Here is a 57,671-nt window from a genome sequence, read left to right on the forward strand (position 1 = left end):
CTGAAATCGAATGCCGCACTGTCTCATCAATACCAGACCATTGGTGTCGGTGCACAGATTTTACGTGACTTGGGTGTTGAGAAAATGAAGTTGTTGAGTTCTCCACTTCGTTTCAATGCCTTGTCAGGATTTAATTTAGAGGTAGTGGAATACATCACTGCCGATCAAATCACAGCAAAATAATCGAGGTTGCTATGGCAATTCGCCGTATTGAAGGTTTATTACATCTCGCAAGCGAAGGTCGTTATGCGATCTTAGTCGGTCGTTTCAACAGCTTCGTGGTTGAACATTTACTTGAAGGCGCAATCGACACGTTAAAACGTCATGGCGTTTCAGAAGATGCGATTACGGTTATTCATGCGCCAGGTGCATGGGAACTGCCGATCGTTGCGAAAAAATTAGCGGCTTCAAATAAATTTGATGCCATCATTGCCTTAGGTGCAGTGATTCGTGGTAGCACACCACATTTTGATTTTGTTGCAGGCGAATGTGCGAAAGGTTTAGGTGTGGTTGCACTTGAAAGCACAATGCCAGTGATCAATGGTGTCTTGACAACAGACAGCATTGAACAAGCAATTGAACGTTCTGGTACGAAAGCAGGTAACAAAGGTAGCGAAGCTGCATTGACTGCAATCGAAATGGTTAACTTATTAAAGGCAATTTAAAGCATGTCGCAAACACTTCAGGCCGCTTATGCAGCGAAACGCAAAGCACGTCGTTTTGCTGTACAAGGGATTTATGAATGGCAAATGAGTCATAACCCTGTACACGAAATTGAAGCACGCACGCGTGTTGAAAATGCGATGCACAAAGTTGACCTCAACTATTATCATGAATTGCTCACTCAAGTGGTTGCTCAACATGAAGCTTTAGATGAGCTCCTCATCCCGGTACTTGACCGTGAGTTATCTGCCCTAGATGGTGTAGAGCTTGCAACTTTGCGTTTAGGCGCTTATGAACTCCGCGATCATCTCGAAGTGCCGTATCGTGTTGTACTTGATGAAGCAATTGAATTAGCGAAACACTTTGGTGGTGCAGACAGCCATAAATACATCAATGGTGTATTAGACCGTCTTTCATCAAAACTTCGTGAAGCTGAAAAACAACAAGCAAAATAATAGGCTTGATGTTGTATGGCTGAGTTTTCCATTATTGAGCGTTACTTTAAGCGCACATCTACTCAAGATGTAAGTTTAGGCATCGGTGATGACTCAGCCATCGTCACTCCCCCTCCCTCACAACAATTGGTGATCTGTGCAGATACACTGGTTGCTGGCCGACATTTTCCTCTAGATACTGTAGCGCATGCGATTGGCTGGAAAAGTGTCGCCGTCAATTTATCGGATCTGGCGGCCATGGGCGCAAAACCCCACAGTATTTTACTGGCACTCAGCTTACCGACCGTAGATCATGACTGGCTGGCCGGATTTAGCCAGGGACTTTTCGATTGCTGCGATCAATTTGGGGTCAGCCTGATCGGGGGCGATACCACCCAAAGTACCCAACTGACTATCAGTGTGACTGCTCTAGGCTGGATTGAGCATGGTCAGGCTATCACGCGTGCAGGTGCTCAGGTTGGCGACTATATTTGTGTCAGTGGACAAGTCGGAGACGCAGCCTTTGGCTTGCAACATCTTGGACATGCCCTGCAACAACGTCTGGATTATCCAACACCACGCTGCCAACTCGGCCAGCAGTTGAAAGGCCTGGCCTCCAGCATGATTGATGTGTCCGATGGCCTGGCTCAGGATCTGGGTCATATTCTCAAGGCATCCAATGTCGGTGCAAAATTACAGCTCGACCAATTTCCGTTGGATTCATCACTAAAACAACTCGATCTGCAACAGGCTTGGCATTATGCCCTTGCTGGCGGTGATGATTACGAATTATGCTTTACAATATCACCGCAAAACTTTAAAGAACTGTCGCGACAACAATTAGATGTTCCGATTACAATAATTGGCGAAATTACCCAACAAACTGGATTGTTATTTGAGTATCAGGGCAAACCCTGCCCGTTACATGTTCATGGATACCAACACTTTGCATAAACCTCCCATTCACTTTAACCAAATGACTTGGTTTGACCGTTTCATCGTGTTTTGCGGTGTCGGTTTCGGTTCTGGTTTAGCGCCTAAAGCACCGGGGACATTTGGTTCGGCCTTTGCCCTGTTATTTACCCCGCTCTGGGTTTATCTCGGTCTGCCTGCCAGCATTATTATCGTGATTTTCATGTCCTTGATTGGTATTTACATCTGTGGACATACCGCAAAAGTGATCAACGTTCACGACGATGGACGTATTGTATGGGACGAGTTTGCAGGACAATCCATTACTCTGCTGCCTTTACTTTATTTACAACAAGTAAACTGGGTATGGGTCATTGCCGGTTTCATTCTATTCCGTATATTTGATGTCTGGAAACCTTTCCCGATCAACTGGGCAGACCAGAAAGTCTCTGGCGGCTTCGGAATCATGCTGGATGATCTGATTGCAGGTCTCTGGGCAGCATTATGTATTTTTATTATCCATTTTTATATTTTGACTTAAGCCATTGAATTAGAGTTAGTTATGTCAACAACTGTTATTATTCTTGCAGCAGGAAAAGGAACGCGAATGCGTTCAAAATTACCAAAAGTATTACAACCACTTGCAGGACGTCCATTGCTTGGACACGTGATCCAGACCGCTAAAAAGTTACATGCCGATAATATTATTACGATTTATGGACATGGCGGCGAGCTGGTTCAACAACGCTTTGCAACTGAACAGGTTGAATGGGTTGAGCAAGCAGAACAATTAGGTACCGGCCATGCGGTCCAAATGACCTTACCAGTACTACCACAAGAGGGTATTTCGCTGATTTTATCCGGTGATGTTCCGTGTATTCATGCCAATACCCTCCAAAAATTATTAGATGCCGCTACACAGACCGGCATTGGCCTGGTAACACTGACCGTAGAAGATGCCACAGGCTATGGCCGCATTGTCCGTCAAGACGGTAAAATCCAGGCCATTGTTGAGCATAAAGATGCCAGCGAGGCACAACGCCAGATTAAAGAATTTAATACGGGTATTTATGCGGTGAGCAACGCAAAACTGCATCAGTGGTTGCCTCAACTTTCCAATGAAAATGCCCAAGGCGAATATTATCTGACCGATATTGTGGCAATGGCCATTGCGGACGGTCTGGAAGTTGCCTCAGTTGAACCAGAACTAGCCTTTGAGGTGGATGGTGTCAATAACCGTCTCCAGCTGGCGACTTTGGAACGTCAATTCCAGCAACAGCAAGCCAAAGAACTGATGGAACAGGGCGTGCATTTGATTGACCCGAATCGTTTTGATTTACGTGGCAACCTCAAGTGCGGTCAGGATGTGCAGATTGATATCAATGTCATTATTGAAGGTGACTGTGAACTGGGTGATAACGTCCAGCTCGGTGCAGGCTGTATCTTAAAAAACACCCGTATCGCTGCCGGAACCAAAGTACAAGCCTACAGTATTTTTGAAAATGCGGTTGTTGGCGAGAATACCCAGATTGGGCCTTTCGCACGCTTACGTCCAGGCGCCAATCTTGCCAATGACGTCCATATCGGCAACTTTGTTGAAGTCAAGAACTCCAATATCGGTCTGGGTTCTAAGGCCAATCATTTCACTTATCTAGGTGATGCTGACATTGGTGCAGGCTGTAATATTGGTGCAGGCACCATTACCTGCAACTATGACGGTGCCAACAAACACCGTACCATCATTGAAGATCATGTCTTTATTGGAACCAATAACTCACTGGTTGCACCGATCAGAATCGGTCAGGGTGCGACTACAGGTGCGGGATCTACCTTAACACGAGATGTAGCTGAGCGTAGTTTGGCTGTGGAACGATCAAAGCAGTTTGAAAAAGCGGATTATCAACGTCCCCAAAAACTGAAAAAATAAGAGGATAAAATTATGTGTGGTATTGTTGGTGGCGTTGCTGAACGTTGTGTAACCGAGATTCTGATCGAAGGTCTCAAGCGTCTGGAATATCGTGGCTATGACTCTGCAGGTTTAGCCTTATTGAATAAACAGCAAATCTTGCGTGAACGTCGCGTGGGTAAAGTGGCTAATCTGGCTGAAGCTGTAGCAGAACAACATTTAACCGGCAATGTAGGGATTGCACACACCCGTTGGGCAACCCACGGCAAGCCGACTGAAAACAATGCGCATCCGCACGTTTCTGGCAATGTTGCAGTAGTCCATAACGGTATTATCGAAAACTATCAAGAACTTAAAGACGAATTACAAGCTTTGGGCTATGTCTTTACCTCACAAACCGATACCGAAGTTGTGGCGCATCTGGTGAATGATGCACTCAAGCAAACCGATAGTCTGCTAGAAGCAGTACAACAGATTACTCCTCGCCTGAAAGGTGCTTATGCACTGGGTATTGTGCATACCGCCCACCCAGACGAGTTGATCACCGTACGTGAAGGTTCACCACTGGTGATTGGGGTCGGTATCGGCGAGAACTTTATCAGTTCTGACCAGTTGGCCTTATTACCTGTGACCAATCGCTTCGTTTATTTAGAAGAAGGCGATATTGCACGCTTAACCCGTAACAGTATTGAAGTTTTTGTTAACGGCGAGCCTGTACAGCGTCCGGTCAAGGAATTAGATGCGACCGTTAGCAATGCGTCTAAGGGTGAATATAAGCACTTCATGCTCAAAGAAATTTATGAGCAACCTGAAGCGATTCAGCAAACTATTTCTCAGGCATTGAATGGCAATAGCTTACGCGAAGATTTCCTCAATCATGCCGATGCAGATTTCAATAAAATCCAGCAAATTCAAATTATTGCCTGTGGTACCAGCTACCATGCCGGCATGATTGCCAAATACTGGTTTGAACAATTAATTGGCGTACCGTGCCAGGTTGAAATCGCAAGCGAATTCCGTTACCGCAGCCCTGTGATTGTGGCAAATACCTTGTATATCTGTATTTCTCAATCTGGTGAAACGGCAGATACCCTGGCTGCATTACGTGAAACCCAAAAACGTGCCAAAGCCAATAACATTGCCATCAGCACCATGACCATCTGTAACGTTGCGACCTCCTCTATGGTCCGTGAAACAGATCATCATTTACTGACACTGGCGGGCCCTGAAATCGGGGTAGCTTCAACCAAAGCCTTTACTACGCAACTTGCAGCATTGATGTTATTGATCCTGAAAATCGGTCAGGTGAAACAACGCCTGTCTGATGCACAGCTCAATGAAATCACCACTGCATTATGGCACTGCCCGAAAGTGATTTTGGATACCTTACAGGGTGATACTGAAATTCTGCGTTTGTCTGCGCTGTTCGTTGAAAAAAATCACTGCCTGTTCTTGGGTCGTGGTACGCATTTCCCAATTGCACTTGAAGGCGCATTGAAGCTAAAAGAAATTTCATATATTCATGCTGAAGGCTATGCCGCAGGTGAATTGAAGCATGGTCCACTGGCTTTGGTAGATAATGAAATGCCGGTGGTCATTTTAGCTCCGCAGGATGACATGCTCGACAAACTCAAATCGAACATGGAAGAAGTACAGGCCCGTGGCGGTGAATTGTTTGTTTTCGCAGATGAAAATAGCGGTATCCATGGCAAAGACCGTCAGCATGTTGTGCATGTTCCAGCTGTCAATGAATGGTTAGCACCGATCGTTTACAGCGTCCCGGTACAGCTGTTGTCTTACCATGTGGCCGTATTACGTGGGACCGATGTCGATCAACCGCGTAACCTTGCCAAGAGCGTAACGGTAGAGTAAAAATAGAAAGAGAAGAAGGGTTCGCCCTTCTTCTCTGCTTTTACAGTTTATTAATTCATATAAAAACAATAATTTAAAATAATTTTATGCAATATAGCGTGTGGTTTTATGATTCAGCAAAATAATCGAATTAAGAATAACCACGCCCATAATAGAAACCAGAATCAACTTCCAGTCGACAAATAGCAGTGACGTGAGCAAAATTGCCAGATCAATTCCCAACTGTACCTTACCTGCTGGAATGTTGAAGCGTTCCTGTAAATACAAAGCCAGTAAATTGATACCGCCTAAACTGGAACGATGTCTAAATAAAATCAGGAAACTCACTCCCATCAAGACATTGGCAAAAATCGCCGCATAAATCGGATGAACGTCAGAGAGATGAAAAAATTGCGGAATGAGGGCAGTAAACCCGGCCAATAAGGCAACAGCGATAAAGGTTTTTACCACCAATGCCATCCCCATTTTCTTATAGGCAAAATAATAGAACGGGATATTGATAAAGAAAAATAAAATACCAAATTTGATGTCGGTAATATAATGCAGTAGCAAAGACAGACCTGCTGTACCACCCGTCATAATGCCGGCTTGCTGTAATAAGGTCATGGCAAAAGAAAGGATAAATGTTCCCGTCAACAGTGCCAACGCATCTTCAATTTTGGAATGTTGGTCAATAATAGGCACGACTGGACTGACCAGAGATACATTTTGCTCGGTATTCATAAAGATACAACTCAATCACGGAACAGCAGAAGGGAGAGACGCCTTTCAAAGAAAGGGCGGCATATTTGATCATTTTTATTCTAAATACGCAATTTATTCTTATATTTTTGCCATAAATGCAATTTATATTCAAAATAAGCCATTCGATATAAACAGCCTATTTGCAATCAGCGCTTGCTCCCCGTTGATGGGAAATCCGTTTTTATTTAATCGCGATCCCGTTTTCCTTGAGCTTTTCCAAAACAATCGAAGTATTCAGATTGCTGACGCCAAAGGTTTGAGAAGAAAGAATACCGATCAATTTGACCATTTCATCCAGATTTTTCACCGCAACTTTCAGGGCAAAATCATAACTTCCGGTCAGTTTATGAATGTCTTTCACTGCCGGTTCATTCAGAAGAAACTCCACAAAACGATCATGGGTCGCATCATGATAATTCTGTAATTTCACTTCAATAATGCCCATGATTGGCGCAGGATCAGCGCTCAATGCAATTTGCGCATAATAGCCGGTAATGATTTTTTTCTGTTCCAGCTGCACACGACGGCGTGAACATTGCGAGGTCGACAAACCTACCAGTTCAGCCAGTTCCTGATTGGCCAAACGTCCATTCATTTGTAAGTGATGAATAATTTTCTGATCAAAATCATCGAGTTCGACTGTCATAAAATGCTCAATTCTGCCTTAAGTTATGATTTAGCGGATGCTGATCCATCATTTTCCAGCAGTTTAACGCCTTTCGCTCAGACAGCTCAAGCTGATGCCAAAATCGCACCCGACTGAATACGCTGTACGCCCTGTGCCAACATACTCTGCCATGCACTCTGCAATGAACCGTTTAAATCTATAGCTTTACAGGCATCCTCAATCACATAGGTTGTAAAACCCATCTGTACGGCATCCAGTGCTGTCCATGCCACACAAAAATCAGTGGCAATTCCCACAATATAAACCGTATCAATTTGGTGTTCTTTTAAATAGCCGTTGAGACCGGTCGGTGTTTTACGATCTGCCTCCATAAAAGCAGAATAGCTATCTATATCGGGATGAAAACCTTTACGGATAATCAACTGCGCCGTTGGAATATCCAGCGCCGGATGAAATTCGGCATCCGCTGTGCCCTGCACACAATGCTTGGGCCACAATACTTGGGTTCCATAAGGCAATTCAATCGTTTCAAAAGGTGCTTTATTTTCATGATTATCGGCAAAGGAAATATGCTGATCCGGATGCCAGTCTTGGGTCAGCACCACCAGTTCAAACTGTCGCGCTAGCCGGTTAATCAGTGGAATAATCTGGTCGGCATCGGTGACTGCCAAGTTTCCACCCGGGGTAAAACCGTTTTGTACATCCACAACAATGAGTGCGCTGTGTTTCGCATGTGTATGCATATTGTGATTCATTCTGGATTGCTGGCTCCTTTCTAACATACGCTGCTCTTTATCGTCTGGCTACTTTCAACTGAACTTTTCTTAACATGAAAATTATTCAGGTAAAAGTTGAATTAAAGTTTTCGGCTGTTTGACTAAAGCATATTGTTCTTATGGCGCTGATCAGTCATAATTTGCATAATTGTCATTCAATCGAATTCATTATTGGACGACGAATCAAAATACTGCAACCATCCACTATTTCGTTTCAACTAATTCAATCTCGGATGGGAAAATAGGATAGTTTTTTAAAATGACTCAGCTAGCACAGAATATTCAAGGCTCAATTGTCGCACTCGTCACCCCTATGTTTGAAGATGGTCGCGTAGATTGGAAGAGCCTGGAGAAGCTCGTTGAGTGGCACATCCAACAAGGTACACATAGTATTGTTGCTGTTGGCACAACGGGCGAAGCCTCAACATTAAGCATGGAAGAACATACACAAGTCATCAAAGAAGTGATCCGTGTAGCCAATAAACGCATCCCGATTATTGCGGGTACTGGTGCAAACTCCACACGCGAAGCAATTGAGCTGACCAAAGCAGCAAAAGAACTCGGTGCAGATGCAGCCTTACTCGTTACGCCATATTATAATAAACCTACCCAAGAAGGCTTATATCAACACTATAAAGCAATTGCTGAAGCAGTTGATATTCCACAGATTCTTTATAATGTTCCAGGTCGTACTGGCGTAGATATGCAAAACGAGACTGTGATTCGTCTTGCTGATATTCAAAACATTGTTGGGATTAAAGATGCAACCGGCGATGTACCTCGCGGTCAAGCCCTCATCGAAGGTTTAAAAGGTAAAATCGCAGTCTACTCAGGTGATGATGAAACGGCTTGGGAACTGATCTTGCGTGGTGCGAAAGGTAATATTTCGGTGACTGCCAATGTCGCACCAAAACAAATGAGCGAAGTTTGTGAAGCTGCATTAGCGGGCGATCAAGCTAAAGCACAAAGTCTGAATCAGCAAATTGCAAATCTACACAATATTTTGTTTTGCGAATCAAACCCAATTCCTGTGAAATGGGCGTTGCATGAGATGGGATATATCAGTACAGGTTTACGCCTGCCATTAACCGCTCTAGCAGAACAATATCGTGAACCTCTCCGCACAGATTTGAAAACTGCGGGAATTATTTAATACGAGCAATTTATGATGCAATTACGTCTTGGTGTTGTCCTAGTCATTTCAGCTTTAAGTTTGGCTGGTTGTGGTCGTTTTGCCCTCAATAATCATTCTTTAGATTATAAAAAAGCGCAAGCGCTTGAACCACTCAAGTTCCCTGAGAATGCAACGGTAAGACCATTTACGCCATTGTATCCGGCACCAACGGTTGACCCGCTTGCGATTGAACATGCGCCGACATTTGAAAACAAGACCGGCAACCGTTATGCACTTCCTCGCCCAGAGTCAGTGCAAACTGCACCTAGCAACACAACTGAAGCGACAGCAACCAGCCTGGGTCGCCCACAACTGGTGATGGACGGAAATAAAAATCCATTGCTGAAAGTGGATGGTCCGACTGCAACGGCTTGGCAATATACCTTTGCAACGGTGAGCAGCCTTAACTACAAAGTCATCTCTCAGGCAGATCATGGCTATGAAGCCACCATTCAAGTCGGTGAGCAAAGCTATCTACTCAAGCTTACAGCTGTTGGCTCAAGCAATACCATTGCATTGTTCAAACTTGATACAACCTTTGCAGACCCTGCGGTTGCAACGGAAGTATTAGCCCAGATTTACCAAAACTGGCCAGCCTAGTCGTTTACTAGGCATTTTTTTCAAAAGGTTCCCTCATGTTAAAACAAACCTTGCTCTATACTGGTAAAGCTAAATCTGTATATGAAACAGATAACGCTGATCACCTGATTTTAGTCTTCCGTGATGATGCCTCGGCATTCAATGGCGAAAAAATCGAGCAACTCGATCGTAAGGGCAAGGTCAACAACCGTTTTAACGCCTTCATCATGGATAAACTGGCTGAAGCAGGTATTGAAACGCATTTTGAAAAATTGCTTTCTCCAACTGAAGTATTGGTTAAAAAACTTCAGATGATCCCGGTGGAATGCGTTATTCGTAACTATGCTGCTGGTTCACTTTGCCGTCGTTTAGGCGTTGAAGAAGGTAAGGAACTCACCCCGCCAACATTTGAGTTATTCTTCAAGGATGACGCGCTTGGCGATCCAATGGTGAATGAATCTCAAGCGATTGCTTTAGGTTGGGCGACTGCTGAACAGCTGGAAAAAATGAAAGAACTCACTTACCAGGTCAATGATGTGCTTAAGGCATTATTCGATGCGGGTAATATGATTCTGGTCGATTTCAAACTTGAATTCGGCGTGTTCCACGACCGTATCGTATTGGGTGATGAATTCTCTCCAGACGGTTGCCGTTTATGGGATAAAGATACCAAGAAAAAACTGGATAAAGACCGTTTTCGCCAAGGTTTAGGTGGTGTGGTAGAAGCATATGAAGAAGTTGCTGCACGTTTAGGCATTAAGCTAGATGACATCTAAGTCTGGCTAAGCAATTCCTTCTAAAGAAAAAACCAGTCCATTCGGGCTGGTTTTTTTTATTGCCTATTCAAAAATGAGCAACTTCATTTTGAAAATCAATACCATATAAATCATTAACTTAAAATTCATAGCGATTGCTTTGCGAGTTTTGTTCTAACCTTATGTTTTTATATTGTTTTTGAATTTTTTTTGATCCTCCTACCATGTTCACAAATGTTTACAGAACTTGGGGCAGAACACAAAAATGAATTCTCCTATTTTTAGAAATTTTCCTTTAAGTCTGAGTGCGAGCCTGATTTTGCTTGCACTATATAGCACGGTGCACGCATCCGAGAACCCTCCGAATGATCCAGAACAGGTCAAAACTCTCGCGACCGTTGTCGTCACAGGAACCCGTGCTAACAATCGCTCGCAAACGGAATCCTTACAGCCGATTGATGTGATTAGTGCCAAAGAACTGACTGAACGTACTGGCTCCAATGAATTAGGCACGGCACTGTCTCGCATTATTCCCTCGATTAATTTTCCACGTCCAACCGTGGTAGATGGCACTGAACTGGTCCGTCCTGCCCAGCTGAAAGGGCTGGCACCTGATCAGGTGTTGGTTCTGGTGAATGGCAAACGGCGCCATACAGGTGCTTTTATTAACCTTGGCGGTACCATTGGTCGTGGTTCTGCCCCAACCGATTTAAATGCGATTCCGATCTCCGCGATTAGCCGTGTCGAAGTCCTGCGTGAAGGTGCATCAGCTCGCTATGGTTCCGATGCGATTGCTGGGGTGATTAATATTATTTTGAAATCCAATCCCAAACATGGCGAAGCGGGGATTAAGTACGGGATTTATAACAAAGGCGATGGTGAACAAAAGCAATCCTTTGTTTCTGGTGGCAGCAAACTGAATAATTATGGTTATGCAATCTTTTCAGGGGAATGGCAGGATAGCCAAGCCACCAATCGTGCTGGCCCTGACCTGCGTGATCCCAAATCAACCACCTATGGGCAGCGTACGTTCCGTTTTGGGGATCCTGATTCTGACGAGGTCAAGGCAGCCGTCAATCTGGGTTATGATCTCAGCGATCATACTGAACTGTATTCCTTTGCAACCTATAGCCACCGTAATGCAGAGACCGCTGGATTCTATCGCTTAAGCAATGCCTCCAATAATATTCCTGCCCTTTATCCAAACGGCTATCTACCCATTATTCAGGGCCAACTTGATGACTTTGCTGCGGTTGCAGGGATCAAAGGCGATTGGTCTGCATGGCATTATGATGCCTCGGTGAATTATGGTTCGAATCGTTATGATGTCGATACCAAAACCATCAATGTCGATCTTTATAAAGACACTGCTGCCACACCTTTTGGCTTCCAAAATGGTACGCTGAAAAATGCTCAGACGGTCGTGAATGTTGATCTTTCCCGTGAGTTTAATCTGGCCGCACTCGCCAGCCCGTTGAATGTTGCCTTTGGTACGCAATATCTAAATCAGAAATATCAGATCCAAGCTGGTGATCCAGCTTCCTATTATAAAAGTGGTTCTTCTGGACTAGCAGGCTTCCGTGCTGCCGATGCAGGTGAATGGTCTCGCGACAGTTATGCAGCTTATCTGGACCTGGAGGCCAACTTAACTGAGAAACTGTCTGCCTCTACAGCCTATCGCCATGAATATTACAATGATTTTGGTCATACCGATAATGCGTCATTGTCTTTGCGTTATGCCATTCATCCTGCGCTTGCACTACGCGGTAGCGCCTCTACAGGTTTCCGCGCGCCAAGTCTGGCTCAACAATATTTTGCACAGACCTCCTCACAACTGGTCAATGGTCAATTTGCTGAAGCAGGAACCTTCCCTACAAGCGCAAATGTTGCTCAACTGCTTGGCGCGGAACAACTTAAACCTGAGAAGTCGAAAAACTATAGCGTAGGATTGGTATTCACACCTACCGATCATTTGTATGTGACCCTGGATGCCTATCAGATCGATATTGATAACCGGATCAGCCTGTCTTCCAATATCAATGCCAGCAGCGCGACCGTGCGCCAATACCTGAACTCAAAAGGCATCACCGACACCAACTTCAGTACCATTCGTTATTTCAACAATGCCAGCGATACCCGCACGCGTGGTGTTGACTTAGTTGCCACCTATAAATGGACAGATTTACCTTATGGCCAACTGAATAGCTCACTGGCCTACAATTACAATAAGAATAAAGTGACCCATGTGGATGGTAATCCCGCTATTTTAGATGCCCTAGGTATCAACCTCACGCGTCTGGATCGTCGAGAGCAATACGGTTTATTGGCTGGCAGTACCCCTGAACATAAATTCAGCTTAGCCAATGACTATACACTTGGCAACTTCACGGTGAATACCAATCTCACCCGCTATGGCAGCTTTAAAACCTTTAGTAAATCTGGCGAAGCCAAAGACCAAAAATTCTCAGCCAAATGGTTACTGGATTTAGCGTTGTCTTATCGATATCAAAACTGGAACTTCACTGTCGGTGGCGACAATATTACCGATGTTTATCCTGATCGAGATGTCTACGATATCAACCAACCGACTGGCGGCAGCTTGCCTTATAGCCAGTTCTCGCCTTTTGGCTTTAATGGCGCGTTCTATTACGGCAAGATCAATTATCGTTGGTAATGAAGCAAAAACCGGGCCTTCTGCCCGGTTCTTTATAGCCCTAATTTGTTGAATCCTGATAAATCAGTTTGCCTTCTTTATAGGTTGCTAGCACTTTAATGTTTTTAATCTCTCGATTCGGGACAGTCAACGGGTTCTGATTTAGAATCACCAGATCTGCCAGTTTACCCTGGACTAATGTTCCTTTCTGCTGCTCTTCAAAATATTGATAGGCAGCCCAGTCTGTCATGGACTTTAATGCCAGATAAGGGCTAATGCGCTCATCTGCACCCAAGACATAATTACTCCGTGTGACTCGGTTTACGGTCGCATCGAGCATCATCATACTGCTCGGGGGTACCACAGGTGCATCATGATGTTGGGTAAAGATCAGATGCTTTTTTAAAGCGGTTGCGGTTGGCGAAATATGGGCAGCTCGAGTTTCGCCTAAGGTTTGCTGACGATGCCAGTCTCCCCAGTAAAAAGTATGTAGCGAGAAGAAGGAAGGAATAATGTCTAAGGCCTTAAGCTGATCCAGCTGATCATCACGGATGGTTTGCGAATGGATCAGTACACTGCGCCGATCTGCTGGTCCTTGTTTCACAGTCGCATCTTTTACCGCTGCAATAAACTGGTCAATTGCTGCATCACCATTGGCATGCGCAAGGACTTGCCAGCCTTGTTTAAAGGCTAAATTGATATAGTCCTTCACCTGTTGATCATTGCTGATTGCCGCATAGCCTTTATAGCTTTTATCCTTGCCTTCAGGCGGCACGACATAGGGTTGTGTCAGCCAGGCGGTTTTGCCCTGAGGTGAACCATCCAGACTGATTTTCACCCCACCAACACGGAAATGCTGATCATAGTGATGGCTGCTGCCCTGTTTGAGCATATAGTCCTTACTGGTGGTAATATCCGGATAAGACACCACATCTATTGGCAGTCGATTCTGCTTGGCTAGAGTGTGCCACATTTCCGTGGTGCCCTGATCTGCCCGCCCTTCCTGCACGGTGGTAAAACCATTTTTCACATAGGCATCTATGCCTTTTTCTGCAATCTGGAACATTACCGCAGGAGGCACATCTTTAAAAATTGAGCCAATGGCGCTAAATAAAGCGGATTCTTCTAACACGCCATTTGGAACATTTGAATGGGCTTCACGGCGAATCACCCCACCCGCTGGATTCGGCGTATTCTGATCAATCTTCAGCAATTCAAGGGCTTTATGATTTACAGAGGCCAGATGTCCGGATTGATGCAAAATCATCACCGGCTGCTTGGTTGAGACGCGATCGAGATCGGCTGCGGTAGGATGTCTTTTTTCATTGAGTTGCGCATCATCATAGCCATTCCCCAAAATCCAGCCGCCCATGGTTTTAATCACAGCTGGATTCTGGGCTTTCCATTGATTCAACACATTGACCAGTGAATTGATATCCGAGACCTGTCCATCAGGTTGCGGATATAGATTGGCGACCATCTGGTGAAAACCGACCATGTTTACATGACTATGCGCATCAATAAAGCTTGGCAATAAAGTTTTATTTTTGAGATCAATGGTTTGAACAGTTTTATCTGCCAAGCGTTCAGCCTGCTGCTTTGCACCCACAAAACGGATTTTTCCATCTTTCACTAACAGCGCTTCTGCATATTCAGGTGTATTGCCCGACATGGTCAGAATCGGCCCACCATAAAACAGTTTTTCGCTGGAACTGACGGGGATGGATGACGTTGCACAGCCTGATAGAATAATTGAAAAAGAAGTGGCCCATGCACATTGACGTAGATGATTACGGTTCATATTTTTAAACCCATATTTTTATTATGCCTTTTCCGATTAAAACGGATTCTGTGCCGAATAGAAAGTATTCACTGATTATTTTTGTAATGTTTGTTCAATTTTTTAAGCGCTACAGCACAGAATCTGATCTCGTCCCAAAGACTAAAATAATTTCGCCAGTTTGTTCGATAGCTTAATCGCGGCATCATCAATATAACGGCTATATAACTGCGCCAAAACGATACTGACCAACATCGTAAATAGGCTCGCCAGCAATCCTGCATTGAAATAAGAGAACGCCAGTTGCACATGTAAAAGATTAAAGAATGGAATCCCCAAGGCATACAGGATCGCCAAGTGAATCAGATAAATTGAAAAAGACACTTTCCCCAGAAACACCAAGGCACGTCGATCAAAACACTGGGCCAGCCATTTGCCTTTTAACACGGCATATACAACCAGAAAGCCACCAAGAAAATTCAGATAATCGTAGGTCTGTTCGCCCAGAAATGATCTAAACAACTGATAGCTCAAGCTACTATTATGTGCCCCGCAAAAATACAGTCCTAACAAGAACAACAGTATAGATATAGCGGTGCTTAACTCTGCCGCGTACAGAAATAGCCCCATTCCCAAAATAAAGCTGAGTATGCCAAGCAATACGGTTTGCGAAATCATGGAAGCGGCTGCAACACTGAGGAGCAAAAAGAGGCCAGATAAAATCGGCTGTTTGCCATATAGGAAACTGGCCAGATAAATCACCAGTGAGCCAAGTAATTCAATTTGCATGGTCCACAACACCCAGTTGTAGCTTGAATCGCCAAACAGAAATGCACCGATACTGCCCTCATAAAGTGCCGTGGTCAGTTGGGGATGAGGATTGGCTAAAGCAGCCCCCCATTCTGAAACATGCGTCACATCAACCGGCACAAAACAGACCAGATAAGCCACAATACAAGAGACAAAGGCTGGAATCGCCAAACGCGGATAACGCTTGATCAGTGACTTTTTCAGCTGAATGGCGGTATTCTGTTTTTTAAAACTGGACAAGGCCAAGACAAAGCCGCTTAAGACAAAGAAGACAAAAACCGCACCGGTGCCTGAATAGAAGAAGGCCAAGGGAGAATGATGTAATTGTGCAAAAACAGGATATCCGGGAACCTTGCTCCAGCCAAAATTATGCATCTGGGGAAAGAAGGTTAAAGACAAATGTGACAACACAACGGCGAGACATGCCAAGCCCCGGATACTTTCCGCTGCATTAATTTTGTTTGTGGTCATGCTGAAGCTTGATCATCCTTGATAAGCGGGGATGATGCGACCTTTTATCCAGAGTGTCTAGGGGCCGCTTACAAAAATATCATGCTCGATACCAAGTGATGACATGAGCCTGGCTTGCTGGTAGACCCTGCCATCTTTTGATATTAGCGATTTAAATAATCTCTTAAATAATGCGCCGTATAAGATTCGGTATGTTCTAATAACAGGCTCACAGGACCGGCAAACATCAGTGCTCCGCCCTGTTCACCCGCCAATGGGCCAATATCAATAATCCAGTCTGCCTGAGTCATGATTTCCAGACTATGCTCAATCACGATAACCGTGTTGCCCTGATCAACGATGCGATTTAGCAGCTGGATCAGTTTAACCGTATCAGACGGATGCAAACCTGTACTCGGCTCGTCCAGTACAAAAATATTATCGGTCTGGTTAAGCTCACGGCTGAGTTTCAGGCGTTGTCGCTCGCCACCGGAAAAGCTATTCAGGCGTTGCCCGATGGCAATATAGTCCAGTCCTAAATCCATCAAGGTCCTGAATTGTTGCTTTAATTTGGCTTCTTCAAAAAATTCATACGCCTCTGCCACCGTCATTTTTAAAGCATCAGCAATGTTCTTGTCTTTATAAAGATAGTTGAGGACCTGCGCTGCATAGCCTGAGCCATGGCAGACCTCACAGACCATTTCGACATCATCTAGAAAGGCCAGCTCAATTTTCTCAATCCCTGAACCTTTACACTGCGGACAGGCCCCTTCACTGTTAAAACTAAACAGTTTCGCGCTGACCTTATTCTGTTGCGCATATAACTGGCGAATGCTATCCAGCAGGTCCAGATAAGTCAGTAAATTTGACCGGATCGTTGCAGTTATGGCGGATTGATCAATGATTTTGGCTTCCGGATATTGTTGCGGTAATACTTTGCTCATCAGTGTACTTTTACCTGAGCCCGCAACGCCCGTTACCACAGTCAGACAATGCTTGGGAATATCGACACTAATATTCTTCAGGTTAAAGAGCCGCGCATTTTTTATGGTCATTTTTTCCGGACTGCTGCGTGGGACCTGTTTATAGTGATTGGGGCGCTGGAAAAACTGTCCGGTTAAACCCGAAGAGCTTTTCAGATCGGCAAAACTGCCCTGATAAATCACCTCACCCCCGTTTTTTCCGGAAAAAGGTCCCATATCAATCACATGATCCGCAATCCGGATCAGGTCTGGGTCATGTTCTACCAACAGCACACTATTGCCCTTGTCCCTGATTTTTTGAATGATCTGGATAATATTTTCCAGATCTTTAGGATGCAGGCCCATGCTGGGTTCATCGAAAATATAGAGCAGATCGACCAGACTATTGCCTAGATGCTTGACCATTTTGATCCGTTGCGACTCGCCACCCGATAAAGTATTACTGACCCGATCTAGCGTTAGATAACTCAGCCCAACCAGATTTAGATAATGCAGTTTATTACGAATTTCATGTAATACCGTCTCCAGCTTTTCATTCTCGATCGAATCGATAAAATTCAGTAATTTAACCACCGACAAGGCGGTGCAGTCGGAAATATTTTTACCCTGTATTTTACAGCTCAGCGAAGTCTGATTCAGACGTTGTCCCTGACAGAGACTGCATTTTTTGACAATAATGACCTTGTCCAGAATATGGCGATAACGGTTACGCTCTTGGGCTTCGCCTTTTAGAAAATTGCGCTCAAACCGTGGGATCAGACCTTCATATAAGGCGGTTTTTCTCCAGTCTTGGCGAGGATGGCGCGGTTTATGCTGCGCTGCATGTAAGAAAAGCTCCCACTCTTCCGCATCATAATCTTTAAGCTTTTTATCCAGATCAAAATAGCCCGAGTCGGCATAACGGGTCCAGCGCCAAGCATGTGGCTGATAGGTCGGAAAGTCGATGGGGCCTTCATTCAGAGATTTGTCCAGATCCAGAATTTTATAGATATCAATGGTCTGTTCCAGACCAATCCCCTCACATTGCGGGCACATGCCATTGGGATGATTGAACGAAAAAACATGCGAATAGCCCACAAAAGGCTCACCCATGCGTGAAAACAACAACCTTAAATTGGCATATATATCGGTAATGGTGGCGATGGTCGAGCGGATATTTCCGGTTAAGGGCTTCTGGTTGATGATCACGGGAACATTCAGATTTTCAATTTTATCGACATCCGCCACCCCAAAATGCTGCAAGCGGTTGCGCACAAAACTGTCTTGTGTTTCATTGATTTGGCGTTGCGCTTCGGCTCCAATGGTTTCAAAAACCAGTGAAGATTTACCTGAACCTGAAACACCCGTGAACACAACAATTTTGTTTTTGGGAATTTTTAATGAAATATTTTTAAGATTATTTTGCCGCGCGCCGTAAATATTGATTGTTCTGCTACTCATCTGCCGTCTCGCTATGTTCTTTAAAACCACGATAAGCCAAAAAGAATGTGAGAGATGTAGCGGTTTTTATGAATAAATGAAATTGATGTAATGCAGCACTGGATCGCCAAAGCTGTGACCATCCAGCGCTATAAAACTAGAGATAATTTATTGTTGCTGATCTTGCTGCTGCCAACGGCGCTGTTGTAAACGCTCGCCTTCAACTTCACGCTTATTCAGGGCACGCTCATACAGCTTGGTACCGCGTAGCTCAGGTGGCAAATATTCCTGTAATACAAAATGTTCAGGATAATTATGCGGATAGAGATAATCGACGCCATAGCCCTGCTGTTTCATCAACTTGGTCGGTGCATTGCGCAGATGTAAAGGCACAGGCAGGTTCGCCGTTTTTTCTGCCAGCTCCAGGGCACGGTTAATCGCCAGATAAGTACTATTACTTTTCGGACTGGTCGCCAGATAAACAGCGCATTGACCCAAAATAATCCGTGCTTCCGGCATGCCTACTGCCTGTACTGAACGGAAACATTCACCCGCCAGCAACAAGGCATTAGGATTAGAGTTACCAATATCTTCCGATGCGGCAATCAACATACGACGTGCGATAAACACCGGATCCTCACCGCCTTTCAGCATACGGGCCATCCAGTACAACGTTGCATCCGGATCACTCCCGCGAATGGATTTGATAAATGCCGACACCAGATCGTAATGCTGCTCACCGGATTTATCATAGCGGGCAATATTTTGCTGCGCCACTTTGACCACAATCGCATTGGTGACCATATTTTCCACGTCAGGCTCAAAAGTACTGGCGATCAGGTCAATCAGATTCAATGCCTTGCGCGCGTCACCCGCTGCAAATTGAATCAATGCATCATATTCTTCGATATGAATAAAACGCTCTTTTAAAAACTTATCCGTTTGAATCGCTTTATTCAGCAAGGTTTGAATCGCGTCTGCATCCAGACTGTTCAAGGTATAGACCTGACAGCGCGACAGCAACGCACTGTTCACTTCGAAGGAAGGATTCTCCGTGGTCGCGCCAATCAAGGTGATTTTGCCTTTCTCAACAGCATTGAGTAAGGCATCTTGCTGCGACTTGTTGAAGCGATGTATTTCGTCAATAAACACCACAGGCGTCAACAGATCACCGCTTTCGGCAATCACTTCCCGAAGCTCTTTCACGCCCGTATTCAGCGCAGACAGACTCACAAAAGGACGGTCCACCGCTTGCGCCAGTAATAATGCGATCGTGGTTTTTCCTACCCCAGGCGGTCCCCAGAAGATAATCGAAGGCAAATGCCCCTGATCAATCATTTGACGTAAAGGTGCGTTGTCGCCCAGTAAATGATCCTGCCCGATAATTTCTGACAAATCACGAGGACGTAAACGTTCAGGTAAAGGAATATGCGTATCTGACATCATCAATGGCTTTATGCTGTTTTATCCTAGTCTATTGTGTCTGACACAAATCTACAATTTGAATCTGCACTGACTGCGTCATTCTATTGCGCACTGTTGTGCTGAAGCAGTTGCTGGATCACGTGGTAGCTGGCTTTAATCCGTTCTTCATTGGGGAAATTGGTATTGGCCAACATCACGATGCCGATCTTTTGTTGTGGAATAAAGGCGGCATAGGCACCAAATCCATTGGTCGCACCGGTTTTATTGAAGAAGGTCGCTGCTGGGGCAATTTTTGGCTGCGCGATGGGCGTCACCGCATGGCTTTCTAAGGCCATTTTGCTGGAGTTACCCTGTAACAGGGTTTCCAATTTCGCCGGATAGGCATATTGCTCCCAGCCCAGCCCCTGCGTCATCGCACCGACTTTAAAATAACCGACATGGGTATTTTCAATGGCTTTCCGCAGTGGCTGCTGCAACTGTTGCGGATTGATTTGTGTATCCAGAAATTTCAGCATGTCTGCGCTGCTACTTTTCACGCCATAGGCTTCAGCATCAAACATCCCAGGCGAGACACGCATGGCCTGATCAGCCTTATACCCCCATGCATAGTTCGGCATTTGCTGCTCAGGCACCTGAACGAAACTTTGTTTCAGGCCTAACTGAGGGAAAAGTGTTTTTTCTAGCAATTCGGTATAGGGCTTTTTCATTGCCAAGGCCGTGACATAGCCCATCAAGCCGATACTTGGGTTAGAATATTGACGCGCAGCGCCAACGGTGGTCTTCGGCTGCCATGCCTGAAAATACTTGATCATCTCCTGTTGCTGAACCACCTCATCCGGGAACTGCAACGGAAAACCGCCCGCAGTATAGGTGCCCAGATTCAATAAGGTGGCACGATTCACTGCACTATTTTTCAATTCAGGGAAATATTTGACAGGATAGTCAGACCATGACAATTTGCCTTGTGCCTGCGCATAGCCTGCCAAGGTTGCATTAAAAGTCTTACTCACCGAGCCAAGTTCAAATAAGGTACTGTTGCGGATGGGTTGCTGGCTCTGTTTGGAAGCCACCCCATAATTGACAAAATAATGTTGTCCATTCAGGGTGATCCCAACTGCCATTCCTGGGATTTTGTATTGCTGTAAAAGCGGTTTGAATTGCTGATCAACGATCGCCTGAACCTGCTGCTCGGATAACTGTTGTGCCCAAAGTGGCGCACTGCCAGATAGAAGTCCAGCAAGTACAAGCAATTGTTTTACAGGTCCAGAGAGACATTTTGAATTTAGCATGGATCATTTCACTTTAAGTTAATCGTTAAGAAGCGCTGAGTTTAAGTAACTTGGCCTGTGGACCATCTTCAATGACCCAGATCGAACCATCTTGAGCCTGATGCAAACCACGAATCCGCTGTTTCATCTCCAGTCGCTGAATCTCTTGCACCGGTTGAGCTTTCAGGTCCACCACCACAATCGCTTTGGAAGATAATCCACCGACAAGTGCCTTATGTTGCCATAAGGGGAACTGCTGACCTGAATAAATGATCAGGCTGGACGGTGAAATCACGGGTGTCCAGTCAATTGCCGGAGCTTTAAACTCGGGACGGGTACTGTGGTCAGGAATTGGCAAACCAGAATAATGATCGCCATTGGAGACTTTTGGATATCCATAGTTGGCCCCTTTCAGGATCAGATTCAGTTCATCACCACCTTTAGGTCCCATTTCAACCACCCAGAGTTGTCCGTTTTCATCAAAGGCCATGCCGAGTGGATTCCGGTGACCCAGTGACCAGATTTCTGCCGTCACGCCACCTTGCTGCTGAAATGGATTACCAGCCACAGGGGTGCCATCATCGTTCAGGCGCAACACTTTACCGAGATTAGTTTTTAGATCCTGAGCTGGATCAAACTTTTGTCGCTCCCCTGAACTGACCCACAACTTTCCATCTGAACCAAACAGCATGCGATGGCCATAGTGCCCTTGTCCCGAAACCTTCGGTACTTGCTGCCAGATGGTTTTTACCTCGGTCAGTTTAGGTTGCTGCGGGTTGGATAAATCCAGTTTGGCACGTGCAATCTCCGCGCCGTATCCACCTTGTCCCTTGCTGGCATAACTCAAATAGAGCCATTGATTTTTCTGAAAATCGGGATGCAATATCACATCGCCAAGACCACCCTGTCCACCATAACTCACCGCCGGAACACCTGAAACATTTAGGCTGGTCTTGGTTTTCGGATCAAATAATTTTAGTTGTCCTTTGCGCTCGGTAATCAGCAAACGCTGATCAGGCAAACTGGCGATTGCCCAAGGCTCATTAAATGAAGCCACCGTCTCAGTGCGGTATCTCTGCTGTGCGGTAGTGGACGAGGTCTGCTGCTCAGCATTTTGATCAGGGGTTTTGGAATTGGTATTGTTGGGGCCACAGGCCAACAAAAATAAAAAGCTGCTACATATCAAAGGTGTTATCAATACTTTATTCATTGCTTATCTCCCTCGTTATAAGACTCATCTTACGGAGATATGCCCATCAAAATACTGTAAAAATGTTGTTTTATGCAAAGCAGATTTTGAACATCGGGTTCAATATGCCGTTAGCGCACCCAACGCACGACATAGTCTTCGATCTGCTCTTCATCGATCTCGCTTTCGGAGATACAACGTCCCGCGGCAGATTTCTTGGCCCGTATCACGCTTTGACGCGAACCGGTATTTAAATAATGCCATGAGGGCAAATTCTTGCCTTCACTCAAGCGACGGTAGGCACAGCTCGGCGGTAACCATGAAATCGTGGTGAGCCGCTCTGGGGTAAGCTGGATACAATCCGGTACTTGCTGCTGACGGTTAGGATAATCCGAGCAACGCGCAGTTTTACAGTCCAGTAACTTACATGACACTTTGGTATAGGCAACTTCGGCAGTCTCTTCATCTTCCAGTTTGACCAGACAGCATAAACCACAGCCATCACACAATGCTTCCCATTCCGCCTGATTAAGCTGATCAAGCGAATATTGTTTCCAGAAGTTAGGGCGCAGTTCGACGGACATACCAGTTGTTTCTATTTCAAGCGAATTTATGATTATAGCATTGCTACCCCATCTCTTTCTTTCAATCTGTTTTTTTCACTTAACATTTCTTTAAGTATTAAACATTTGAACCACAGAAACACCACATTTTGTTCAAAAAAGCCACGCTATATTAGATTCATAACGAAAAATTAGGAGAACACGACATGTTCCGTTGGGCCATTATTTTTGCTGTAATCGCACTCATTGCCAGCTTATTAGGTTTTGGTGGTGTTGCCGGTTTATCGAAAGATTTCGCTGTAATCTTGCTGGTTGTAGCGGTGATTCTAGCCATTGTCGGCTTTATATCACGAGGTAAAGTCTAAGGATTTAACCCCTAAAATAAAAAAAGAAGAATCTCCGTATTCTTCTTTTTTTTATACCTGAGCAAAATCCAAACCGCGGCATCTGTTGTTTGACCATATCTCCAATTGAGCTTTTTTATGTTTTAATCAATGCATTCTCACAATACAGATCAGGATTATCGTATGAGCTTTTCGATCAATACCCGTGAAATTGAATATACCGCTCCAGACGGCCAACGCTTGGTTGGTTATTTCGCAACACCCGTCACTGATCAACCAGTTGCTGGGGTGATTGTTGCGCCTGAATGGTGGGGCCGTAATGAATATACCGAACAGCGCGCACGTGAGCTGGCAGCGCATGGTTTTGCCGCGCTCGCGATTGATATGTATGGCGATAAGAAAGTCACGACGGCTGTACCGGAAGCATCGGCGTGGATGAACCAGACCTTTGAACAGCCAGAGACCATTGTAGAGCGTGCACAGGCAGGTCTACAGACCTTAGCCACTCAACCGGAAGTCAATGCTAAAAAAATGGCGGCCATTGGTTTCTGTTATGGTGGCAAGGTGGTGCTGGATCTAGCTCGTTCAGGCGCAGAAATCGAAGCAGTTGCGACCTTTCACGCAGTCTTAAGCCCGAAAGCACCGACTGAAAAAGGCAAGGTCAAGGCCGAGATTTTAGTCCTGCATGGTGAACTGGACAGTATGGTTACTTTGGACGATGTGGCCAGCTTCCGTCAGGAAATGCATGATGCTGAAGTCGACCATGAAGTGATTATTTTTGAAGATGCCAAGCATGGTTTCAGTAACCCGCTTGCGGATGAACGCGCCAAAGCCAACAATGTTGACTTGGGTTATAACGCAGAAGCAGAGCGCCAAGGGCTTGAAGCAATGTATGAGCTGTTGGATAAACATTTGAAGTAATCGGTAAATGATTTTTCAAAACGTCAATCCCAGTCAATATTGCCCTGATATTTAAGCTCGTGCCAAGACGGCATGGATGCCGCCTGTTGGACTGCATTACAGAGTCATAGCGAGTTCTGATCGAATTTCAGGATATGTCTTCGATTACTTACTTTTCATAGGTGAGGAGTATACTCCGCAAGGTAGGCAAAAATTCTCTATTGAGCTGATACTACAGTTCAACGGGCGGCATCCATGCCGCCTACCCAAACACAAATAACGACTGAAATTTAATACAAGTTTGAAATACTTTGCGATCTATACCCTGTTTATGCTTCAACAGAATTTTAACGCCGCAAAAAGCCGCATTTCCGCTATACTACAGCCCTGCTTTTTACTGACCTGATTCATGCCTGATTTCTCATTTTCTGATGCCCTGCTTCACTGGTTCGACCAACACGGTCGCCATGACTTACCTTGGCAAATCGCCGATGATCCTTACAAGGTCTGGGTCTCAGAAATCATGCTGCAACAGACCCAGGTCAAAACGGTACTGCAATATTTCGACCGTTTTATTGAACGCTTTCCAACAGTCAAAGATCTGGGACAGGCCAGTTGGGATAATGTCGCACCCTATTGGGCAGGACTCGGCTACTACGCCCGTGCACGCAATCTGCATAAAGCTGCAGGCATTGTCAGCCAGCAAGGTAAATTTCCAGAAACACTTGAACAATGGATAGAATTACCCGGCATTGGCCGCTCAACCGCTGGAGCACTGATGTCACTCGGTTTACGCCAGTACGGCGTGATTATGGATGGTAATGTTAAACGGGTTTTAGCGCGTTTTTTTGCCATTGAAGATGATCTATCCAAACCGCAACATGAACGGGCCCTCTGGCAGTTTGCAGAAGAACTTTGTCCAAAAGAACGCAACCATGATTACACGCAGGCGATCATGGACCTGGGGGCAACGATCTGTACGCCGAAAAAACCGTTGTGTTTATATTGCCCGATGCAGCAACACTGTCAGGCCTATCAACAAGGCTTAGAACAGGAACTGCCATTTAAAAAAGCCAAGAAACCTGTTCCGGTCAGGACAGCGAATCTATTAGTGATTCAGTCAGGTGATGAATGGCTGTGGCAACAACGGGAAGCCCATGGACTTTGGGGCGGCTTATACTGCCTGCCGATCATTGAGCAAGCAACCGAATTACAACAGATTGAGCAGCACTTTAAATTGCAAGCTCAAGTATCATCGTTGCAGATTAGCCATAGCTTTACCCATTTCACCTGGTTGCTAAATGAGCGGCTGTTCCACGTGGAACATGACCAAAAAGAACAGCTCAGTATTGAACTGAATGGCGTTTGGCTGAGTCCTGAGGCCGCCATTGCCAGAGGGGTCCCTACGGCGATGAAGAAACTGATTACAGCAAAGCAAAAAGCTTAAATATCCTCCCTGCTGGATTTCAAAAGATAAGGAGTTTTTGTGCGCCATCCGATTTCTTATACGTTGCTGGGTGTGTTGATTATTTTACTTTCAGCCTGTGCCACAGCGCCGAAGAAAGCAACACCGTTACCGAATGCACAGGTCAATAAACTAAAAAACATGCGACTGGATAGCCGCTTGCCTGTTCCGGTCAAAGGTGTCAGCCGCAATGAATTACGGGACACCTGGGGCGCTGCCCGCAGTCAGGGTCGTAACCATGAAGGCATTGATATCATGGCAGAGCGTGGCACCAAAGTGTATAGTGCAACTGAAGGCTTAGTTGCTGATTTACGTAATAATAATTTAGGTGGCAAGGTCATCTGGATCATGGGTCCAGCAGGTTCGTGGCATTATTATGCCCACCTCAACGGCCACAAGCGTGGGCTCAATGTCGGGGATTACGTTCGCAAGGGCGATCTGATCGGTTATGTGGGCAATACCGGTAATGCGCGTTATACCGCTCCACATTTACACTATGGTATTTATTTGAATGGCAAAGGGCGTGGAGCAGTCAATCCATACCCATATTTACGTTAGGAACATACAATGTCAGAAGCATTGATTGAACGTCTGGTTGAGTTTGCAGAGTCGGGTAACCAGCAAAAGATCATCATCAATGGCACCAGCTATCAAGGCTGGATCATGGAAATCAGTGAGGATGCCCTGCTGATCAGTACCGGTTTTGCGGATAAATCAGGTAAAGACTTTTGGCTTAAATTTGCTGATTTAAGCAGCGCAGAACTGTATTATTGGGATACACGCCCAAATGAATGGGTGGCATTCAAACTTTAATTATTCGTCCCCATAACAATAAGGAGCATCCAATATGTCAACTCAACGCTGTGGCTGGTGCTCCGATGATCCGCTATATATCGCTTACCATGATAAAGAATGGGGTAAGCCCCAACACGATGAAGCACACCTGTTTGAAATGCTCTGCCTGGAAGGTCAGCAAGCTGGCCTGTCCTGGATCACGGTGCTAAAAAAACGTGAACACTACCGCACCCATTTCTTCGACCATCCGCTTACCGAAATTGCAGCACTGAGCGATGAGCAACTACAGCTCAAGCTCAGTGATACTGGTTTAATCCGTCATATCGGCAAGCTGAAAGCGATTCGCGACAATGCCATTGCCTGGCTCAAGCTTAAAGATCAAGTCAGCGATGTTCCGGCCTGGCTATGGAGCTTTGTGGATCAGCAAACTGAACATAATGATGTCATCAATTATCGCGAAGCACCTGCACAAACTGAAACCAGCCAGAAACTCTCCAAAACCCTCAAAAAGCATGGTTTTAAATTTGTCGGCCCGACCACCTGCTATGCCTTTATGCAAGCGGTTGGTATGGTCAATGACCATGAAAATCATTGCCATTTTAAATAATCATAAAGCATAAATTTTCCTTCAACAGGAGTTCCCCCCAATGAGCAATAACCAGATTCGTGCTTATGCCGCCATGCAGGCGGGCGAGCAGTTAGTTCCTTATCAATTTGATGCAGGCGAGTTACAGGCGCATCAGGTGGAAGTCAAAGTTGAGTACTGTGGTCTGTGTCATTCCGATCTTTCCGTGATTGATAATGAATGGCGCTCATCGGTGTATCCGGTTGTCGCAGGCCATGAAATTATCGGCACTATCATCGCACTCGGTTCCGAAGCCAAGGGTTTACAGATCGGCCAACGTGTCGGGATTGGCTGGACCGCTGAAACCTGTCAAGCCTGTGATCCCTGTATTGGCGGCAATCAGGTGCTCTGTACCGGTGAAAAGATTTCAACCATCGTCGGACATGCAGGCGGCTTTGCCGATAAAGTCCGTGCTGGCTGGCAATGGGTGATTCCACTGCCAGAAGATTTAGATCCGGAAAGTGCCGGGCCACTGCTCTGTGGCGGGATTACCGTATTTGATCCGTTATTGAAACATAAAATTCAAGCCACCCATCATGTCGGGGTGATTGGGATTGGTGGCTTAGGTCATATGGCGATTAAGTTACTCAAGGCCTGGGGCTGTGAAATTACGGCTTTTAGTTCGAGTCCGGACAAGACCGAAGAGCTCAAAGCCATGGGCGCAGATCATGTGGTGAATAGTCGTGATGCCCAAGCGATCAAGGCACAACGCGGCAAGTTCGATCTGTTGCTCAGTACCGTGAATGTAACGCTGAATTGGCAAGCCTACCTGAGTACGCTTGCAGCGAATGGCAGTTTACATTTCTTGGGCGTGACTCTAGAACCGATTCCGGTGTCGGTTGGAAGCTTGATGAATGGTGCCAAATCAGTCACCTCCTCACCTACGGGTTCCCCTTTGGCACTGCGCCAGCTGTTACAGTTTGCCGCACGCAAAAATATTGCCCCACAGATTGAACTCTACCCGATGTCGCAGCTGAATGAGGCAATTGAACGACTGCATTCAGGTCAGGCACGTTATCGCATCGTTCTAAAAGCAGACTTCAACTAGTTCAGGCTTTTACGCGTCCAGTCCGCCAATTGCTGTATCGCTTGGCGGATTTCTTCGGTTAAGGCATGGCCTGCATTTAAACGCAGAAAATGCTGATAGCGTCGGTCTTCGCCAAACACTTCCCCTGGCACGATATTAATGCCCTGCGCTTGCGCCAGATAATACAGTTGCAGACCGGTAATGCTTGCCGGAAGTTGTAGCCATAAGGCATAACCGCCCTGTGACTGACTCAAGGCGATCGGAATTCCCTGAAACGCCTCTAGAATAAATGCCCGATACTGTTGCACCTGTTGCATGAGTTTAGGTCTCAGTTGATCGAGATGCTCCCGATAACCCCGGCTATAAATAAAATCAGCCAGCCCCAACTGTAAAGGGGTATTTACCCCGATATTATTGGCCAATAAACGTGGTCTTAAATATTGTAATTGCTGACCTAAACAGAACCAGCCAACACGATAAGCCGCTGATAAGGATTTAGACACCGAGCCACACCAGATCACATAGCCATCCTGATCCCAATAGCGAATCGGCAAAGGTCGCTCCTTCTGGAAACTGCACTCTCCATAAATATCATCTTCCAGAATAAAACACTCATACTGCTGAGCCAGTTTGGCGATGTGTTGCTTTTCCTGATTGCTGAGGCAATAGCCCAAGGGATTCTGAAAATTGGCAGTCATCAAACACAGTTTGGCACTACCCTGTTGCATAAAATGCTCTAAACGTTCCAGATCAATGCCACGATGGTCGGCTGGAATTTCAATAATCTTGCGTTTCAGGCTGGCCAGCATCTGTAACTGCCCGTTAAAGGTAGGGGTTGGAATCAGAATACTATCGCCTTGCTTGGTGATCTGCTGAATCAACAACGATAAGGCGGGCATACAGCCATTGCTAATAAAAATATCGTCCGTGGCCACATAGATACCATCCTCACGCCAATGATCCGATAATGCCTGTCGCAGCTGTTGGTGTCCCTGTTTATTGCAATACAGAAAATCTTCCGGCTGGCAGTGTTTTAGCGCACGTTGCAAGGAACGGCGCAAGCCCTCAACTGGAATCAGATGGGGAGATAGCTGAATGGCACCCAAAGGGGTTAAATGGTTCTGGATCGAAGCGGTTTGGATCTGGTTCTGCAGGTCTAAATTTGAAACCTGCCGACTCATCGACTCAAAACCGGGACTGTCTGGTACCGGACTTTGATATTGTCTCGAACTGACAAAATAACCCGATTTTGCTTTGACGTAGATCAACCCCTTGGCTTCCAGCAACTCATAGCATTGTTGCGCCGTACTCAGGCTAATACTGTGCTGACGTGCAAATTCCCTTAAAGAACTCAGCTTCTGTTGTGGCTGTAATTCATGTTGATAAATCTTATGCGCCAGCTGTTCTGCCAGACGTTGATATTGGAAGGTCATCTCTGTACTGCTTTTTTATAAATTTCTGTATCTGTATTGGTTTATACAACACCGTTAAGCTATAAAAATCAACTGCCACAGGATAAACCAATGAAAAATAATATCTTATTTATATTCGGCATAATTTTACTGAGCGGCTGTGAACTCAGTGACCAAGCCACCTACCCACAACAGCAGGTGTGTAAGTCACTCTCGGAAGGTTACCTACGCCTGCAGAATCAACCGACTTATGAGTTATGGAAAATGGAAAAAGGCGCAGCCACTGCAGAGAGTCGTATCATCAAGATGACCTATAAAAAACCCAATGAAAATGGGGTCATGCTAGCCAGTAACTTATTGCCAACAGTAGAACTGGAATGCAAGCTACAACAGCAACATATTGTGGTGTCTGTCCTGCCGAAAACAGGTCCGTCCATTCCGGTCCTGAATGTGCAGCTTCAAAATGATGCTATTGGCAAACCGAGAAGCCCTGACTTAATTGCTCAGTCAAAAACTCAATAAATAAACGGATACGTTTTGGCAAGTGTTCTTGCTGATAATACACCGCATGGATGCGTTGATAAGAATGTTCGATCTGCTCTTCAAACAAAGGCACTAATAAGCCCTTCTCTAGGTCTTGCCATACCATGAATTCAGACAAACAGGTAATCCCATGTCCCCGGATCGCCAGCTGACGTACCGTCTCTCCATTTGATGCCTTGATCGTAGGTTGCGCAGTAAAATAATGATCCTTGGTTTTTAACGGCCAAGTGTTCAAATGCAAGGGTTTGGTAAAACCGATCAAATCATGCTGGGCTAATGTATTTAGGGTTGGCGGTTCTGATAGGGTGGCTAAATAATGGGGACTGGCGACAATATAAAGGCGACTTTTGCACACCAGTTTGGCGTGTAGGCTGGAGTCATGCAGTTCACCAAAGCGGAAAGCCACATCGGCTTTGTGCTGTAACAAGTCAATCACCTGATCATTATTGCTCAGCTCAATGTCGATATTGGGATAGCGCTGGCGAAACAAATGCATCAGAGGTGCAATTACATGCAAAATAAAAGGTGTGGCCGAATCAATCCGGATGAGACCGGAAGTATCTTGATCGGATTTTTGCAACGCCTCTTCTGCTGCATTTAAGTCACTTAAGATTTTACGGGCGTGATTCAGAAATTGTTGCCCTTCTTGTGTTAGTTTTAATTTGCGCGTGGTCCGTTCTAACAAGGTCACTTCCAGCTTTGATTCCAAACGGCTGAGCGAACGGCTGAGACCCGATGCCGTCTGTCCGAGTTTTTCTGCGGCAGCAATAAAGGAACCGGTATCGACAATGGTCATAAAAGCGAGTAATTCTTCAATGGTTGATTTCATTGAATCCTTCAATTATTGATATTTAGTCAACTATATTTTGCAAATTCCTCTATTTTTTAGCAACAATAATTATTGCAAAATTCTACCCATCAACAGAAAACGCTCAATCGAGCATGACAAGATTAGGTGAATAATATGCGTATCCCTCAATTTGGTTTAGGTACTTTCCGTCTTCAAGACCAAGCGGTGATTGATTCCGTTAAAACGGCCCTTGATGTGGGTTACCGTGCCATTGATACCGCACAGATTTATGAAAATGAAGCGGCTGTAGGCCAAGCCATTACTGAAAGTGGCGTTGCCCGTCAGGATTTGTTTTTAACCACAAAAATCTGGGTTGATAACTTTGCCGAAGACAAATTTATTCCCAGCTTAAAAGACAGCTTACAAAAACTTCGTACCGATGCCGTCGATCTGACCCTGATCCACTGGCCGGCTCCAGCACTGGGCGTCTCGATTCCGAGTGTGATGCAACTACTTCTGGAAGCGAAACAACAAGGTTTGACCAAACAGATCGGGATCTCGAACTTTAATATTGCCTTGACCCAGCAAGCGATTGACAGCATTGGTGTAGAACACATTGCCACCAACCAGATCGAGCTCAGCCCGTATTTACAAAACCGTAATCTGGTGAACTACTTACGTGAACAAGACATTGACGTGACCTCATACATGACCCTGGCTTATGGCAAAGTGCTGAATGATCCAACTTTGGCTGAAATTGCTGCACAGCATCAGGCAACCACGGCACAAGTCGCATTGGCGTGGGCATTGCAAAATGGTTTTGCCGTGATCCCATCATCAACAAAACGTGAAAACCTGATCAGCAACTTAAAAGCGCAAGACTTAACCTTAAGTGCAGAGGAAATGCAGCTGATTGCTCAACTAGAACGTAATGGTCGAGAAGTGAGTCCTGAACCATTTGCGCCTGAATGGGACAAATAACATGAGCAGCCGCATCAACCTGCCGTTGCTGGCACTGGCCATTGGCGCATTTGCCATTGGGACAACCGAGTTCTCTCCCATGGGACTGTTGCCCAATATTGCCAATGATCTGGGCGTGTCGATTCCAAGTGCAGGTATGCTGATCACGGGTTATGCACTGGGCGTGATGCTCGGTGCGCCGATCATGACCTTATGGTTTGGTGGTTTTGCCCGTCGCAATGCATTGATTGTACTGATGGCAATTTTTACCCTTGGCAACCTGATCGCAGCCTTTGCGCCGAACTACATGAGTTTGATGGGGGCTCGTCTGCTGACCAGCCTCAACCATGGTGCCTTCTTCGGGATTGGATCGGTGGTGGCAGCCAGTGTGGTGCCAGCCAATAAACAGGCCAGTGCGGTAGCGACCATGTTTATGGGACTGACCATTGCCAATATTGGCGGTGTACCCCTCGCCACCTGGGTCGGACAAAATATTGGCTGGCGTATGTCGTTTCTGGCGATTTCTATACTCGGTATCATTACCATGCTATCGCTCTGGAAAGCCCTGCCTGCGGGCTCTGTCGGTCAAAAACCGAATGTGAAAATGGAGCTGAAAGTGCTGACCCGCCTGCCTGTGGTGCTGGCGCTGTTGACCACCGTGTTTGGTGCTTCGGCCATGTTTACCTTGTATACCTACATCGCGCCGAGTCTGGTTGAATTTAGCCATGCTTCACCGACCTTTATCACCATGATGCTGGTCTTGATCGGAATTGGTTTCTCTATCGGTAACCATTTCGGCGGTAAGTTTGCAGATATGTCGATCGACAAAACCCTGATTGGTTTTCTGGTCTTGCTGATCAGCTTGATGGTGATTTTCCCATTCCTGGCGCAATCACAACTGGGTGCAGCCATTGGTCTGGTGATCTGGGGTGCGGCAGCCTTTGCGATTGTACCGCCTTTGCAAATGCGTGTGATGTCGGTTGCACGTGAAGCATCCGGACTGGCATCTTCCGTCAATATCGGCGCCTTTAATCTGGGCAATGCCATTGGTGCAGCGGCAGGCGGCGCAGTCTTAAGTCTCGGCTTAAACTACACAGCGGTCTCCATGATCGGTGCGGTACTGGCAGGTATTGGTTTAATTCTGGTATTTATCCAGATCAAGTTGGCCAAGAAACCGGCGGCTCAACTCAAACAATGCCCTCAAGCATAAGCCATATAAAACAGCCTGATTCAATCAGGCTTTTTTATTACTTCAATAACTCGGGCAACTTCGGTTGCGCATAGATCGGATTGAGCACTTCTTTTTTCATTTTCATCAGCATTTGATAAGGTTGCTGCTGTACAAACATATTCACAAAGCTGAGTGGAATCGAACCTGCGGGATCAGCATAGCCACTGGTGGTCACTTTGACCTTATTACTGGCCAGTTTCTGGAAAGTCCAGTCACCTGCATATTTGCTTAAACGCACCACATCGGGCTGTTCCGGATAATCATCCTGAATGGCATTGTTTTTAATACTGATACTGCCATCCGCGTTCTTGGTCATTTTGCCCTTAATCACCACATCACGGTCTTTTAAGGGGAAAGGAAAATCCAGTACCATGTACAAGGTAAATTCGCCTTTTTTGTCATCCCGCGACAGCATTTTTGCCTTACCGACATAGGGTACCCATTGCGGTGTACGCTCTACGTCCAACACTACGGCAGCGGCACGTTCCAGTGGTACGTCGAACGTGGTTTCTGCTTTATATTGGATAATCGGGTTATTTTCGGTCTGATAGGTCCAGACCTTGATATTATTACGATGTAAGCTCAGCTTGGCCTTATCAGCTGCTGCATTGACGGTAAAGCTGCTGATACTGAGCAGTGTAGCAAGGACGATATGTTTTTTATTCATGTCATGCTCGATTGTTTTAATGATAGCGAGAGCTTGTTTCACTCCTGACGGAAAGAAAGCTCAACAAGCTCTTTTATAGTACCCAAAAGGAACGTTTTATACTTCAATCTCGTTAAAGCCCAAAACATCTTTCATATCGTATTTACGCGCTTCACGGCCAACTACCCAGGCTGCTGCACGAACCGCACCTGAAGCGAAGTTCATACGGTTGGTGGCTTTATGCGTCACTTCAACACGTTCACCTTCACCAATAAACATCACCGTATGTTCACCGACGATATCACCGCCACGAATGGTTTCAAAACCAATGGTCTGGCGGTCACGCGGGCCGGTATAGCCTTCACGTCCATATACCGCCACCTCTTTCAGGTTACGGCCTAAAGTATTGGCAATCGCCTCACCCATCATGAATGCAGTACCTGACGGTGCATCCACTTTATGGCGATGATGCGCTTCAATGATTTCGATATCCACCGTATCGCCAAATACTTTGGCTGCAAGTTCCAGTAATTTAATCGAAACATTGACCCCCACTGAATAATTGGCAGCGTACACGACCGGGGTATGGGTTGCAGTTTCTTCAAGGAATGCCTTTTGTTGATCTGACATCCCCGTGGTCCCGATCACCATGGCCACACCCGCTTCACGGCACAGCTTCAAATGCTGTTCAGTGGCATCCGGTGCAGTGAAGTCAATCACCACATCACAGTCTTTCAATACTTCACTCAAACTTCCCACGATCTTGACGCCGATGTTGCCAATCCCTGCAAGCTCACCTGCATCTGCACCCACCAGACTGCTTTCCGGACGTTCCACTGCGGCTGCAAGCTGGTAACCTGCCTGTTGTACCGCTTGAATCAGAATACGCCCCATGCGTCCGCCTGCACCCAAGATCCCAATGCGTGGAGAAGTTGACATAATTTTTCCCAGTCTTTTATTTAAACAATTCAGCTACTATAGCAAAACTCTGTGCTTGCGCTAAAAATTTCCCATAAAAAAAACCTGCCGTAGCAGGTTTTTTTTATGAATGCCAATTAGTCAAACAGGCGATCAAAGAATGATTTTTTCTTTGGCGATGAAGCATGACCATCCCCATCAAAAGAGGCTTGTAGCTCTTTCAGCAATTCACGTTGGCGACTGTTCAGGTTCACCGGCGTTTCTACCACAATACGGCAGAGTAAATCACCGACCATGCTGCTACGTACCGGACGAACGCCCTTGCCACGTAAGCGGAACAGTTTACCCGTTTGTGTACCTTCAGGAATTTTCAAGCTAACACGGCCTTCTAAGGTCGGGATTTCAATTTCTTTACCTAAAGCCGCATCTGCAATGCTGACTGGCACGTCCATATAAAGATCCGCACCATCGCGCTGGAAGACTTCGTGTTCACGTACCACGACTTCAACGTACAAATCACCGGCCTGACCATCACGGATCGCTTCACCTTTGCCGGTTAAGCGTACGCGGTCGCCATTGTCCACGCCTGCAGGAATGGTAACTTCAAGTGTTTGCTGACGATCTGCAACGCCTGAACCATGACAGCTCTTACATGGGTTCTTGATGATTTTACCTTGACCACGACAGGTACTACAGGTTTGCTGCACCGAGAAGAAACCTTGTTGCATACGCACTTGGCCTGCACCATGACAGGTTCGACAGGTTTCGACATCATTCGGATTTTGAGAACCTTTACCATCACAGGTTTCACATGGCGCTGGCGCAGTAAAGGTAATGGTCTTTTTCACCCCTTTAACCGCTTCTTCGAGCGTCAGTTCCATCACATAGCGCAGGTCTGAACCACGGCGTTGGCGTTGTTGCTGACGGCCACCGCCACCGAACGCACCGCCGAAAATATCACCAAACTGGCTGAAAATGTCTTCTGCGCTAAAACCGCCGAAGCCGCCACCACCGAAGCCACCTTCAAAGGCACTGTGCCCAGCACGGTCATACATGCTGCGCTTTTCGCCGTCAGACAGCACTTCATAGGCTTCAGACGCTTCTTTGAACTTTTCTTCAGCTTCTGCGTTGTCAGGGTTACGGTCTGGATGATACTTCATCGCCAACTTACGATAGGCTTTCTTGATCTCATCATCACTTGCGGTTTTCGAAACGCCTAAAACCTCATAATAATCACGTTTAGCCATGGTTGGCGATGCTCCTCACGGAATTTATTCAAATCTAAAAAAACAAATAGGCTCTGCCGACTTTTTATTTCTAAAGTCAACAGAGCCTTAATAGGGGCTGTACGATAAATTTACAAGGTCTAATTCAATAAAAAAGCAGTAAAATTAAAAAACTGCTTTATTTTTAAAGTACTTGGCAATGCCTTTTAGCCATGCATTCAATAAAAATAACCAGGCAATCGAACTGAAGACCACACCTGCAACGGTCATTGCAGTCACCCAGAGTGCGCTGTCCCACGCAAAAAAGAATAATGGAATAAACCATAAGGCAGCAAAAAAGGCCATCAAGATAAATAACAGCACATTACGCATAATCCACAGTGCATGCGCATGTATCCATACTTCAGCATTATCCACAATCGCAACTTTTCGTGCTAACAGGTAGGCAAACACTGCAAACACGATTGTAAATAATGCAAGAAACATGAACACGTAAGAAATCACCACATAGCGGCGATGCTGCTCAATATTGTCTTGCCCCATGCTCTATATCACCTCATTCACAGCATTGTGCAAAATTTGTCATGCAATGAAATTCAATTATTTTTTGGTCTTAAAATATAGGTGCTACTATATTGAAATTTTCAATATTTCGCACCTTTATTCACAAAATAATTACGATAGTTATGTTGTTTTTTTAACCTTAAACCATGCTGCATAAAGTGCAGGCAGGAAAAACAGGGTTAATAAGGTCGCAACAATCAATCCGCCCATAATCGCAACGGCCATCGGACCAAAGAAAATACTGCGAGATAACGGGATCATCGCGAGTACCGCAGCCAGTGCGGTCAGGACAATGGGACGGAAACGGCGCATGGTGGCATCAATGACCGCATCCCATGACACATGTCCCGCCTGTATATCCTGCTCGATCTGATCAATCAAAATAAGCGAGTTACGCATAATCATGCCTGATAATGCGATTGTACCGAGCATCGCCACGAAACCGAAAGGTTTATTAAACAGCAGCAAGAATGCCACCACCCCGATCAAACCCAATGGTGCGGTCAGCAAGACAATGGTCGCGCGTGACATGCTGCGTAGCTGGATCATTAATAAAGTCATCACCACGGCCAGGAATAAAGGCATACCGGCATTGACCGAGTTTTGTCCCTTGGCCGACTCCTCAACTGTGCCGCCCACTTCCAGTAAATAACCACTTGGCAGGTCTGCACGTAAGCTCTGCATCTTGTCTGCCAGCTGTTGCACCACAGTGGCAGGTTGCAAATGCGTGCGAATATCCGCGCGAACGGTAATGGTTGGCAGGCGATTACGATGCCAGATTAAACCCTCTTCAAAGCGGGATTCGATTGTGGCAATTTGCGCCAGTGGCACAGTGCTGCCTTTACTGGTCGGTACCGCCAGACTCGCTAAAGACGCCACTTCAACCCGTTCCGATTGATCGCCACGCAAGCGGATTTCAATCAACTCACGTTTTTCACGATATTGATTCATCACCGAGCCCGTGACCGAGGCATTGAGGAAATTGGCCAGATCAACACTGGACACCCCCATTTGACGGGCACGATCCTGATCAATGTCGATCGCAATGATTTTGCTTGGCTCGCCCCAGTCCAGATGCACATTGGTGGTATTCGGGTCTTCACTCAGGACTTTGGCCACTTTTTGTGCCTCGGCCCGAACCGTTGCCAGATCTTCACCTGAGACCCGGTACTGCAATGGATAGCCCACAGGCGGACCATTTTCCAGTAACGACACCCGGGTACGCACTTGAGGTAATAGCTGCTTGATTTGTGTGTCTAAAGAACGACGGATTTCATCCCGATCATCTAAAGATGAGGCCAGCACCACAAACTGGGCAAAGCTGGCTTGCGGCAGTTGCTGATCCAAAGGCAAGTAGAAACGCGGTGAACCTGTGCCGACATAAGCCACATAGTTATCAATGCCTTTTTGTTTGGACAGGAATTGTTCCACTTTATGTACGGCTTGTTCTGTCGCGGTCAGGGAGGCACCTTCTTCCAGTTTTAAGTCCACCAGAATTTCAGCACGATTGGATGGCGGGAAGAACTGTTGTGGCACCAGCTTAAACATCGCCACCGACAACACAAAAATCCCGACGGTCACGGCAATCACGGTTTTGCGATAGGTGATACAGATTTCGACCACATGGCGAAACGACTGATAAAACTTGGATTGGTAAGGATCATGCTGTTGGCCATGCGCCTCCACAATAGGTGCAGGTTGCTTGCGCAATCTTGCCCACAAGCGCACATACCACGCCGCTTGCTGTTGCTGCTTGGTGAAATCAGGCAGGAGTTTCTCCCCCAGATAAGGCACAAATAACACGGCGGCAATCCATGACACGATCAAGGCAATGGTTACCACCTGGAAAATCGAACGGGTATATTCACCTGTCCCCGATTGAGCGGTGGCAATCGGCAAGAAACCTGCAGCTGTAATCAGGGTGCCTGTCAGCATCGGGAAAGCCGTGGTTTGCCAGGCAAAACCTGCGGCTTTGAGTCGACTGTAGCCCTGCTCCATCTTAATCGCCATCATTTCAACTGCGATAATGGCATCATCCACCAGCAGCCCCAGCGCCAGAATCAAGGCACCCAGTGAAATCTTATGCAGTCCCACATCGAACAGGTTCATGCCGGCAAAGGTCATGGCTAAAACCAGTGGAATGGACAGCGCCACCACCAAACCGGTACGGAAACCGAGTGAGAAGAAACTCACCAGTAAAACGATGATCACCGCTTCCGCCAGAACTTTTAAGAATTCCTGAATACTGCGTTGTACCGCCACAGGTTGATCAGACACTTTTTGCAGTTTCATGCCCAGAGGCAGGCTTTTTTGCAGGCGGTTAAAGTCAGTTTCGAGATTTTTACCCAATGCAATGATGTCGCCGCCTTTACGCATCGACACCGCAATCCCGATCCCGTTCTCGCCCATAAAACGCATGCGTGGCTGTGCAGGTTCGCTAAAGCCACGATAAACCTCGGCAACATCACCCAGTTGAATGGTTCTGTCACCGACCAGTAACGGCATTTTTTTCAGGTCATCGACACTATGTAAATGTCCACTGACCCGGATCTGAATACGATCCGTGCCCGTTTCAAAGAAACCGGCACCCGCCATGTCGTTTTGCTTCTGGATGGCCTCCTGTATCGCGGTGACCGGTACACCTAATTGCACGGCCTTGGTATTGGACAGTTCAATCCAGATTTTCTGGTCTTGTAGACCGACCAGATTAACCTTGCTGACATCTTTGACCCGTTGCAATTGCAGTTGCAAACGGTCGGCATATTCTTTCATTACCGCATAGTCAAAGTCTTTGCCAGTCAGTACATAGATATTGCCGAAGGTATCGCCAAATTCATCATTAAAGAATGGTCCCTGCACACCGCTTGGCAACTGGGTCCGAATATCATTGACCTTTTTGCGCACGTTATACCAGACATCCGGAATGGCACTGGACGGTAGGCTGTCTTTGGCGACAAAGGTCACCAGGGACTCACCTGGACGTGAATAGGCCATGATGCGGTCATACTGCCCTGTAGTCATCAACTCTTTTTCAATTCGATCCGTCACCAGCGTTGAGACCTCTTTGGCTGTCGCGCCAGGCCAGTAGGTCTGTACCACCATCACCTTGAAGGTAAATGGCGGGTCTTCACTCTGGGACAGTTTGGAATAGGACATGATGCCGACGATGCCGAGCAACAGCATAAAATAAAGGATAATGCCCTTATTTTTGAGTGCCCATTCTGAAAGGTTAAATTTCATGTTTAACCTCCCGTTTTAACTTGAATATCGCGGTTATCACGATCGACGGGATGAATTTTTTGCTGATCCCGTAACAAATGTACGCCACCGACCACGACCCAGTCCGTGGCTTTTAAGCCGGCAAGAACAGGTACACTATCACGCCCGTAAGTGCCTAAGGTCACTGGGACTTTACGAATGGTTTGATTGCTATTCACCACCCAGACATAGGCTTGCTGATCATTGGCGGTGACACTGGATAAAGGCACACTCAGTACATTATTGTCCTGTGCGACAAAGAACACCCGCGCACTTTGCCCCAGCTGAATACTGGACTGTCCTTCCAGTAAGGACACTTTGACGGTAAAGGTCCGGGACTGGTCGGCTGCAGGCGAAACCTCACGCACTCTGGCAGCAAAACGTGCATCTGGCTGTGACCACAAGGTGACCCATGCGGGCTGCCCCACTTTAATGCTGCTGACCGCCTGTTCAGGTACACCAAACACCACTTCGCGTTCACCATCAATGGCTAACTGGTAAGCGGCCTGTCCTGCGGCAATCACCTGTCCAATCTCGATCTGACGCTGGGTAATCACCCCGTTTTTATTCGAGATCAGCTGGTTATAACCGGTCTGGTTGAAGGATACTTCATAGTTAGAACTGGCCTGCTGCAAGCTTGCCTGAGCGGATTCATACTGATTTTTGACCGCATCAAATTGCGAACGGCTCACTGCATTGACCGGTAATAACTGCTGATAACGCTGATATTCTTCTGCAGCAATTTTTGCAGCGGCCTGTGCACTTTGTAACTGTGCCTTGGCCGCATTCATTTGCAATTGAGCATCTTTGACATCCAGTTTTGCCAGCACCTGTCCAACTTTGACCCGATCTCCGACATCAACATAACGTTCGGTCACCTGTCCCCCGACACGGAAGGCCAAAGCGGTTTGCTGTCTGGCCTGAACATCCCCGGCATAACTCTTTTGATCAACATGGTTACCACTCGGCTGGGCCACCATGACATAAGGAATTTCCTCGGTCTTGGGAAGCTCTTTCTGGCAGGCGCTGAGGACGACACTACTGACAATGAGTAAGCCCAATATGATAGGATTGATCTGCTTCATCTGTTTGCGCTCTTATTCAAATTGATTTTTAAGGCGTGATATGAGCATTATCATAGATTGTTTATTTTTTAATTAATATACTCACAGGTACATTAATTAAAAAATAAATCTATCTGCTTGATTTTTAAATTCATGAAAAGAGAAAGATAACGTGCAAATCCATAGTGGCCGCCCCAAAGATTTAGAAAAAAGAGCCAAGATTTTACAGGCCGCAAAATCTATTTTTTTAAAAATGGGATACCACGCCACCAACATGAACCAGATTGCCAAAGAGGCAGGTGTCACCAAACTGACGGTGTATAACCACTTTCAGGATAAAAACAATCTGTTTATGTGCGCGATTGAGGAAAGCTGCGAAGAATCGATTCGGGCCAAACAGTTTCAGCTGACGGCGGATTCTGATTTTAAACAAGCTTTGGTTCTGATGTGTCAGCGTGCCTTAAGTATTATTTATCTACCAGAAGCACTAAAACTGGATTGTTTGCTGTTTGAACTGGCAGCAGAACAAAGCCCCTTAACCCGACAGTTTTTTGATGCCTCACATACCCGCATGTGCCATGTCTGGTGTGATTTTTTTGAACAGGCCATCGGCTTTAAATTTATTCAGGCAGATGAACCCATCAAGCAAACCGAGCTGATCATTTCGCTGATGCTCGGGATCCGTCATCAGCAGGTATTGCTCGGTTTAGCACCTGTGCCCACAGCAGATGAAATCGATCAGATGATTGAGCATGCCATCGAGATTTTTTTGCTTAAATATCAGACTAAAGTTTAGAGAAATTTCACATTTTTTTACGTTCTGCTCTTGGATTGTCCTTCAATCGCGCTATAGTCGGATGAGAACAACAGGAGAATTAGAATGATTCAGCAAATCACTGCTCCACTACGTGAAGATGTCCGCTTACTCGGCAATTTACTCGGAGAGACCTTAAAGCAACATGCTGGGCAAGATTTGTTTAATCAGATTGAGCAAATTCGGGCATTGGCTAAAGGTGCACGTGACGGCCAGATCGAAGCAGAAAAACAGCTAGAACAATTGTTCCTCGGTTTAAAAGATGAAGAGATTCTGCCGCTGACCCGTGCTTTCTCTCACTTTCTGAACTTTGCCAATATTGCGGAACAGTACCATGTGGTGCGCAGCCGCCGTCAGGCCGAGTTTGATGAGCACGCGCCCAGCCCAAATCCGCTGCCGCATTTGTTTGAAAAATTCAAAAACCAGCAGATCAATGCACAACAACTGTTTCAGCAAATCTGTGATTTAAAAATTGAACTGGTGCTGACGGCCCATCCGACCGAAGTCAGCCGTCGTACCTTAATTCAAAAATATGATGATATTACCGATTGCCTTTCTCAATTAGATCAGCAAAAGCTGACCCCGAAAGAGCGTCAGCAAACCATTGCCACCCTCAAGCAATTGATCAGTTCAGCCTGGCAGACCGATGAAATCCGTCAACACCGCCCAACCCCAGTCGATGAAGCCAAATGGGGCTTTGCCACGATTGAGCAATCCCTCTGGAATGCGGTCCCTAAATTCGTCCGTGAACTGAATGAACTGACCCAGCAGCATTGTGAACAAAGTCTGCCACTGCATGTTGCACCGATCCGCTTTGCTTCATGGATGGGCGGAGACCGGGATGGCAACCCGAATGTGACCCATCAAGTCACGCAAGAAGTCCTGTGGTTATCGCGTTGGCAAGCAGCTGATCTCTATCTGCGTGATATCGAAAATCTACGTTGGGAATTGTCCATTCAAAGCTGTTCCGCTGAAATGACTCAGGCACTGGGCTATGAGCATCCGGAACCCTATCGTGAATATTTACGCGAAACCCGTGAACGTTTAAAAGCCACCCGCTCATGGCTGGCCCATCGCCTGCAAGGCACAGATGCCGATGACAGCAACATCATCAGAACCAAAGATGAATTGTTGGCGCCGCTACTGCTGTGCTACCGCTCACTGATGGATTGTAATCTGGCTGAGATCGCCAACGGACAATTACTCGACTTTATTTATCGGGTCAACTGTTTTGGTATTGAGCTACTCAAACTGGATATCCGTCAGGAATCAGGTCGCCATCGCCAGGCCATTTCCGCGATTACCGAATATCTGGGTCTGGGTAATTTTGAATCCTGGACCGAGCAGGCCCGCCAGAACTTCCTGATTCAGGAACTGCAAAGTAAGCGCCCCTTACTGCCAAAGTTTTTTAATGAGCCTGAAGGCAGCCTGATCCAGCATTCCGATGTACTGGAAGTGTTTGCCACCATGCGCACCTTGGCCGAACAGCCACCTGAGAGTCTCGGTGCCTATATTATTTCCATGGCGGAATATCCAAGTGATGTACTGGCAGTATTGTTGCTGCAAAAAGAAGCAGGCATCCAGCAGCCGCTCCGTGTAGTGCCTTTATTCGAGACCTTGAAGGATCTCGACGGTGCCGCCAAAACCATGAATACCCTGTTCAATATGCACTGGTATAAACAGCATATCCAAGGCAAGCATGAAGTCATGATTGGCTACTCGGACTCCGCCAAGGATGCAGGTTTTATGTCGGCGAACTGGGCACAATATCGTGCTCAGGAAGAACTGACCGCGATTGCCCAGCAGCATGGGGTGCAATTAACCTTGTTCCATGGCCGTGGCGGTTCGATTAGCCGTGGCGGTGCACCGACACAGCAAGCACTGTTCTCGCAACCACCGGGTTCGATTTCAGGTGCGATCCGTGTTACCGAACAAGGTGAAATGATTCGCTTTAAATTCGGTCTGGAAGGGATCGCCCTGCAAAATCTGGAAATCTATACTGCAGCAACTCTGGAAGCAACCTTGTTACCGCCACCTGAACCGAAACAAGAATGGCGTGACCTGATGAACCAGATGACGGATTTATCGGTACAGGTCTATCGTCAAACCGTGCGTGAAAATCCAAATTTTGTCAGCTATCTGCGTACCGTAACCCCTGAACTGGAATTACAAATGCTGCCGCTGGGTTCTCGTCCTGCCAAACGCAAAGTCAGTGGCGGGATTGAATCGCTGCGTGCCATTCCTTGGGTCTTTGCATGGACCCAGATTCGCCTGATGCTACCAGCCTGGCTGGGCACCGGCACTGCCATCAATCAGGTGCATGGACAACACAAAAACACGCTGGATGAGATGCTGGAACAATGGCCTTATTTCCAGACGCTGATTGATATGCTGGAAATGGTACTGTCCAAATCCGATGCCAATATCGCGCTGTATTATGAATCGCATCTGACCCAGGATCAGGACTTAAAAGTGCTTGGTGTCGAGTTGCGCCAACGTCTGCAAAATGCAGTCGATACCCTGCTGAGCCTGAAAGGTGAATCTAAACTGCTGAGCAATAATGAGGTACTGGATCAATCGATGCAGGTACGTAAACCGTATTTGTTGCCTTTGCATTTATTACAGGCCGAGTTGATGAAACGTCGTCGCCTGTATCTGGCAGAGCATCAAACCGAGCATAGTCCAGTGGATCATGCCTTGATGGTCAGCATTGCAGGTATTGCAGCGGGCTTGCGTAACACGGGCTAAGTGCCATTTTCAGAGGGCCATCCGCAGAAATCGTTTCTGTTGATGGCCAGATTGGCAAAAGATGCCATTGCGATAAAAAAAATTGAAAAAGTTTTTAAAATTATTTTAAAAATAAAAGAGTTAATTTTTTAAATTGTCCAGACAAAATAAATAATAATTCCACTAGCTTAATTTGAAGTAGATTTTACCAAAAGGTAAAAATTCAAGCTCTAAGAGTGTATTGTGGCAATCCTCTCAAGGACTTATAGGTGAAAGCTCGTTTTAAGACAGGGTATCATACGCGCTGATATCAAATCATGAGTCTAATTTATGTCCAGTTGGTTTCCAAAATGGCAGCCGTATCAGGGGACGGTCGATCATCGCCCTGTTGCGACCAATGAATATTTACCGCCCTTACAAAGCGCGGTGCTGGGGGTTCAACACGCATTTGCCATGTTCGGCTCAACCGTACTTGCACCTTTATTGATGGGTTTTAGCCCGAACCTTGCCATTTTAATGTCAGGCATCTGTACCATCCTGTTTTTCTTTATGACCGGTGGACGTGTTCCAAGCTACTTAGGCTCAAGTTTTGCGTTTATTGGCGTGGTGGCAGCGGCAACGGGTCATATTACCGGTTCAGGTGCAAATCCAAACCTGTCCGTCGCACTGGGCGGGATTGTGGTCTGCGGTATCGTATATGCCCTGATCGGCTTTGCGGTGATGCTGACAGGAACCCGCTGGATCGAAAAACTGATGCCACCGGTGGTCACTGGTGCAATCGTGATGATCATTGGTCTTAATCTTGCGCCTGTAACCATTAAAGGCGTTGCGGGTCAGCCTTTTGAAATGTGGATGGCATTAACTACGGTCCTGAGCATGGGCATCATTGCGGTCTTTACCAAAGGGCTATTACAACGTTTATTGCTCTTGATTGGCCTTTTAATTGCCTATGCCATTTATGCCATTGCCAGCAATGGTCTGGGTTATGGCAAGCCGATTGATTTCTCCCAGATCTCAGCGGCGCCATGGTTTGGTATTCCGAGCTTCTCGCATCCGACTTTTGATTTGAATGCCATTCTGATCATTGCCCCTGTGGCCCTGATTCTGGTGGCAGAAAATCTGGGCCATATCAAGGCTGTTGGTGCAATGACCGGTGAAAATCTCACGCCACAACTGGGTAAAGCCTTTGTTGCAGATGGTGTCGCAACCACCTTATCCGGCGGTGTGGGTGCACCCGGTATGACCACTTATGGCGAAAATATCGGAGTGATGGCAGTTACCCGCGTTTACTCAACACTGGTGTTTGTGATTGCAGGTATCTTTGCCATTATCCTCGGTCTTTCACCTAAGTTTGGTGCCGTCATTAGTACCATTCCCAATGCAGTACTCACGGGTGCATCTATTGTGGTGTTTGGTCTGATCACCATTGCCGGAGCAAAAATCTGGATCGAAAATAAAGTCGACTTCTCCAACAATAAAAACCTGATCGTGGCTTCAGTCACCATTATTTTAGGGGCGGGTAACTTTGAATTGTTATTTGGTAGCTTCAATCTCGGCGGTATCGGGACGGCAACTTTTGCAGCAATTTTCCTGAACCTGTTGTTCAGTTTAAAAGATAAAAACTAAAAATCTTCAAGGCAGCGCAAGCTGCCTTTTTTCCGTCTTGAACGGCTCCCCTATCTTTATCTTGCTTAGTTTTAGTATGATGGCTGTTTATATTTCAATACGTTCCGCTCATGCGTTTCGATTTCTTTGATTTACAACTGCTTCTGCATATTGTTTCGACAGGCAGCCTGACCAAGGGTGCCGAGCTTTCTGCCGTTTCCCTGCAAGCCGCCAGCGAACGAATTAAAAAACTCGAACACTATTTTGCAACACCGTTATTTATTCGGCAGACCTCAGGTGTTGAGCTGACCACTGCGGGCCATGCCCTGGCTGAGCATGCCCGACGGCTGATGCAGCAAAAAGATCTGCTTGAACAGGACATGCAACGCTTTCGACCCACGGCACCTGAATCATTGACCTTATGGTGTAATTCGTCGGCACAGAGTGAATATTTACCACCGCTGTTACCGCACTATCTGATGCTACATCCCGAGATCAATCTCGACCTACATGAAGCAGAAAGTTCTGAAATCGTTGAAGCATTGACTCAAGGTGTGGCACGCCTAGGACTGGTCTCCAGCTTCTTTGATACCCGTCATTTGCAAACACAGGAGTTTGCCAGTGATCCATTGGTGCTGATCTGCCCCGCTCATCATGCCTTGACCCGGCAAATACAGCTGAATCTGGTCGATGCCTTAGCTTATGGTTTTATTGGCCTGATGCCGCATCATTCTTTACAGCAATCGATTGAAACGCAAGCCAAGCTATTGGGTTTCAATATCCAGTACCGGCTACGCTTACCTAACTTTTCTGCCATTGCCGAGGTTGTCGCCAAAGGGGTCGGTATTGCGATTATGCCCGCGCGTGCGGCACAACGTTTACAGCCAGATTATGATTTTTATGCAATACAATTACATGGCGCCTGGGCCAACCGTAAACTGCTGTTAGCGGCACAGGATTTCGCTCAGCTCCCGCATGCTTATCAACAATTTGCTGAGTTTTTAATGCAACATCGCCCATCTTGCTGAATGCCCTTAATGCGCAATCATATATAGACCTAAGGCCATCAATCCGATAAAGAATAAACGGCGAAAACGTTGCTCGTTAAGTTGATAACGGATTTTTTTACCCAGCCACATCCCCAATAAAGCAGCAACTAAAGCCACCGCAGACAGACGATAATCCAGCGTGATTCCCTCCATCGGATTGTGATGCAGGAAAAAAGCCAGACAGAAGGTGGAAACGGTAAAGGTCAAGCCTAAGGCCTGTACCAGTTCATCCCGTTTCAAATGTAAGGACTGCAAATACGGCACCACCGGAATAATCACCACCCCTGTGGCAACGGTCACTGCACCGCCGATATAACCGACGATAGGTGATAACCAGCGCTCATGTTGCGCCAGATGAGGCAGTCTTTTCACACAGAGACCATACAGTCCATATAACGCCAGCATACAGCCCAGTAAAATCTCACTGCTATGTCCATGACTCTGGCTTAGGGTCGGTAAAAAGCTCCAGATCGACCCTACCACGATTCCAACCAGTAACGTCCAGAAACGGCGGATAAAGGCCCAGACCCGTCCTTCTGCAAACAGTTGCCAGATATTGGTGACCATCGACGGCACAATCAGTAAGGAAGCAGCCTGAAACGGACTCATGGCAATGGTTAGTAGTCCCATAGAGACCGCAGGCAGGCCCAGTCCGATCATGCCTTTAATCATGCCGGCAAAGGCAAAGACCACGATAATAATGGCTAGAAAAGTCACGCTTTAACTCCGATTTTGCATCGAAGCTATGCTACGGAAAAACCGTGGCTTGCCCTATTCTTATTTTTGGGAGTGGGCCTCAATCAAAAGTTGAGGCCATTTTATATCTTTCTTCCAGTACGTTACTGAGAATGCTTTCAATCATCCAGACCCGATACAGGCTATTGAAGACATAGCTATGTCCATCAATCCGTAACTCCAATACAGGAAAATCAGGCTGATGCTTCTGCTGGCACCCTTCATCATTTTGCTTTAACTGTGCGTCGATATCCTGTTCAGTGAGCTGCGCAATGTCCAGACGTCTCTGCATCCGTTGAAAATGGGCTTTAAATGACAGGTCTTTGCCCTGTGTCCATACCGCTTCCAGAATTTCATGGATACAATCCACTTGCTGCTCTTCAGGCACACTATAAAACAGTCGGGCCATTTCATAGGTGGCTTCTCTGGTTGGTCGGCAGAACGGGGTAAATGCGACCTGGGTTCGCTTGGAAACACGAGTTGCCAGGCCCCAGTCAAACCAGTCCCGACCGTGATAGCTCAGCGGATATACCTTCAGCTGGATATTATAATAATTAGCCAGTTCTTCCTGAATATACGCCAATAATAACCAGCTCATCGGGTCTTCAAGCGCAATATACAGATCCAGTTCCGGATGCAAGGCCTGGACTTCGGCCAATGCCTCGGCATCATTAATAAGATGCTCACGCCACTCGATATGATTGATCAGGAAAATGGGATTTCCGGTCAGGAGTTTCTGCTGTTTTAAACGGCGTGTCAGACGTAACAAGTCATCAACAGCCTGATATTTTCGTTCACCAAATTCAAAATAACTGGCGATCACAGGCACGTCTTTGAAAATACGTTCGGGATAATCTTGTGGTTTCTGATGCTGGGAGGCCATTGCATATAAGGTACGCAATTTACCGTATTGCTGCTGCCACAACATGTGGAAGACATCTTCGAGCAAATGTAAAAAGTTTTGTTCTCTGAGCGGGGTATTTCTTAGAATTGTTTCTGCTTGTTGTAAGGCTTCTGCACTCGGTATTTCTGGGGTTTCATCAAAACCAAAACGATGCTGCTTGGCCAGGATTTTGGCATCATTTAAGCAATAGCTTTGCCAGTCTTGCTTGGACATGCCATTCGGAGGCTCGGCATCTTGCCTCGAAATAATGACTTTTAGCGGTTTGAGTTCATCACTGAGGATCTCATTGAGCTGATCCAGCTCTTGCACTGCCAGATAGCTATACACATCGTCTAGACGCAGGTAAATACTTAAACCCTGTTCCGTAGGTAATTCCGCCTGACGAGAAGGTTTCTGATAGAACCAACTCGATCGTATGGGATCAAACCAACGACGTAACAAAGACATGTCGATAGCCTCTAATGGTCATAAAATGCAAAATGGATAAATTTTACTCAAACCTGAGCCAGAACAGGTGAGCCAATAAGTATGTTCAGTATCTTATAAAATGAGACAAAAGTCCCCCTTAATTGAAAGAGGGACTCAAAGGGATTACAAAACTCGTACTGCGCCTTTAGCAGCACTGGTCGAATGCATTGCGTAAATCTTCAATGACTTAGACACTTTACGTTTACGCTCTTCCGCAGGATGCCAGCCTTTGGCGTCCTGAACCGTACGGCGATGCGCCATGGTGGCATCATCGATATCCAAGTGAATGGTACGGTTTGGAATATCAATCTGAATGGTATCACCATCTTCAACCAGACCAATTGCACCACCTTCAGCCGCTTCTGGAGAAACGTGACCAATCGACAGGCCTGAAGAACCACCCGAGAAACGACCATCGGTAATCAAGGCACAGTCTTTACCCAAACCTTTGGATTTCAGGTAACTGGTTGGATACAACATTTCCTGCATACCCGGTCCACCACGTGGGCCTTCGTAGCGAATCACCACGATATCGCCTGCTACGATTTTATGATCCAGAATGGCTTCTACTGCCGCATCCTGACTTTCAAACACGCGTGCTGTACCGGTGAATTTCAGGATGGATTCATCCACACCTGCGGTTTTGACGATACAGCCATCTAGAGCGATGTTGCCGTAAAGCACCGCCAGACCACCATCTTTAGAAAAGGCATGTTCAGCATTACGAATCACGCCTTTTTCACGGTCACCATCTAAGGTTGAGTAGTAACGGTTTTGCGAGAACGCCACCTGCGTTGGAATACCACCCGGTGAGGAACGATAGAATTCATAAACATCCGCATCTTCGGTACGGATAATATCCCACTTGTCCAAAGCATGTTTTAGTGTTGGTTCATGCACGGTTGGGCATGACGTATTCAGCAAGTTGGCACGATCCAGCTCACCCAAAATCGCCATGATGCCGCCCGCACGATGTACATCTTCCATATGCACGTCTTGTTTTGCCGGTGCAACTTTGGACAATACCGGAACCTGACGAGACAAACGGTCGATATCATCCATAGTGAAATCAACTTCGGCTTCGTGCGCCGCTGCAAGCAGATGCAATACGGTATTGGTTGAACCGCCCATTGCAATATCCAGTGTCATGGCATTTTCAAACGCCGCTTTGGTTGCAATTGAACGCGGCAAAATGCTGTTATCATTCTGTTCGTAATAACGTTTCGCCAGTTCAACCACCAAACGACCCGCTTTTAAGAATAGTTTCTCACGATTGGCATGGGTTGCCACGATTGAACCATTCCCCGGTAAAGAGAGACCCAATGCTTCGGTTAAGCAGTTCATCGAGTTCGCAGTGAACATGCCTGAACATGAACCACAGGTTGGACATGCCGAACGTTCAAAAGCCTGTACTTCTTCATCGGTATAGCTTTCATCAGCTGCAACCACCATGGCATCAACCAGATCAATGGCCTTTTCATCACCACGGAACTTCACTTTACCCGCTTCCATTGGTCCGCCAGACACGAACACTACCGGAATATTCAGGCGCATTGCTGCCATCAGCATTCCCGGGGTGATCTTGTCACAGTTTGAAATACAGACCATGGCATCGGCACAATGGGCATTGACCATGTATTCCACCGAGTCGGCGATCAAATCACGTGATGGCAGTGAATACAGCATCCCGTCATGGCCCATGGCAATCCCGTCATCGACGGCAATGGTATTAAATTCTTTTGCCACACCACCAGACGCTTCAATTTCTCTCGCAACAAGTTGACCTAAATCTTTGAGATGCACGTGACCGGGAACAAACTGGGTAAATGAGTTGACCACCGCAATAATAGGCTTGCCAAAATCTTCATCTTTCATACCGGTCGCACGCCATAAACCACGCGCGCCCGCCATATTTCTTCCATGTGTTGATGTTTTTGAACGATAATCAGGCATTTTGTATTCCCAACAAGTTTGTGCTCGAGACGAATAGGACATTCGCTCTGGCGAAATGATACTGAGCTTTCTGCATCATACTACAAGTTATCGTTTAACAGATGACCAATAGGCCTATCTTTTTTTATACAAAAGCAATTCAAGCCGTCTGATTAGGGACTCATCACTTTTTCGCTTATAATTTGCAGCAAGTTTTAGTTGGATTGTCTTTGTGAAAATCATTTTTGCTGGTACGCCTGAATTTGCGGCAACCGCATTGGCGGCATTATTAAAAACATCCCACCAGATCATTGCGGTTTATACCCAACCTGACCGTAAAGCCGGCCGTGGGCAAAAATTAACGCCATCCCCTGTGAAACAATTGGCACTTGAGCACGGTTTACCGGTGTATCAGCCTTTGAATTTTAAAGCATCGACAGAAGAAGGTCTGGCAGCTCGCCAACAACTGGCAGCGCTTGGTGCCGATGTGATGGTGGTTGCGGCCTATGGCCTGATCTTGCCACAAGCGGTTTTAGATACGCCGAAATATGGCTGTTTAAATATCCACGGTTCATTACTGCCACGCTGGCGGGGGGCTGCACCAATCCAACGTGCCATTGCCACAGGTGATGCAGAAACAGGCATCACCATCATGCAAATGGCGGCGGGTCTGGATACCGGCGACATGATGTATAAAACTTATTGTCCAATCACCGCAGAAGATACCTCTGCCAGCTTGCACGATAAACTGGCCGATCAAGGTGCCGAAGCGATTTGTACCGTGCTTGAGTCAGAACAGAGTTTGCAGGATTTCATTGAAAAACGTGAAGTACAAGATGAAGCCCTGACCGTCTATGCACACAAATTGGTGAAAGCAGAAGCCCGTATTGACTGGAACCAGAATGCGGTACAAATCGACCGTAATATCCGTGCCTTCAATCCGTGGCCTGTGGCGTTTATTCAACTGGATGAAAGCAATGCCTTACGTGTGTGGGGTTCAATGCTTTCTCAGCATCAAAAAGCTGATGCACAAAGCGGCGAAATCCTGGCGATCGATAAACAAGGCGTACATGTGGCGTGTGGCGACAATACCGCGGTGTGCCTCACCAGTCTGCAATGGCCAGGTGCTAAAGCCTTAAATCCAGTGCAAATTGCCCAAACCCAAAAATTACATATTGGACAAATTCTCCCATGAGCCAATCATCTACAAAAAATTTGAATCTACGTGCACAAGTGGTCAAAACACTTTTGGCCGTCCAAAATGGGCAATCTTTGTCTTCTGTTCTGAATCAACATATCAATATCGTTTCTGAACGTGACCGTGGTTTATATCACGAACTGACTTTAGGCTGTTTACGCCAATGGTTTTCTTTAAAAGCCATTACCTTACCCTTGCTGACAAAACCATTAGACAATGAAGCGCTAGAAAGTTGTTTATATCTTGGTTTATATCAAATTTTATGTACGCGTATTCCAGTGCATGCGGCGATTTCAGAAACGGTAAATGCGGCCAAGCAACTCGGTTTTGAGCCAATGAGTGGTTTGGTCAATGCGATTCTGCGCCGTGTTTCACGTGAAACAGCTGAATTTGAAACCGCGTTGAATCATACCCATGGCTTACCAAGCTGGTTATTCAAGCGACTTAAAAAAGATTGGCCTGAGCAAGCAGAGTCTCTATGCCAAGCCTTAAAACAAGTCGCACCACTGACCCTACGCGTCAATGAACGCCAAGTCAGTCGTAACGAATATCTAGAGATTTTGGATGAAGAGCAGATTGATGCTCGTCCTTGCACACTTTCAGATGTCGGGATTGTTTTGGAGCAAACGGGCAATATTACCCATTTACCGGGTTTTGAAGAGGGTGGTTTTTCTGTTCAGGATGAACATGCCCAATTGTGCGCAACGCTATTACCGAACTTAGATGGTCAGGTGGTGATTGATGCCTGTGCTGCACCCGGCGGTAAAACTGCACACATTCTTGAGCGCTTTAATCCTCAAAAACTGATTGCGCTGGATCATGATGCCAAACGTTTATTACGTGTGTCTGAAAATCTGGAACGTCTTGACCTCGGCCAGAACAATGTTGAGATTGTGACCGCTGATGCGACCACGTGGCAGGCAGCAGAACCCGTCGATTGTATCGTGCTGGATGCTCCTTGTTCTGCCACAGGTGTGATTCGTCGTCATCCCGATATCCGTCTACTCAGACAGTCAACCGATATCGCGCAAACGGTGGCCTTACAGCAACAGATTTTGCAGCAGATGTGGCAACAACTCAAAGTGGGCGGTACCTTGCTGTATATCACCTGTTCGATTCTCAAAGCTGAAAATGAGCAACAAATGGCGGCTTTCTTTGCTGAACATGCCGATGCTGAAGAAATCAAAATTGATGCGGATTGGGGCATTGAACAGACCCATGGTCGTCAGTTGCTGCCTTCGGCGCAATCCGGCGATGGTTTCTATTATTGCCGAATTAAAAAACGAGCTTAATCAAAATAAAAAAGCAGGCTTGAGGCCTGCTTTTTTTAAATCTGTTTTAAAGCGTGTGCTGATCTTTGACTTCTTCCAGAACATCATCAAGTTCTTCTGGATGTTTCATCAGGTGGAGGATGGATAATGCTAATCCTCCCCAAACAAACAGCATCGCAATAACCATCATAATAATTGCCGAAGTATTCATCTGTATTTCTCCTAGCGATCTTTTACTTTGCTGAGTATAAAAGCGACAACAGCACAGAAAATCACACTGCCCCAGCCAAATAAGCCTTGTAAGCTCATGCTATAACTATCGTAACCATTTTTCACCAGATTAAACACCGTCATGCTTAAGGTGGTTAACAAGATGAGAGAGGTAATTACGGTTAAAGTAAATGCCCAGCCTTTCCCCAGTTGAATGGTTGAAATGCGGTTGATATGATCACGCAGCTCCAGCAAGGCAGAACGCTTAAACCAGGTAATACAAAGTATTGAAACCAGTGCACCGCCGACAATACCAATGTTATTGATAAAGTGATCGACGATATCCACCAGTTTGATCGCATTCACGCTTGAGAACAGAATCACTGAAACCAGCGCACTACCGCCACCAATAATGGTCACAGCTTTGCTACGGCTCCATTTCAACTTGTCCTGCATTGCTGCGATCGGCACTTCCAGAATACTCACCATTGAAGAAATACCCGCAACGAAGAGTGATGAGAAGAACAGTAAGCCGAATAAGTCAGCACCTGCGCCCAAGCTTGAAATGATTTTCGGGAAAGCAATAAATGCCAGACCGATACCACCGCTTACGACATCTTGTACTTCTTTACCTGCCACATGGGCCATAAAGCCTAGTGCAGCAAAGATACCAATACCTGCCAGAATTTCAGTTGATGCATTGGCAAAGCCAACGATCAGGCCAGAACCGGTTAAGTTGGTTTTTGGTTTAAGATAAGATGCATAGGTCACCATGATCCCGAAACCAACAGACAGCGAGAAGAAGGTATGACCATAAGCTGCTAACCAGACTTTATAATCCATCATCGCAGCCCAGTTCGGAGTAAAGAATGCATTTAAGCCTTCAGCCGCACCTGGTAAACGTAATGCCTGAATCACAAGCACTGTAAATAATACGAATAATAGCGGCATGAAAATCTTATTGGATAATTCAACGCCTTTTTTAACGCCACCATACAGAATGATTAAAGTCAGTGCCCAGATACCCACGATTGGCCAGAACAGATGGCTCACAAAATTGAGATCAAATCCTGATGCTTTTGAGGTCTGCAAATAGGTATTGAAGAAGAAGCTTTCCGGGTCACTGCCCCATGCCTGTCCAATCGAGAAGTACACATAACTCCCCGCCCAGGTCAGTACGCTGGCATAATATAAACCGATGATAATACAGACACAGACTTGCCACCAGCCCAGCGTCTCGCCCCCTTTGAATAAGGCACGATAGGCCTTGGGTGGAGAGTTACGCGCACGGTGACCTGTGGCATAGTCTAAAAATAAAAGAGGTAAACCAGCGGTAATTAACGCCAGTAAATAAGGGATAAGGAACGCTCCGCCGCCATTTTCATAAGCAACATACGGGAACCGCCAGATATTACCTAAACCTACAGCTGAACCAACAGCTGCAATAATAAAACCAGATCGTGATGTCCAGTTTTCACGAGAATCTGCCATATAACACCTAAAATTGTCCTGCTGACCTTCCATGCTGCTTTCAGTTTTTTATTATCCAACAGACATGAAAATGCCATAAAAAATCTTGTTTTGTTTGGATGAACTTTCAACCTTGTGAGCTTCTTATTTTCAAGACCAAACAAACAAAAAACCAAACCATCTTCCTTAAAGATTGGGCATTGTTTTTCTGCTTTTAATAGCCGAACAATACCTGTTTTTATTTCTTTTTACTGTAAATTCTGCAAGAAAATATCAACTTTTCAGAACAACTGATTATTTTTCAACTGCCTGTAAATTTGACCTTGCAGTCAATCTATAAAAATCAAGTACATAAAACAGGCAAGCCAAATCCTCACCACACTTTTCCTCCTCTATTGTTTAATTGCCAAAAGTCTTTGTTCCTGCATATCGCGGATAGCTGAGTGGATGCCTTCGCGGCCCAAACCTGAATCTTTGACTCCACCATAGGGCATATTGTCAACGCGGAATGTCGGGACATCATTAATGATGACGCCACCCACCTGTAAGTGATCCCACGCATACAGCATGTTATTCAGATTTTGCGTATAGACGCCTGCCTGCAAACCGAAACGGCTTTGATTAATGGTGGCAATGCCCTGCTCAAATTGCTTAAATTTTTCTAAAATGGCTACGGGGCCAAACGCTTCATCCTTATAAATTTCTAGCTTGGCATCGACATTTTCCAATAACACCGGTTCAAACAAGACACCTTGTAAACTGCCACCGAGCAGCACTTTTGCACCTTTTTTCTCCGCCTTATCAATCCATTTTTTTAGCCTTAATGCTTCCGCTTCTTTAATCATTGGGCCAACCAATGTGGTGCTTAAAGCAGGATCAGCGGCCTTAATCTTTTTCAGTTTAGCCATCAGTTTCTTTTTTAGCTCGGCATAAAGATCGGCATGTACTAAAATCCGTTGTACACTGATACAGACTTGCCCTGCCTGCCCATAAGCAGCACTGATCAGACGATCAATCAAGGCATCATCAAGGGTTGTATCTGCATCAATCAGGACTGCGGCATTGCCACCAAGTTCCAGCGTCACTTTCTTGCGTCCTGCCCGCGCTTTCATCTCCCAACCGACCTGATCAGAACCGGTAAAGCTGAGGAGTTTAAAACGGTCATCGGTCACCAAAATATCCGCTGCCTCACGATTACAAGGCAAGATCGACCACGAACCTTTCGGCAAATCGGTTTCAGCCAATACGGCTGCAATCTTTAAGGCGCTGATTGGGGTAAAACTGGCCGGCTTCAATACAAAGGGACAACCCGCAGCAATCGCAGGTGCAATCTTATGCGCCACCAGGTTGAGAGGGAAATTGAACGGACTAATTAACGAAACTGCACCAATCGGCACATGTTTGACCATGCCACGAAAATGCGTGGCAGCGGGTGTCACCGCCAAAGGAATTAATTGCCCATCTTCAAGCTGTGTCACCGCATCTGCGGCCAGTTGAAAAGTATTAATTAAACGTTCTACTTCAGCACTTGCTGCACCCCGTGGCTTACCACCTTCTGCAATCAGGATCTCAGTCAGCTCATCCCGCAGTTCATTAAAACGCTTTACACAATGCAGTAATATTTTTTGTTTTTGAAACGGTTTTAAGGCTGCCATCTCAGCTTCTGCCTTCACCGAAGCCGCTATGGCTTTTTCAAGTACTTTAGCATCCGCCAATGCCACTCGTGCATAAACGGTATTGTTATACTTATCATGGACTTCTAGCCATTGTCCTGTTGTGACCGCTTTCCCAGCCACATAAAGCGGATAATCCATCACACTTTGTTTATCCGTCATTATTATTTATTCCTTTATAAAAATTTAAAATTAGACTACTGCATATTTAACCAGATCACTATATGATTCGCCCATTCATAGGTGAATTCACAACAATTCATTACTGTTTTCGATATGTATTAGGATAATGCAATGAAATTATTAAAAATATCAATGTTGGCTTTAGGAACGAGCATTTGTGGCCTGGCACAAGCAGACGTTATTGGTTTAAAAGCAGATGCAAGTTATTGGTTTTATGATGGCAAAGCAAAAGTTCAACCAAAATCAAATACTTCATCATTATCAAATCAAATAGGTGAAAATGACCTATTATTAAATCCTTACGCAGGTCTTTCAGCGCCTGAAGAAAATTTAGATCGTAAAGGTTCAGCTCAGATCTCACTTGCATTTGAACATCCTATTCCATTGATTCCTAATGCAAAAATTCGCTATGTAAATTTAAAATCACAAACAGAAAAGGAAGTCGCAGGTCAACCAGTTTACGACCTCAACATCGATCATACCGATTTTATTTTATATTATGAAATTTTAGACACGATTGTAAATGCAGATGTCGGTTTAGGTGCAACCAACTTAAATGGCGATGTCAAAACTCTGAATATCAGCAAAACCGATATCAATAAAACGGTACCAGTGATCTATGGATCGGCGGGGATAAAACTGCCGTTTACTGGTCTAAGTGCCAAAGCAGAACTCTTATAT

The 57,671-nt window shown here is 46.0% G+C and carries 52 protein-coding genes (2 of these 52 running past the window's edge); 28 read left to right on the top strand and 24 right to left on the bottom strand.

The genetic code is table 11. The features are described from left to right. The 7 genes in view from ribBA to glmS are tightly spaced (at most 21 nt apart) and all read left to right on the top strand, a layout consistent with a single transcriptional unit that may run on beyond the window. Positions 1 to 183, top strand: partial view of a bifunctional 3,4-dihydroxy-2-butanone-4-phosphate synthase/GTP cyclohydrolase II gene (ribBA, locus tag MSG93_RS07965; protein WP_005228053.1) — the final stretch only. Its footprint begins 939 nt before the window's first position; 183 of the gene's 1,122 nt are visible here — the last part of the coding sequence; its start codon lies off the left edge, out of view; its stop codon occupies positions 181 to 183. Between the two features lie 11 nt (positions 184 to 194). Beyond that, the gene (ribE, locus tag MSG93_RS07970) at positions 195 to 665 is read left to right on the top strand and encodes a 6,7-dimethyl-8-ribityllumazine synthase (protein ID WP_004659764.1); all 471 of its coding nucleotides are present in this window, start codon (positions 195 to 197) and stop codon (positions 663 to 665) included. A gap of 3 nt (positions 666 to 668) precedes the next feature. Then, the gene (nusB, locus tag MSG93_RS07975) at positions 669 to 1,118 is read left to right on the top strand and encodes a transcription antitermination factor NusB (RefSeq protein WP_005060316.1); all 450 of its coding nucleotides are present in this window, start codon (positions 669 to 671) and stop codon (positions 1,116 to 1,118) included. A 15-nt stretch (positions 1,119 to 1,133) separates the two neighbouring features. Continuing rightward, positions 1,134 to 2,051 (top strand): thiamine-phosphate kinase, encoded by a 918-nt coding sequence (gene thiL, locus MSG93_RS07980; protein WP_324621289.1) that lies wholly within the window; start codon positions 1,134 to 1,136, stop codon positions 2,049 to 2,051. Further along, positions 2,029 to 2,550 (top strand): phosphatidylglycerophosphatase A, encoded by a 522-nt coding sequence (locus MSG93_RS07985; protein ID WP_324621291.1) that lies wholly within the window; start codon positions 2,029 to 2,031, stop codon positions 2,548 to 2,550. The genes thiL and MSG93_RS07985 overlap by 23 nt, the downstream gene beginning before the upstream one ends. A 21-nt stretch (positions 2,551 to 2,571) precedes the next feature. Next, positions 2,572 to 3,936, top strand: coding sequence for a bifunctional UDP-N-acetylglucosamine diphosphorylase/glucosamine-1-phosphate N-acetyltransferase GlmU (gene glmU / locus MSG93_RS07990; protein ID WP_324621292.1), 1,365 nt, complete (start codon positions 2,572 to 2,574; stop codon positions 3,934 to 3,936). Positions 3,937 to 3,948: 12 nt separating this feature from the next. After that, positions 3,949 to 5,787, top strand: coding sequence for a glutamine--fructose-6-phosphate transaminase (isomerizing) (glmS, locus tag MSG93_RS07995; protein ID WP_005282269.1), 1,839 nt, complete (start codon positions 3,949 to 3,951; stop codon positions 5,785 to 5,787). Positions 5,788 to 5,871: 84 nt separating this feature from the next. On the opposite strand, the gene MSG93_RS08000 is transcribed toward glmS, so the two are convergent. The 3 genes from MSG93_RS08000 to pncA form a co-directional block, all read right to left on the bottom strand. Further along, entirely contained in the window at positions 5,872 to 6,510 is a 639-nt protein-coding gene (locus MSG93_RS08000; RefSeq protein ID WP_005282267.1) for a YitT family protein, read from the bottom strand. A 202-nt stretch (positions 6,511 to 6,712) separates the two neighbouring features. Next, entirely contained in the window at positions 6,713 to 7,177 is a 465-nt protein-coding gene (locus MSG93_RS08005) for an Lrp/AsnC family transcriptional regulator (protein ID WP_005228065.1), read from the bottom strand. 86 nt (positions 7,178 to 7,263) lie between these two features. Beyond that, a complete protein-coding gene (pncA, locus tag MSG93_RS08010) occupies positions 7,264 to 7,902 on the bottom strand; it encodes a bifunctional nicotinamidase/pyrazinamidase (RefSeq protein ID WP_420714308.1) in 639 nt (212 codons plus the stop codon). A 292-nt stretch (positions 7,903 to 8,194) separates the two neighbouring features. On the opposite strand from pncA, the gene dapA reads away from it, so the two are divergent. The 4 genes from dapA (at position 8,195) to MSG93_RS08030 (ending at position 13,117) form a co-directional block, all read left to right on the top strand. Continuing rightward, positions 8,195 to 9,088 (top strand): 4-hydroxy-tetrahydrodipicolinate synthase, encoded by an 894-nt coding sequence (dapA, locus tag MSG93_RS08015; protein WP_005282259.1) that lies wholly within the window; start codon positions 8,195 to 8,197, stop codon positions 9,086 to 9,088. Between the two features lie 15 nt (positions 9,089 to 9,103). Further along, positions 9,104 to 9,709, top strand: a complete 606-nt coding sequence (locus tag MSG93_RS08020) for a hypothetical protein (RefSeq protein ID WP_032868372.1) — start codon at positions 9,104 to 9,106, stop codon at positions 9,707 to 9,709. 35 nt (positions 9,710 to 9,744) lie between these two features. Next, the gene (purC, locus tag MSG93_RS08025) at positions 9,745 to 10,464 is read left to right on the top strand and encodes a phosphoribosylaminoimidazolesuccinocarboxamide synthase (RefSeq protein WP_005228073.1); all 720 of its coding nucleotides are present in this window, start codon (positions 9,745 to 9,747) and stop codon (positions 10,462 to 10,464) included. 244 nt (positions 10,465 to 10,708) lie between these two features. Then, a complete protein-coding gene (locus MSG93_RS08030; protein ID WP_324621295.1) occupies positions 10,709 to 13,117 on the top strand; it encodes a TonB-dependent receptor in 2,409 nt (802 codons plus the stop codon). A 40-nt stretch (positions 13,118 to 13,157) separates the two neighbouring features. Here MSG93_RS08030 and MSG93_RS08035 read toward each other — a convergent pair whose 3' ends face one another. The 7 genes from MSG93_RS08035 to MSG93_RS08065 all read right to left on the bottom strand — a co-directional run bounded on the left by MSG93_RS08035 (position 13,158) and on the right by MSG93_RS08065 (position 23,004). Next, positions 13,158 to 14,897 carry an amidohydrolase gene (locus tag MSG93_RS08035; protein WP_324621297.1) on the bottom strand — a complete coding sequence of 580 codons (1,740 nt, stop codon included), beginning with the start codon at positions 14,895 to 14,897 and terminating at the stop codon, positions 13,158 to 13,160. Positions 14,898 to 15,038: 141 nt separating this feature from the next. Next, positions 15,039 to 16,157: an acyltransferase gene (locus tag MSG93_RS08040; RefSeq protein WP_324621299.1), complete on the bottom strand. Its 1,119-nt coding sequence runs from the start codon at positions 16,155 to 16,157 to the stop codon at positions 15,039 to 15,041. A gap of 143 nt (positions 16,158 to 16,300) precedes the next feature. Continuing rightward, complete coding sequence (locus MSG93_RS08045) at positions 16,301 to 18,559, bottom strand: excinuclease ABC subunit UvrA (RefSeq protein ID WP_324621300.1); 2,259 nt, start codon at positions 18,557 to 18,559, stop codon at positions 16,301 to 16,303. Positions 18,560 to 18,706: 147 nt separating this feature from the next. Beyond that, a complete protein-coding gene (locus tag MSG93_RS08050) occupies positions 18,707 to 19,981 on the bottom strand; it encodes a replication-associated recombination protein A (protein ID WP_126687574.1) in 1,275 nt (424 codons plus the stop codon). Between the two features lie 83 nt (positions 19,982 to 20,064). Then, complete coding sequence (ampC, locus tag MSG93_RS08055) at positions 20,065 to 21,252, bottom strand: class C beta-lactamase (protein ID WP_324621302.1); 1,188 nt, start codon at positions 21,250 to 21,252, stop codon at positions 20,065 to 20,067. A gap of 25 nt (positions 21,253 to 21,277) precedes the next feature. Continuing rightward, positions 21,278 to 22,441 (bottom strand): PQQ-dependent sugar dehydrogenase, encoded by a 1,164-nt coding sequence (locus tag MSG93_RS08060; RefSeq protein ID WP_324621303.1) that lies wholly within the window; start codon positions 22,439 to 22,441, stop codon positions 21,278 to 21,280. Between the two features lie 110 nt (positions 22,442 to 22,551). Further along, complete coding sequence (locus tag MSG93_RS08065) at positions 22,552 to 23,004, bottom strand: YcgN family cysteine cluster protein (RefSeq protein ID WP_005228087.1); 453 nt, start codon at positions 23,002 to 23,004, stop codon at positions 22,552 to 22,554. A gap of 185 nt (positions 23,005 to 23,189) precedes the next feature. Here MSG93_RS08065 and MSG93_RS08070 point away from each other — a divergent pair, with 185 nt between their 5' ends. The 7 genes from MSG93_RS08070 to ahr all read left to right on the top strand — a co-directional run bounded on the left by MSG93_RS08070 (position 23,190) and on the right by ahr (position 28,160). Then, entirely contained in the window at positions 23,190 to 23,348 is a 159-nt protein-coding gene (locus MSG93_RS08070; protein WP_004776391.1) for a DUF1328 domain-containing protein, read from the top strand. Positions 23,349 to 23,510: 162 nt separating this feature from the next. After that, entirely contained in the window at positions 23,511 to 24,248 is a 738-nt protein-coding gene (locus tag MSG93_RS08075; RefSeq protein ID WP_324621305.1) for a dienelactone hydrolase family protein, read from the top strand. Between the two features lie 388 nt (positions 24,249 to 24,636). Continuing rightward, complete coding sequence (mutY, locus tag MSG93_RS08080; protein WP_324621307.1) at positions 24,637 to 25,674, top strand: A/G-specific adenine glycosylase; 1,038 nt, start codon at positions 24,637 to 24,639, stop codon at positions 25,672 to 25,674. 39 nt (positions 25,675 to 25,713) lie between these two features. Next, positions 25,714 to 26,250 (top strand): M23 family metallopeptidase, encoded by a 537-nt coding sequence (locus tag MSG93_RS08085; protein ID WP_005228094.1) that lies wholly within the window; start codon positions 25,714 to 25,716, stop codon positions 26,248 to 26,250. A gap of 9 nt (positions 26,251 to 26,259) precedes the next feature. After that, the gene (locus tag MSG93_RS08090) at positions 26,260 to 26,505 is read left to right on the top strand and encodes a hypothetical protein (protein WP_005228096.1); all 246 of its coding nucleotides are present in this window, start codon (positions 26,260 to 26,262) and stop codon (positions 26,503 to 26,505) included. A 34-nt stretch (positions 26,506 to 26,539) separates the two neighbouring features. Next, positions 26,540 to 27,094 (top strand): DNA-3-methyladenine glycosylase I, encoded by a 555-nt coding sequence (locus MSG93_RS08095; RefSeq protein WP_324621309.1) that lies wholly within the window; start codon positions 26,540 to 26,542, stop codon positions 27,092 to 27,094. Between the two features lie 40 nt (positions 27,095 to 27,134). Next, positions 27,135 to 28,160, top strand: a complete 1,026-nt coding sequence (gene ahr / locus MSG93_RS08100) for an NADPH-dependent aldehyde reductase Ahr (protein WP_279695658.1) — start codon at positions 27,135 to 27,137, stop codon at positions 28,158 to 28,160. Here ahr and MSG93_RS08105 read toward each other — a convergent pair. Further along, entirely contained in the window at positions 28,157 to 29,572 is a 1,416-nt protein-coding gene (locus MSG93_RS08105) for a PLP-dependent aminotransferase family protein (RefSeq protein WP_324621311.1), read from the bottom strand. The two genes, ahr and MSG93_RS08105, sit on opposite strands and share 4 nt — an antisense overlap. Before the next feature lie 90 nt (positions 29,573 to 29,662). On the opposite strand from MSG93_RS08105, the gene MSG93_RS08110 reads away from it, so the two are divergent. Continuing rightward, entirely contained in the window at positions 29,663 to 30,073 is a 411-nt protein-coding gene (locus MSG93_RS08110; protein WP_005282215.1) for a hypothetical protein, read from the top strand. On the opposite strand, the gene MSG93_RS08115 is transcribed toward MSG93_RS08110, so the two are convergent. Then, positions 30,021 to 30,923 (bottom strand): LysR family transcriptional regulator, encoded by a 903-nt coding sequence (locus MSG93_RS08115; RefSeq protein WP_005282211.1) that lies wholly within the window; start codon positions 30,921 to 30,923, stop codon positions 30,021 to 30,023. The two genes, MSG93_RS08110 and MSG93_RS08115, sit on opposite strands and share 53 nt — an antisense overlap. A gap of 135 nt (positions 30,924 to 31,058) precedes the next feature. Here MSG93_RS08115 and dkgB point away from each other — a divergent pair, with 135 nt between their 5' ends. Together dkgB and MSG93_RS08125 are read left to right on the top strand one after the other, a co-directional pair. Continuing rightward, the gene (dkgB, locus tag MSG93_RS08120; protein ID WP_324621312.1) at positions 31,059 to 31,865 is read left to right on the top strand and encodes a 2,5-didehydrogluconate reductase DkgB; all 807 of its coding nucleotides are present in this window, start codon (positions 31,059 to 31,061) and stop codon (positions 31,863 to 31,865) included. Between the two features lies 1 nt (position 31,866). After that, the gene (locus MSG93_RS08125) at positions 31,867 to 33,054 is read left to right on the top strand and encodes an MFS transporter (RefSeq protein WP_005228110.1); all 1,188 of its coding nucleotides are present in this window, start codon (positions 31,867 to 31,869) and stop codon (positions 33,052 to 33,054) included. A 37-nt stretch (positions 33,055 to 33,091) separates the two neighbouring features. On the opposite strand, the gene MSG93_RS08130 is transcribed toward MSG93_RS08125, so the two are convergent. The 6 genes from MSG93_RS08130 to MSG93_RS08155 all read right to left on the bottom strand — a co-directional run bounded on the left by MSG93_RS08130 (position 33,092) and on the right by MSG93_RS08155 (position 40,772). Then, positions 33,092 to 33,742 (bottom strand): START domain-containing protein, encoded by a 651-nt coding sequence (locus tag MSG93_RS08130; RefSeq protein ID WP_005228111.1) that lies wholly within the window; start codon positions 33,740 to 33,742, stop codon positions 33,092 to 33,094. A gap of 96 nt (positions 33,743 to 33,838) precedes the next feature. Continuing rightward, on the bottom strand, positions 33,839 to 34,660 hold the full coding sequence (gene dapB / locus MSG93_RS08135) for a 4-hydroxy-tetrahydrodipicolinate reductase (RefSeq protein ID WP_324621315.1): 822 nt from the start codon (positions 34,658 to 34,660) through the stop codon (positions 33,839 to 33,841). Positions 34,661 to 34,776: 116 nt separating this feature from the next. Next, positions 34,777 to 35,886: a molecular chaperone DnaJ gene (gene dnaJ, locus MSG93_RS08140; RefSeq protein WP_324621316.1), complete on the bottom strand. Its 1,110-nt coding sequence runs from the start codon at positions 35,884 to 35,886 to the stop codon at positions 34,777 to 34,779. A 144-nt stretch (positions 35,887 to 36,030) separates the two neighbouring features. Then, positions 36,031 to 36,408 (bottom strand): hypothetical protein, encoded by a 378-nt coding sequence (locus tag MSG93_RS08145; protein ID WP_005282195.1) that lies wholly within the window; start codon positions 36,406 to 36,408, stop codon positions 36,031 to 36,033. 141 nt (positions 36,409 to 36,549) lie between these two features. Continuing rightward, on the bottom strand, positions 36,550 to 39,669 hold the full coding sequence (locus MSG93_RS08150) for an efflux RND transporter permease subunit (RefSeq protein ID WP_324621317.1): 3,120 nt from the start codon (positions 39,667 to 39,669) through the stop codon (positions 36,550 to 36,552). A 2-nt stretch (positions 39,670 to 39,671) separates the two neighbouring features. Beyond that, the gene (locus MSG93_RS08155) at positions 39,672 to 40,772 is read right to left on the bottom strand and encodes an efflux RND transporter periplasmic adaptor subunit (RefSeq protein ID WP_324621318.1); all 1,101 of its coding nucleotides are present in this window, start codon (positions 40,770 to 40,772) and stop codon (positions 39,672 to 39,674) included. Positions 40,773 to 40,923: 151 nt separating this feature from the next. Here MSG93_RS08155 and MSG93_RS08160 point away from each other — a divergent pair, with 151 nt between their 5' ends. From MSG93_RS08160 to MSG93_RS08175, 4 genes are all read left to right on the top strand, one after another. Continuing rightward, positions 40,924 to 41,547: a TetR/AcrR family transcriptional regulator gene (locus MSG93_RS08160; protein ID WP_005228121.1), complete on the top strand. Its 624-nt coding sequence runs from the start codon at positions 40,924 to 40,926 to the stop codon at positions 41,545 to 41,547. Between the two features lie 84 nt (positions 41,548 to 41,631). After that, positions 41,632 to 44,313, top strand: a complete 2,682-nt coding sequence (ppc, locus tag MSG93_RS08165) for a phosphoenolpyruvate carboxylase (protein WP_032873300.1) — start codon at positions 41,632 to 41,634, stop codon at positions 44,311 to 44,313. Positions 44,314 to 44,622: 309 nt separating this feature from the next. Continuing rightward, on the top strand, positions 44,623 to 45,918 hold the full coding sequence (locus tag MSG93_RS08170; RefSeq protein ID WP_005228124.1) for a solute carrier family 23 protein: 1,296 nt from the start codon (positions 44,623 to 44,625) through the stop codon (positions 45,916 to 45,918). Positions 45,919 to 46,028: 110 nt separating this feature from the next. Then, positions 46,029 to 46,925, top strand: coding sequence for a LysR family transcriptional regulator (locus MSG93_RS08175; protein ID WP_324621319.1), 897 nt, complete (start codon positions 46,029 to 46,031; stop codon positions 46,923 to 46,925). Positions 46,926 to 46,931: 6 nt separating this feature from the next. On the opposite strand, the gene MSG93_RS08180 is transcribed toward MSG93_RS08175, so the two are convergent. The 3 genes from MSG93_RS08180 to ilvD all read right to left on the bottom strand — a co-directional run bounded on the left by MSG93_RS08180 (position 46,932) and on the right by ilvD (position 51,006). Continuing rightward, the gene (locus MSG93_RS08180; protein ID WP_199973459.1) at positions 46,932 to 47,663 is read right to left on the bottom strand and encodes a sulfite exporter TauE/SafE family protein; all 732 of its coding nucleotides are present in this window, start codon (positions 47,661 to 47,663) and stop codon (positions 46,932 to 46,934) included. A gap of 79 nt (positions 47,664 to 47,742) precedes the next feature. Beyond that, positions 47,743 to 49,032, bottom strand: a complete 1,290-nt coding sequence (locus tag MSG93_RS08185; protein WP_324621320.1) for a hypothetical protein — start codon at positions 49,030 to 49,032, stop codon at positions 47,743 to 47,745. A gap of 144 nt (positions 49,033 to 49,176) precedes the next feature. Then, positions 49,177 to 51,006 carry a dihydroxy-acid dehydratase gene (gene ilvD, locus MSG93_RS08190; RefSeq protein ID WP_324621321.1) on the bottom strand — a complete coding sequence of 610 codons (1,830 nt, stop codon included), beginning with the start codon at positions 51,004 to 51,006 and terminating at the stop codon, positions 49,177 to 49,179. Between the two features lie 211 nt (positions 51,007 to 51,217). Between ilvD and fmt the strand changes: the two genes are divergently transcribed. Then, complete coding sequence (gene fmt / locus MSG93_RS08195; protein ID WP_324621323.1) at positions 51,218 to 52,180, top strand: methionyl-tRNA formyltransferase; 963 nt, start codon at positions 51,218 to 51,220, stop codon at positions 52,178 to 52,180. Next, positions 52,177 to 53,475 (top strand): 16S rRNA (cytosine(967)-C(5))-methyltransferase RsmB, encoded by a 1,299-nt coding sequence (gene rsmB, locus MSG93_RS08200; RefSeq protein ID WP_324621324.1) that lies wholly within the window; start codon positions 52,177 to 52,179, stop codon positions 53,473 to 53,475. The genes fmt and rsmB overlap by 4 nt, the downstream gene beginning before the upstream one ends. A gap of 46 nt (positions 53,476 to 53,521) precedes the next feature. Here rsmB and MSG93_RS08205 read toward each other — a convergent pair whose 3' ends face one another. The 3 genes from MSG93_RS08205 to MSG93_RS08215 form a co-directional block, all read right to left on the bottom strand. Further along, positions 53,522 to 53,665, bottom strand: a complete 144-nt coding sequence (locus MSG93_RS08205; RefSeq protein ID WP_005282163.1) for a methionine/alanine import family NSS transporter small subunit — start codon at positions 53,663 to 53,665, stop codon at positions 53,522 to 53,524. Between the two features lie 11 nt (positions 53,666 to 53,676). Then, entirely contained in the window at positions 53,677 to 55,155 is a 1,479-nt protein-coding gene (locus MSG93_RS08210) for a sodium-dependent transporter (RefSeq protein ID WP_005282160.1), read from the bottom strand. Positions 55,156 to 55,526: 371 nt separating this feature from the next. Further along, on the bottom strand, positions 55,527 to 56,969 hold the full coding sequence (locus tag MSG93_RS08215; protein WP_324621325.1) for an aldehyde dehydrogenase family protein: 1,443 nt from the start codon (positions 56,967 to 56,969) through the stop codon (positions 55,527 to 55,529). 132 nt (positions 56,970 to 57,101) lie between these two features. Here MSG93_RS08215 and MSG93_RS08220 point away from each other — a divergent pair, with 132 nt between their 5' ends. Further along, positions 57,102 to 57,671 carry the 5' portion of a TIGR04219 family outer membrane beta-barrel protein gene (locus MSG93_RS08220; RefSeq protein ID WP_324621326.1) on the top strand. It continues 192 nt past the right edge of the window, so the window shows 570 of its 762 coding nt (coding positions 1–570); it begins with the start codon at positions 57,102 to 57,104; its stop codon lies off the right edge, out of view.

The organism is Acinetobacter sp. IK40 (assembly GCF_035615075.1).
GTDB classification, from domain to species: Bacteria; Pseudomonadota; Gammaproteobacteria; order Pseudomonadales; family Moraxellaceae; genus Acinetobacter; species Acinetobacter courvalinii.

Bases quoted from the DNA above. Each gene is read 5' to 3' on its own strand.
- pncA (WP_420714308.1), bottom strand. From the start codon at position 7,902: ATGCATACACATGCGAAACACAGCGCACTCATTGTTGTGGATGTACAA.
- dapA (WP_005282259.1), top strand. From the start codon at position 8,195: ATGACTCAGCTAGCACAGAATATTCAAGGCTCAATTGTCGCACTCGTC.
- MSG93_RS08000 (WP_005282267.1), bottom strand. From the start codon at position 6,510: ATGAATACCGAGCAAAATGTATCTCTGGTCAGTCCAGTCGTGCCTATT.
- MSG93_RS08125 (WP_005228110.1), top strand. From the start codon at position 31,867: ATGAGCAGCCGCATCAACCTGCCGTTGCTGGCACTGGCCATTGGCGCA.
- MSG93_RS08110 (WP_005282215.1), top strand. From the start codon at position 29,663: ATGAAAAATAATATCTTATTTATATTCGGCATAATTTTACTGAGCGGC.
- MSG93_RS08210 (WP_005282160.1), bottom strand. From the start codon at position 55,155: ATGGCAGATTCTCGTGAAAACTGGACATCACGATCTGGTTTTATTATT.
- ilvD (WP_324621321.1), bottom strand. From the start codon at position 51,006: ATGCCTGATTATCGTTCAAAAACATCAACACATGGAAGAAATATGGCG.
- MSG93_RS07985 (WP_324621291.1), top strand. From the start codon at position 2,029: ATGGATACCAACACTTTGCATAAACCTCCCATTCACTTTAACCAAATG.
- MSG93_RS08095 (WP_324621309.1), top strand. From the start codon at position 26,540: ATGTCAACTCAACGCTGTGGCTGGTGCTCCGATGATCCGCTATATATC.
- MSG93_RS08215 (WP_324621325.1), bottom strand. From the start codon at position 56,969: ATGACGGATAAACAAAGTGTGATGGATTATCCGCTTTATGTGGCTGGG.
- ppc (WP_032873300.1), top strand. From the start codon at position 41,632: ATGATTCAGCAAATCACTGCTCCACTACGTGAAGATGTCCGCTTACTC.
- ampC (WP_324621302.1), bottom strand. From the start codon at position 21,252: ATGCTAAATTCAAAATGTCTCTCTGGACCTGTAAAACAATTGCTTGTA.
- MSG93_RS08070 (WP_004776391.1), top strand. From the start codon at position 23,190: ATGTTCCGTTGGGCCATTATTTTTGCTGTAATCGCACTCATTGCCAGC.
- MSG93_RS08065 (WP_005228087.1), bottom strand. From the start codon at position 23,004: ATGTCCGTCGAACTGCGCCCTAACTTCTGGAAACAATATTCGCTTGAT.
- MSG93_RS08115 (WP_005282211.1), bottom strand. From the start codon at position 30,923: ATGAAATCAACCATTGAAGAATTACTCGCTTTTATGACCATTGTCGAT.
- MSG93_RS08155 (WP_324621318.1), bottom strand. From the start codon at position 40,772: ATGAAGCAGATCAATCCTATCATATTGGGCTTACTCATTGTCAGTAGT.
- rsmB (WP_324621324.1), top strand. From the start codon at position 52,177: ATGAGCCAATCATCTACAAAAAATTTGAATCTACGTGCACAAGTGGTC.
- MSG93_RS08060 (WP_324621303.1), bottom strand. From the start codon at position 22,441: ATGAATAAAGTATTGATAACACCTTTGATATGTAGCAGCTTTTTATTT.
- MSG93_RS08185 (WP_324621320.1), bottom strand. From the start codon at position 49,032: ATGTCTTTGTTACGTCGTTGGTTTGATCCCATACGATCGAGTTGGTTC.
- MSG93_RS08005 (WP_005228065.1), bottom strand. From the start codon at position 7,177: ATGACAGTCGAACTCGATGATTTTGATCAGAAAATTATTCATCACTTA.
- MSG93_RS08035 (WP_324621297.1), bottom strand. From the start codon at position 14,897: ATGAACCGTAATCATCTACGTCAATGTGCATGGGCCACTTCTTTTTCA.
- dnaJ (WP_324621316.1), bottom strand. From the start codon at position 35,886: ATGGCTAAACGTGATTATTATGAGGTTTTAGGCGTTTCGAAAACCGCA.
- MSG93_RS08205 (WP_005282163.1), bottom strand. From the start codon at position 53,665: ATGAATACTTCGGCAATTATTATGATGGTTATTGCGATGCTGTTTGTT.
- MSG93_RS08075 (WP_324621305.1), top strand. From the start codon at position 23,511: ATGAGCTTTTCGATCAATACCCGTGAAATTGAATATACCGCTCCAGAC.
- MSG93_RS08040 (WP_324621299.1), bottom strand. From the start codon at position 16,157: ATGACCACAAACAAAATTAATGCAGCGGAAAGTATCCGGGGCTTGGCA.
- ahr (WP_279695658.1), top strand. From the start codon at position 27,135: ATGAGCAATAACCAGATTCGTGCTTATGCCGCCATGCAGGCGGGCGAG.
- MSG93_RS08050 (WP_126687574.1), bottom strand. From the start codon at position 19,981: ATGTCAGATACGCATATTCCTTTACCTGAACGTTTACGTCCTCGTGAT.
- MSG93_RS08170 (WP_005228124.1), top strand. From the start codon at position 44,623: ATGTCCAGTTGGTTTCCAAAATGGCAGCCGTATCAGGGGACGGTCGAT.
- MSG93_RS08090 (WP_005228096.1), top strand. From the start codon at position 26,260: ATGTCAGAAGCATTGATTGAACGTCTGGTTGAGTTTGCAGAGTCGGGT.
- dkgB (WP_324621312.1), top strand. From the start codon at position 31,059: ATGCGTATCCCTCAATTTGGTTTAGGTACTTTCCGTCTTCAAGACCAA.
- MSG93_RS08145 (WP_005282195.1), bottom strand. From the start codon at position 36,408: ATGGGGCAAGACAATATTGAGCAGCATCGCCGCTATGTGGTGATTTCT.
- thiL (WP_324621289.1), top strand. From the start codon at position 1,134: ATGGCTGAGTTTTCCATTATTGAGCGTTACTTTAAGCGCACATCTACT.
- MSG93_RS08150 (WP_324621317.1), bottom strand. From the start codon at position 39,669: ATGAAATTTAACCTTTCAGAATGGGCACTCAAAAATAAGGGCATTATC.
- MSG93_RS08175 (WP_324621319.1), top strand. From the start codon at position 46,029: ATGCGTTTCGATTTCTTTGATTTACAACTGCTTCTGCATATTGTTTCG.
- MSG93_RS08045 (WP_324621300.1), bottom strand. From the start codon at position 18,559: ATGAGTAGCAGAACAATCAATATTTACGGCGCGCGGCAAAATAATCTT.
- glmU (WP_324621292.1), top strand. From the start codon at position 2,572: ATGTCAACAACTGTTATTATTCTTGCAGCAGGAAAAGGAACGCGAATG.
- glmS (WP_005282269.1), top strand. From the start codon at position 3,949: ATGTGTGGTATTGTTGGTGGCGTTGCTGAACGTTGTGTAACCGAGATT.
- MSG93_RS08130 (WP_005228111.1), bottom strand. From the start codon at position 33,742: ATGAATAAAAAACATATCGTCCTTGCTACACTGCTCAGTATCAGCAGC.
- purC (WP_005228073.1), top strand. From the start codon at position 9,745: ATGTTAAAACAAACCTTGCTCTATACTGGTAAAGCTAAATCTGTATAT.
- dapB (WP_324621315.1), bottom strand. From the start codon at position 34,660: ATGTCAACTTCTCCACGCATTGGGATCTTGGGTGCAGGCGGACGCATG.
- MSG93_RS08020 (WP_032868372.1), top strand. From the start codon at position 9,104: ATGCAATTACGTCTTGGTGTTGTCCTAGTCATTTCAGCTTTAAGTTTG.
- mutY (WP_324621307.1), top strand. From the start codon at position 24,637: ATGCCTGATTTCTCATTTTCTGATGCCCTGCTTCACTGGTTCGACCAA.
- MSG93_RS08030 (WP_324621295.1), top strand. From the start codon at position 10,709: ATGAATTCTCCTATTTTTAGAAATTTTCCTTTAAGTCTGAGTGCGAGC.
- ribE (WP_004659764.1), top strand. From the start codon at position 195: ATGGCAATTCGCCGTATTGAAGGTTTATTACATCTCGCAAGCGAAGGT.
- nusB (WP_005060316.1), top strand. From the start codon at position 669: ATGTCGCAAACACTTCAGGCCGCTTATGCAGCGAAACGCAAAGCACGT.
- MSG93_RS08105 (WP_324621311.1), bottom strand. From the start codon at position 29,572: ATGACCTTCCAATATCAACGTCTGGCAGAACAGCTGGCGCATAAGATT.